58 protein-coding genes, 1 tRNA gene and 1 riboswitch (2 of these 60 only partly in view) are annotated in these 55,601 nt (G+C 65.8%); of the genes, 32 read left to right on the top strand and 27 right to left on the bottom strand.

The window, feature by feature from the left end:
* The 4 genes in view from EAX62_RS03910 to EAX62_RS03895 are tightly spaced (each overlapping or abutting the next) and all read left to right on the top strand, a layout consistent with a single transcriptional unit that may run on beyond the window.
* Window positions 1-742 carry the 3' portion of an ABC transporter ATP-binding protein gene (locus tag EAX62_RS03910; protein ID WP_121900322.1) on the top strand. It extends 176 nt beyond the left edge of the window, so only the last 742 of its 918 coding nucleotides appear in the window; the start codon falls outside the window, past its left edge; it ends in the stop codon at window positions 740-742.
* Window positions 739-1,785: an ATP-binding cassette domain-containing protein gene (locus tag EAX62_RS03905; protein WP_121900321.1), complete on the top strand. Its 1,047-nt coding sequence runs from the start codon at window positions 739-741 to the stop codon at window positions 1,783-1,785. Before EAX62_RS03910 ends, EAX62_RS03905 begins: the two co-directional genes overlap by 4 nt.
* Entirely contained in the window at window positions 1,782-3,299 is a 1,518-nt protein-coding gene (locus EAX62_RS03900) for a glycoside hydrolase family 32 protein (RefSeq protein ID WP_121900320.1), read from the top strand. The genes EAX62_RS03905 and EAX62_RS03900 overlap by 4 nt, the downstream gene beginning before the upstream one ends.
* Window positions 3,292-4,866 carry a glycoside hydrolase family 32 protein gene (locus EAX62_RS03895; RefSeq protein WP_199711105.1) on the top strand — a complete coding sequence of 525 codons (1,575 nt, stop codon included), beginning with the start codon at window positions 3,292-3,294 and terminating at the stop codon, window positions 4,864-4,866. The genes EAX62_RS03900 and EAX62_RS03895 overlap by 8 nt, the downstream gene beginning before the upstream one ends.
* 331 nt (window positions 4,867-5,197) lie before the next feature.
* On the opposite strand, the gene EAX62_RS03890 is transcribed toward EAX62_RS03895, so the two are convergent.
* Together EAX62_RS03890 and EAX62_RS03885 are read right to left on the bottom strand one after the other, a co-directional pair.
* Window positions 5,198-6,121 carry a hypothetical protein gene (locus tag EAX62_RS03890; protein ID WP_147454000.1) on the bottom strand — a complete coding sequence of 308 codons (924 nt, stop codon included), beginning with the start codon at window positions 6,119-6,121 and terminating at the stop codon, window positions 5,198-5,200.
* A 396-nt stretch (window positions 6,122-6,517) separates the two neighbouring features.
* On the bottom strand, window positions 6,518-7,123 hold the full coding sequence (locus EAX62_RS03885) for a GNAT family N-acetyltransferase (protein WP_121900318.1): 606 nt from the start codon (window positions 7,121-7,123) through the stop codon (window positions 6,518-6,520).
* Window positions 7,124-7,317: 194 nt separating this feature from the next.
* Here EAX62_RS03885 and EAX62_RS03880 point away from each other — a divergent pair, with 194 nt between their 5' ends.
* Window positions 7,318-7,743: a hypothetical protein gene (locus tag EAX62_RS03880; RefSeq protein ID WP_121900317.1), complete on the top strand. Its 426-nt coding sequence runs from the start codon at window positions 7,318-7,320 to the stop codon at window positions 7,741-7,743.
* A gap of 267 nt (window positions 7,744-8,010) precedes the next feature.
* Here the strand turns inward: EAX62_RS03880 and EAX62_RS03875 are convergent, their stop codons facing one another.
* Entirely contained in the window at window positions 8,011-9,204 is a 1,194-nt protein-coding gene (locus EAX62_RS03875) for a metal-dependent hydrolase family protein (RefSeq protein WP_121900316.1), read from the bottom strand.
* Between the two features lie 289 nt (window positions 9,205-9,493).
* On the opposite strand from EAX62_RS03875, the gene EAX62_RS03870 reads away from it, so the two are divergent.
* Window positions 9,494-10,036, top strand: a complete 543-nt coding sequence (locus tag EAX62_RS03870; protein WP_147453999.1) for a hypothetical protein — start codon at window positions 9,494-9,496, stop codon at window positions 10,034-10,036.
* Window positions 10,037-10,081: 45 nt separating this feature from the next.
* On the opposite strand, the gene EAX62_RS17470 is transcribed toward EAX62_RS03870, so the two are convergent.
* The 3 genes from EAX62_RS17470 to EAX62_RS03855 all read right to left on the bottom strand — a co-directional run bounded on the left by EAX62_RS17470 (window position 10,082) and on the right by EAX62_RS03855 (window position 11,439).
* The gene (locus tag EAX62_RS17470) at window positions 10,082-10,198 is read right to left on the bottom strand and encodes a DUF1990 family protein (protein WP_199711104.1); all 117 of its coding nucleotides are present in this window, start codon (window positions 10,196-10,198) and stop codon (window positions 10,082-10,084) included.
* A 129-nt stretch (window positions 10,199-10,327) separates the two neighbouring features.
* Window positions 10,328-10,924 (bottom strand): NAD(P)H:quinone oxidoreductase, encoded by a 597-nt coding sequence (gene wrbA / locus EAX62_RS03860; RefSeq protein WP_121900313.1) that lies wholly within the window; start codon window positions 10,922-10,924, stop codon window positions 10,328-10,330.
* Window positions 10,921-11,439 (bottom strand): MarR family winged helix-turn-helix transcriptional regulator, encoded by a 519-nt coding sequence (locus EAX62_RS03855; RefSeq protein WP_121900312.1) that lies wholly within the window; start codon window positions 11,437-11,439, stop codon window positions 10,921-10,923. Before EAX62_RS03855 ends, wrbA begins: the two co-directional genes overlap by 4 nt.
* 224 nt (window positions 11,440-11,663) lie before the next feature.
* Here EAX62_RS03855 and EAX62_RS03850 point away from each other — a divergent pair, with 224 nt between their 5' ends.
* The 5 genes from EAX62_RS03850 to EAX62_RS03830 all read left to right on the top strand — a co-directional run bounded on the left by EAX62_RS03850 (window position 11,664) and on the right by EAX62_RS03830 (window position 16,077).
* Window positions 11,664-12,815, top strand: coding sequence for an LLM class flavin-dependent oxidoreductase (locus EAX62_RS03850; protein WP_121900311.1), 1,152 nt, complete (start codon window positions 11,664-11,666; stop codon window positions 12,813-12,815).
* Complete coding sequence (locus EAX62_RS03845) at window positions 12,812-13,432, top strand: FMN reductase (protein ID WP_121900310.1); 621 nt, start codon at window positions 12,812-12,814, stop codon at window positions 13,430-13,432. Before EAX62_RS03850 ends, EAX62_RS03845 begins: the two co-directional genes overlap by 4 nt.
* Before the next feature lie 90 nt (window positions 13,433-13,522).
* Window positions 13,523-14,380 (top strand): NmrA/HSCARG family protein, encoded by an 858-nt coding sequence (locus tag EAX62_RS03840; RefSeq protein WP_121900995.1) that lies wholly within the window; start codon window positions 13,523-13,525, stop codon window positions 14,378-14,380.
* The gene (locus EAX62_RS03835) at window positions 14,377-15,324 is read left to right on the top strand and encodes a DUF5996 family protein (protein ID WP_121900309.1); all 948 of its coding nucleotides are present in this window, start codon (window positions 14,377-14,379) and stop codon (window positions 15,322-15,324) included. Before EAX62_RS03840 ends, EAX62_RS03835 begins: the two co-directional genes overlap by 4 nt.
* 27 nt (window positions 15,325-15,351) lie before the next feature.
* Window positions 15,352-16,077, top strand: coding sequence for a TMEM175 family protein (locus EAX62_RS03830; RefSeq protein ID WP_199711103.1), 726 nt, complete (start codon window positions 15,352-15,354; stop codon window positions 16,075-16,077).
* 174 nt (window positions 16,078-16,251) lie between these two features.
* Here the strand turns inward: EAX62_RS03830 and EAX62_RS03825 are convergent, their stop codons facing one another.
* From EAX62_RS03825 to EAX62_RS03785, 9 genes are all read right to left on the bottom strand, one after another.
* Entirely contained in the window at window positions 16,252-16,539 is a 288-nt protein-coding gene (locus EAX62_RS03825; protein ID WP_121900307.1) for a UBP-type zinc finger domain-containing protein, read from the bottom strand.
* A gap of 219 nt (window positions 16,540-16,758) precedes the next feature.
* Window positions 16,759-17,064, bottom strand: coding sequence for a GNAT family N-acetyltransferase (locus tag EAX62_RS03820; RefSeq protein ID WP_121900306.1), 306 nt, complete (start codon window positions 17,062-17,064; stop codon window positions 16,759-16,761).
* Window positions 17,065-17,101: 37 nt separating this feature from the next.
* Window positions 17,102-18,049 (bottom strand): pirin family protein, encoded by a 948-nt coding sequence (locus tag EAX62_RS03815; protein ID WP_121900305.1) that lies wholly within the window; start codon window positions 18,047-18,049, stop codon window positions 17,102-17,104.
* A gap of 79 nt (window positions 18,050-18,128) precedes the next feature.
* A complete protein-coding gene (locus tag EAX62_RS03810) occupies window positions 18,129-18,740 on the bottom strand; it encodes a nitroreductase family protein (protein ID WP_121900304.1) in 612 nt (203 codons plus the stop codon).
* Between the two features lie 119 nt (window positions 18,741-18,859).
* The gene (locus EAX62_RS03805) at window positions 18,860-19,432 is read right to left on the bottom strand and encodes a YceI family protein (protein WP_199711102.1); all 573 of its coding nucleotides are present in this window, start codon (window positions 19,430-19,432) and stop codon (window positions 18,860-18,862) included.
* A 470-nt stretch (window positions 19,433-19,902) separates the two neighbouring features.
* Window positions 19,903-24,834 carry a glycoside hydrolase domain-containing protein gene (locus tag EAX62_RS03800; protein ID WP_158600505.1) on the bottom strand — a complete coding sequence of 1,644 codons (4,932 nt, stop codon included), beginning with the start codon at window positions 24,832-24,834 and terminating at the stop codon, window positions 19,903-19,905.
* Window positions 24,835-25,234: 400 nt separating this feature from the next.
* A complete protein-coding gene (locus EAX62_RS03795) occupies window positions 25,235-25,429 on the bottom strand; it encodes a PIN domain-containing protein (RefSeq protein WP_199711101.1) in 195 nt (64 codons plus the stop codon).
* On the bottom strand, window positions 25,377-26,228 hold the full coding sequence (locus tag EAX62_RS17465; RefSeq protein ID WP_121900301.1) for a class I SAM-dependent methyltransferase: 852 nt from the start codon (window positions 26,226-26,228) through the stop codon (window positions 25,377-25,379). The genes EAX62_RS03795 and EAX62_RS17465 overlap by 53 nt, the downstream gene beginning before the upstream one ends.
* A gap of 289 nt (window positions 26,229-26,517) precedes the next feature.
* Complete coding sequence (locus EAX62_RS03785) at window positions 26,518-28,410, bottom strand: FAD-dependent oxidoreductase (protein ID WP_158600503.1); 1,893 nt, start codon at window positions 28,408-28,410, stop codon at window positions 26,518-26,520.
* A gap of 48 nt (window positions 28,411-28,458) precedes the next feature.
* Between EAX62_RS03785 and EAX62_RS03780 the strand changes: the two genes are divergently transcribed.
* Window positions 28,459-29,067 carry a helix-turn-helix domain-containing protein gene (locus tag EAX62_RS03780; RefSeq protein WP_121900299.1) on the top strand — a complete coding sequence of 203 codons (609 nt, stop codon included), beginning with the start codon at window positions 28,459-28,461 and terminating at the stop codon, window positions 29,065-29,067.
* 17 nt (window positions 29,068-29,084) lie between these two features.
* Here the strand turns inward: EAX62_RS03780 and EAX62_RS03775 are convergent, their stop codons facing one another.
* Together EAX62_RS03775 and EAX62_RS03770 are read right to left on the bottom strand one after the other, a co-directional pair.
* On the bottom strand, window positions 29,085-29,381 hold the full coding sequence (locus tag EAX62_RS03775; protein WP_147453998.1) for a hypothetical protein: 297 nt from the start codon (window positions 29,379-29,381) through the stop codon (window positions 29,085-29,087).
* 147 nt (window positions 29,382-29,528) lie between these two features.
* Window positions 29,529-29,611 (bottom strand) — tRNA-Leu (locus EAX62_RS03770).
* 144 nt (window positions 29,612-29,755) lie between these two features.
* Here EAX62_RS03770 and EAX62_RS03765 point away from each other — a divergent pair.
* The 7 genes from EAX62_RS03765 (at window position 29,756) to EAX62_RS03730 (ending at window position 35,049) form a co-directional block, all read left to right on the top strand.
* The gene (locus EAX62_RS03765; RefSeq protein WP_121900297.1) at window positions 29,756-30,811 is read left to right on the top strand and encodes a hypothetical protein; all 1,056 of its coding nucleotides are present in this window, start codon (window positions 29,756-29,758) and stop codon (window positions 30,809-30,811) included.
* A 19-nt stretch (window positions 30,812-30,830) separates the two neighbouring features.
* On the top strand, window positions 30,831-31,070 hold the full coding sequence (locus EAX62_RS03760; protein ID WP_121900296.1) for a hypothetical protein: 240 nt from the start codon (window positions 30,831-30,833) through the stop codon (window positions 31,068-31,070).
* Between the two features lie 104 nt (window positions 31,071-31,174).
* Window positions 31,175-31,237, top strand: a riboswitch (guanidine-III (ykkC-III) riboswitch).
* A 14-nt stretch (window positions 31,238-31,251) separates the two neighbouring features.
* Entirely contained in the window at window positions 31,252-31,566 is a 315-nt protein-coding gene (locus EAX62_RS03755) for a DMT family transporter (RefSeq protein WP_121900993.1), read from the top strand.
* 58 nt (window positions 31,567-31,624) lie between these two features.
* Complete coding sequence (locus EAX62_RS03750) at window positions 31,625-32,005, top strand: VOC family protein (RefSeq protein WP_121900992.1); 381 nt, start codon at window positions 31,625-31,627, stop codon at window positions 32,003-32,005.
* A gap of 47 nt (window positions 32,006-32,052) precedes the next feature.
* On the top strand, window positions 32,053-33,063 hold the full coding sequence (locus EAX62_RS16645) for a hypothetical protein (RefSeq protein ID WP_158600501.1): 1,011 nt from the start codon (window positions 32,053-32,055) through the stop codon (window positions 33,061-33,063).
* Window positions 33,064-33,139: 76 nt separating this feature from the next.
* The gene (locus EAX62_RS03735; protein ID WP_158600499.1) at window positions 33,140-34,336 is read left to right on the top strand and encodes a glycosyltransferase; all 1,197 of its coding nucleotides are present in this window, start codon (window positions 33,140-33,142) and stop codon (window positions 34,334-34,336) included.
* Window positions 34,333-35,049, top strand: a complete 717-nt coding sequence (locus EAX62_RS03730; RefSeq protein WP_121900292.1) for a PIG-L family deacetylase — start codon at window positions 34,333-34,335, stop codon at window positions 35,047-35,049. Before EAX62_RS03735 ends, EAX62_RS03730 begins: the two co-directional genes overlap by 4 nt.
* Here EAX62_RS03730 and EAX62_RS03725 read toward each other — a convergent pair.
* Complete coding sequence (locus EAX62_RS03725) at window positions 35,038-36,204, bottom strand: YihY/virulence factor BrkB family protein (protein WP_121900291.1); 1,167 nt, start codon at window positions 36,202-36,204, stop codon at window positions 35,038-35,040. The two genes, EAX62_RS03730 and EAX62_RS03725, sit on opposite strands and share 12 nt — an antisense overlap.
* A gap of 110 nt (window positions 36,205-36,314) precedes the next feature.
* On the opposite strand from EAX62_RS03725, the gene EAX62_RS03720 reads away from it, so the two are divergent.
* Complete coding sequence (locus EAX62_RS03720; RefSeq protein WP_121900290.1) at window positions 36,315-36,950, top strand: HAD family hydrolase; 636 nt, start codon at window positions 36,315-36,317, stop codon at window positions 36,948-36,950.
* A 3-nt stretch (window positions 36,951-36,953) separates the two neighbouring features.
* Here EAX62_RS03720 and EAX62_RS03715 read toward each other — a convergent pair whose 3' ends face one another.
* Window positions 36,954-38,255 (bottom strand): carboxylesterase family protein, encoded by a 1,302-nt coding sequence (locus EAX62_RS03715; RefSeq protein WP_121900289.1) that lies wholly within the window; start codon window positions 38,253-38,255, stop codon window positions 36,954-36,956.
* 181 nt (window positions 38,256-38,436) lie between these two features.
* Between EAX62_RS03715 and EAX62_RS03710 the strand changes: the two genes are divergently transcribed.
* Window positions 38,437-39,096, top strand: coding sequence for an SIMPL domain-containing protein (locus EAX62_RS03710; RefSeq protein ID WP_121900288.1), 660 nt, complete (start codon window positions 38,437-38,439; stop codon window positions 39,094-39,096).
* An 89-nt stretch (window positions 39,097-39,185) separates the two neighbouring features.
* Here the strand turns inward: EAX62_RS03710 and murQ are convergent, their stop codons facing one another.
* The 6 genes from murQ to EAX62_RS03680 form a co-directional block, all read right to left on the bottom strand.
* Window positions 39,186-40,022 (bottom strand): N-acetylmuramic acid 6-phosphate etherase, encoded by an 837-nt coding sequence (gene murQ, locus EAX62_RS03705; protein ID WP_121900287.1) that lies wholly within the window; start codon window positions 40,020-40,022, stop codon window positions 39,186-39,188.
* A 43-nt stretch (window positions 40,023-40,065) separates the two neighbouring features.
* Window positions 40,066-41,079 (bottom strand): LacI family DNA-binding transcriptional regulator, encoded by a 1,014-nt coding sequence (locus tag EAX62_RS03700; RefSeq protein ID WP_121900286.1) that lies wholly within the window; start codon window positions 41,077-41,079, stop codon window positions 40,066-40,068.
* A 44-nt stretch (window positions 41,080-41,123) separates the two neighbouring features.
* A complete protein-coding gene (locus tag EAX62_RS03695; protein WP_199711100.1) occupies window positions 41,124-42,524 on the bottom strand; it encodes a glycoside hydrolase family 1 protein in 1,401 nt (466 codons plus the stop codon).
* Entirely contained in the window at window positions 42,524-43,411 is an 888-nt protein-coding gene (locus EAX62_RS03690; protein WP_121900284.1) for a carbohydrate ABC transporter permease, read from the bottom strand. Before EAX62_RS03690 ends, EAX62_RS03695 begins: the two co-directional genes overlap by 1 nt.
* Complete coding sequence (locus EAX62_RS03685; RefSeq protein WP_121900283.1) at window positions 43,408-44,397, bottom strand: carbohydrate ABC transporter permease; 990 nt, start codon at window positions 44,395-44,397, stop codon at window positions 43,408-43,410. The genes EAX62_RS03690 and EAX62_RS03685 overlap by 4 nt, the downstream gene beginning before the upstream one ends.
* An 84-nt stretch (window positions 44,398-44,481) precedes the next feature.
* Complete coding sequence (locus EAX62_RS03680; protein WP_121900991.1) at window positions 44,482-45,831, bottom strand: ABC transporter substrate-binding protein; 1,350 nt, start codon at window positions 45,829-45,831, stop codon at window positions 44,482-44,484.
* A 175-nt stretch (window positions 45,832-46,006) separates the two neighbouring features.
* On the opposite strand from EAX62_RS03680, the gene EAX62_RS03675 reads away from it, so the two are divergent.
* The 10 genes from EAX62_RS03675 (at window position 46,007) to EAX62_RS03630 (ending at window position 53,931) form a co-directional block, all read left to right on the top strand.
* Window positions 46,007-46,615: a histidine phosphatase family protein gene (locus tag EAX62_RS03675; protein ID WP_121900282.1), complete on the top strand. Its 609-nt coding sequence runs from the start codon at window positions 46,007-46,009 to the stop codon at window positions 46,613-46,615.
* A gap of 19 nt (window positions 46,616-46,634) precedes the next feature.
* Window positions 46,635-46,976, top strand: coding sequence for an MGMT family protein (locus tag EAX62_RS03670; RefSeq protein WP_158600497.1), 342 nt, complete (start codon window positions 46,635-46,637; stop codon window positions 46,974-46,976).
* 52 nt (window positions 46,977-47,028) lie between these two features.
* Window positions 47,029-47,463, top strand: a complete 435-nt coding sequence (locus tag EAX62_RS03665) for a hypothetical protein (protein WP_147453997.1) — start codon at window positions 47,029-47,031, stop codon at window positions 47,461-47,463.
* 92 nt (window positions 47,464-47,555) lie between these two features.
* On the top strand, window positions 47,556-49,430 hold the full coding sequence (gene mutA / locus EAX62_RS03660; protein ID WP_121900280.1) for a methylmalonyl-CoA mutase small subunit: 1,875 nt from the start codon (window positions 47,556-47,558) through the stop codon (window positions 49,428-49,430).
* 5 nt (window positions 49,431-49,435) lie between these two features.
* Window positions 49,436-51,637, top strand: a complete 2,202-nt coding sequence (gene scpA, locus EAX62_RS03655; protein WP_121900279.1) for a methylmalonyl-CoA mutase — start codon at window positions 49,436-49,438, stop codon at window positions 51,635-51,637.
* Between the two features lie 111 nt (window positions 51,638-51,748).
* A complete protein-coding gene (locus EAX62_RS03650) occupies window positions 51,749-52,075 on the top strand; it encodes a hypothetical protein (RefSeq protein ID WP_121900278.1) in 327 nt (108 codons plus the stop codon).
* A gap of 2 nt (window positions 52,076-52,077) precedes the next feature.
* Entirely contained in the window at window positions 52,078-52,527 is a 450-nt protein-coding gene (locus tag EAX62_RS03645; protein WP_121900277.1) for a hypothetical protein, read from the top strand.
* A 230-nt stretch (window positions 52,528-52,757) separates the two neighbouring features.
* Window positions 52,758-53,072 (top strand): NTP pyrophosphohydrolase, encoded by a 315-nt coding sequence (locus EAX62_RS03640; RefSeq protein WP_121900276.1) that lies wholly within the window; start codon window positions 52,758-52,760, stop codon window positions 53,070-53,072.
* Window positions 53,073-53,160: 88 nt separating this feature from the next.
* Complete coding sequence (locus tag EAX62_RS03635; RefSeq protein WP_147453996.1) at window positions 53,161-53,481, top strand: hypothetical protein; 321 nt, start codon at window positions 53,161-53,163, stop codon at window positions 53,479-53,481.
* Window positions 53,482-53,565: 84 nt separating this feature from the next.
* Window positions 53,566-53,931, top strand: coding sequence for a hypothetical protein (locus EAX62_RS03630; RefSeq protein ID WP_147453995.1), 366 nt, complete (start codon window positions 53,566-53,568; stop codon window positions 53,929-53,931).
* A gap of 110 nt (window positions 53,932-54,041) precedes the next feature.
* On the opposite strand, the gene EAX62_RS03625 is transcribed toward EAX62_RS03630, so the two are convergent.
* Together EAX62_RS03625 and EAX62_RS03620 are read right to left on the bottom strand one after the other, a co-directional pair.
* Window positions 54,042-54,266, bottom strand: a complete 225-nt coding sequence (locus EAX62_RS03625) for a DUF5302 domain-containing protein (RefSeq protein ID WP_121900273.1) — start codon at window positions 54,264-54,266, stop codon at window positions 54,042-54,044.
* 9 nt (window positions 54,267-54,275) lie between these two features.
* Window positions 54,276-54,953 carry a ThuA domain-containing protein gene (locus tag EAX62_RS03620; RefSeq protein WP_121900272.1) on the bottom strand — a complete coding sequence of 226 codons (678 nt, stop codon included), beginning with the start codon at window positions 54,951-54,953 and terminating at the stop codon, window positions 54,276-54,278.
* A 137-nt stretch (window positions 54,954-55,090) separates the two neighbouring features.
* Between EAX62_RS03620 and meaB the strand changes: the two genes are divergently transcribed.
* On the top strand, window positions 55,091-55,601 hold the beginning of the coding sequence (meaB, locus tag EAX62_RS03615; protein WP_121900989.1) for a methylmalonyl Co-A mutase-associated GTPase MeaB. The gene runs 518 nt beyond the window's last position; 511 of the gene's 1,029 nt are visible here — the first part of the coding sequence; its start codon is at window positions 55,091-55,093; its stop codon lies beyond the right edge, outside the window.

The following is a 55,601-nucleotide window of genomic DNA, read 5'->3' as shown; positions in this document are numbered from 1 at the left end:
GAAGGATCCCGCGGTCATCACCGGTGGATCCATCCGGTTCCGGGATGTGGACGTGCTCACACTGAGCGCCGCAGAGTTGCGGGAGTTCCGGTGGCGACAGATAGCCATGGTGTTCCAGAGCGCGATGAACTCGCTGAACCCGGTCATGACCATCGGGGACCAGATCGCTGACATCTACACCACCCACGAAGGCATGCGGAAGAGGGCGGCGCTCCGCAAGGCTGGCGATCTGATCGAACTCGTCGGCATCCCCGGCGACCGGCTCCGTTCGTATCCGCATCAGCTCTCGGGCGGGATGAGGCAGCGTGTTGTCATCGCGATGGCCACGGCGCTGCAGCCGCCACTGTTGATCATGGATGAGCCCACGACCGCCCTGGACGTCGTTGTGCAACAGGAGATCATGTCCCAGATCAAGGACCTGCAGCGCGAGTTCGGGTTTGCGATCCTGTTCATCACGCACGACATGTCGTTGATGATCGAGCTGTCCGACCGCATGGGCATCATGTACGCCGGACGGTTCGTGGAGATGGGCCCTTCGAAGGACATTTTCGAGCAGCCACGCCACCACTACACCCAGGCGCTCATGAACGCATTCCCACCCCTGACGGGCCCCCGCACCACGCTGCGTGGGTTGGGCGAGGGAACCAGATTCACCCATATCCCCGAACTTGAGCAGGTTGCCCCGAACCACTTCGTGGCACCTACCAAGGACAGCGACATCAAGCAGACGGTGATGAAATGACAACCACGACAAGTACCACCAGCACGGTCCCCGTGTTGAGCGTCCGGGGTCTGGAGAAGACCTTCAACATCGGGGGCCTGCTCTCCAGAAAACGAGTCCGGGCATTGGGCGGGGTTGATCTCGACATCGCGCCCGGGGAGATCGTGGCCCTGGTCGGAGAGTCGGGCAGCGGCAAGTCGACGCTTGCCCGCTGCCTGGCGCGGCTCGAACAGCCATCGGGTGGCACCTTCGAGTTGGAGGGCCGCGACATCTTGCGCGCCGAGCCACGGGGGGCCAGCCGGTCGTACCGTTCGGCCGTGCAGATGATCTTCCAGGATCCCTTCGGCAGCCTCAACCCCGTGCACCGCATCGGGCATTTCCTCGAGCGGCCTCTGAGACTGCATGGCGCCGTCACCCGTGCTGGCCTGGAGGATGCGAAGCGACGGCTCATGTCGAAGGTGGACCTATCTCCTGAACTCTTGGAGCGTTACCCACACGAGCTGTCGGGAGGACAACGCCAGCGCATCGCCATCGCTCGCGCACTCGCTGTCAACCCGCGCCTCATCCTCGCCGATGAGCCCACGTCCATGCTTGACGTCTCGGTACGGATCGGGGTGCTGAATCTGATGCGCAACCTCTGTCAGGAACAGGGCATCTCCATGCTCTACATCACCCACGACCTGGCGTCGGCCAGGTACCTGGCCGACCGCATCGTCGTCATGTTTGCAGGCGAGTTCGTCGAGATGGGCGAGTCGCTCCAACTCATCGCGCACCCCGCCCATCCCTACACGAGGCTTCTCATCTCCGCCGTGCCGGATCCGACCCGGATTGGCAGCTTCGACCCCCTGGAACGGGCAAGGATGCGGCACTCAGTCGTCAGCCCGACCACCTGCGAATGGGCGGGCCAGACCAGCACAGCCTGCTCTGCCACTACGCCGGTCTTCCACACGCTGAGCGAACTCCCGGAGCACAGGGTCCGCTGCGGGTTGTACGCGCCGCCGTCGGATGCCCCCGGCACTGCCATCCATCTCACCAATTCCGAACAGGAGACTGTTGCCGTATGAGTGTCGTCCAACAGAAGCGCGCTGAACTGGAAGCCCTGGCTGCAACGGACCCGCATCGTCCAGAATTCCATTTCGTCACCGCTGGATGGCTGAATGACCCGAACGGGCTCACCTTTCACGAAGGCCTGTTCCACCTCTTCTACCAGTACAACCCCTACGCGCCCGTGCACCACAAGATCCATTGGGGGCACGCGGTCAGCAGTGACCTCCTCGAGTGGGAAGAACTGCCGATCGCACTGACCCCCGGCACGGGTCCGGACGAGGATGGCTGCTGGTCCGGTGTCCTGGTCCACCATGATGGCGTGCCCACGATCATGTATTCGGGCCGCAAGGGTGGCAGCGAGCTGCCTTGCCTGGCCTTCGGCACCCCGGATCTCACCCAGTGGCGCAAACATCCCGACAACCCGGTGATCTCAGCCCCGCCCGCCGACCTCGACATCATCGCCTTCCGCGACCATTGCCTATGGCAGGAAGGGGACACATGGCGTCAGGTCATCGGCTCCGGTGTTCGTGGAGTGGGTGGGGCGGCTCTGCTCTACGAGTCGCGTGACCTGCGTTCCTGGACCTACCTCGGCCCTCTGCTGACAGGCAACGCCGAAACGAACAAGGGGACACCCCTGTGGACGGGCACGATGTGGGAGTGCATCGACGTGTTCCCCCTGGGGGACGCGGGCAGCGGCCAGCACCACATCATGGTCTTCTCAGCATGGGACCACGGCGTCACGATGCACACGCTCTACTGGGTGGGCCAGATGGAGGGTGACCGGTTCATTCCGGAGGGGCTCCACCGACTCGATCTGGGCGGCCGGTTCTTCTACGCCCCACAGTCGATGCGCGACGAAGCGGGACGCCGTCTGATGTTCGGGTGGCTGCAGGAGGGCCGGTCGGATGCTGCGCAGATCGCAGCAGGCTGGTCGGGTGTCATGTCGCTCCCACGCCTCGTCACCGCACGCCCCGATGGCACGCTCCATCAGCACCCCGCTCCCGAGGTGGACCGACTGCGCTCCCGCCTGCTGTTCGACGGGGATGGCTCACATCTGCCGACCGCTGAACTCACGGGCGACCAGCTGGACGTCGAATTGGATGTCACGTTGCCACCCGGAGCGACTCTGGAGGTCAAGGTCCGGGCGACCCCCGACAACGCGGAACAGACCGTCTACCTGCTTGAACACACCACCAACGGGGTACGCCTCAGCCTTGACCGCAGCACGTCAAGCCTGGACCCAACAGTGGACACAACACCCCTCAGCGGCAGCATCCCCAGCAGCGACGGGAAGGTTTCCCTGCGCATCCTGGTGGACCACTCCGCACTGGAGTCATTCGCAAATGGTGTTCCGCTGACCGCCCGCGCCTACCCAACCCGGCACGACGCATTGGGTATCGGCTTGCGCCAGTCCGCCGGTCAGACCACGGCACGCGTCTGGTCCATGAACTCCACCAGCCGGAACACAACCGCTCACACGCACCGCGTCTCGGCAGATCTCCCACGACGAAAGGACAGCAACCATGCATGACGAATCCACGCTCTCGCGAAGGGGACTCATGGCAGGGGCAGGCATGCTCGCCGTGACCGGCACCATCGCAGCCACATCGGGCACCCAGACTGCTTCCGCAGATGGGAAAGCATCGTCGAAAGGACGCGTGCACATGCGACCGGAGTACCACTTCAGCGTTCCTGACAACTGGAAGAACGACCCCCAGCGCCCCATCTACATCGACGGCAAGTACCACTACTACTACCTCTACAACGCCGACTACCTCACAGGCGGGGGCGGCACCGCATGGCGTCGCGCGACAACGCGGGACCATGTCGTCTTCCGCGACGAGGGCGTCGCCATTCCCAAGTTCAGCAACGCCAACGGCGACTGCTGGTCCGGCAGCGTCGTGGTCGACGAACACGGCACAGCCGGCTACGGCAAAGGTGCTGTCATCGCCCTGGTCACACAGGCACCCGAGGGACGACAGGCCCAGTACCTCTGGTACTCCAAGGACAGGGGCAGAACGTTTCGGCCATCAGGCACAGACCCCGTTCTCCCCAACCCGGGGGTCCACGACTTCCGGGACCCCAAAGTCTTCTGGGACGAGGCACGCTCCCGGTGGTTCATGGCCAACGCGGAAGGCAACCTGCTGGGGTTCTACGTGTCACCGAACCTGCGAACCTGGGAACGGGTGGGTGAATTCAGGCGCTCTGACCTTGGACTGCTGGAATGCCCCGACCTGTTCCAGATGACCGCCGACGACGGCACCTCCCACTGGATACTGGGTACCAGTGCCAACGGCAAGGGTCGAGGGTTGCCAGCTACCTACGCCTACTGGAGCGGAGCCTTCGATGGCACCTCATTTCAACCTGACGAGGGCGAACCTCAGTGGCTGGACTGGGGCTTCGACTTCTACGGTGCTGTCACTTATCCGCACCACAAGAAGGACGGAACCGAGGATCCCAGCCTTCGCCGCAGCATCGGATGGGCCAACTTCTGGGACTACCCCCACAACACCCCAACCCTGGTAACCGACGGCTACAACGGGGACGACATGATCGTGCGCGATGTCCGGCTCAAGCGTGGCGATGGTGGCGAGTACTACTTGGCATCCTCGCCCACGGCGGCACTGTCAAACCATGTCAAGCGCACCCACAACCTGGGTGACGTAACCGTTGACGGCACGAAGGACCTGAATGTTATGTCCCTCGCATACGACCTGACCTGTGACATCACATGGGATCCCGCGTCCCCTCCGGCCAATGTGGGATTGGAGATCTGTCGCGCACCACAAGGCGGACGGCACGTCGCCGCCGGGGCCTATCTGAAGGGCCCGTTCGCCTACGTCAATCGCAAGCCCACAGTCAACCCGACTGGCGGTGAATCACAGACACCGATCGATCCCTCCTCAGGCCGACTCAAGCTGCGGATCCTGGTCGACCGGACCAGCGTCGAGATGTTCATCGATGATGGCCGCATCGTCCACTCGCACCGGGTCTTCCCCCTCGGAGTAGATGACCGGATCCGGCTGTACTCCCATGAAGGCACAGCGACGTTCAAGGATTTGAAGGTCCGTGAGATCCGGGTCCGCCAGGGTAAATGAGCCGAGTCATGGACCGCACGACGGTTCATGGTGACGGCGAGCCTTCTCCCATCGGTCCGCGCTGAACGCCGCGCCTGTGAAGAGGCGGGCTCTGACCCGTTGAGTTGAGGGAGCCTTCGATGGGCCCAATCGACGACCCGCACCTCAGTACTCTGACTGTTGATGGAAATCCACTGCCCGGCACTCTCTGCCGCCCCAGGCGCACGGATCATCGAGCATGGCGAGACCGGATTCGAACCCCGTCACTGGGTCGAACTCAAAACCGTTGCGCTCTACCGCCACCGCCGCCGGCTGTGATGCGTGGGTCAGCGGTCAGTTCAGGGCTGGGGTGTCAGCCGCGGCAGGTGGCCAAAAGGTCGCCATCCGCGTCATAGATCTGTCCTTCGACGGGTAGCGGTTGGTCCCAGTCGAAGGGGATGGTGGCGTTCGGTACTACTGAGGCGTCGACGATCGCAATGCCGTCCACCACAGGGTGCGAGGTCATCACGCTGTCGCCGACCACGCCGATCCGCAGCGTCGTCGCTTCGGTCAGGATTTTCCCACGGTCCTCACGGACGGCGCCCGCACCCCTGAGTTGATAGTCCATCAGTGTGCCGTCGTCGTCGCGGGCCATGTTGCGTGGCTGCACCGGGCAGGCTGCACCGCCGGGAGTGACAGCTGTGTCCGCCCCGACCGACAACTCCACCCACTGGAAGGTACCGGCGTCGCCCATATGCTCGACCAAGCAACTCACCACAGTGCCAAATTCGTCGATGAACGCCGCGGTCGCGACCTCCCACGTCTCCAACCCGCCTTCTTCCATGCCGGGCAGATCACCCACTCGCTCGCTCGGCTTGGAGCCCAGGAATCGCCACGACGCGTCCATCGGCAGGCCGCTTCTCGAGCAGGCCCGGCGCAGGCCCGCCTCGGTGGACATGTCCGCAACAGAGAACTCCCCCTCGCTCGCGGGCTCGGACCAACCGACCGAACAGTGGTAGTCATCGGAGGCAAAGGAGTACTCGACGTCGCTGCCGGGAAGCACTCCTGTCACGTTGCTCAGGTCGGGTTCTGACGCCCAGCCGATAGGTGGCGGGCAGCGCTGCACCACAACGGAGCGCGGAATCAACGGCTGGGTCCACCATTCACCCGGCTGGTGAACCTCCAGCGCCCAACCCTCGGGCACCGCCTCGCGCGGGATCGGCGCGCCACATGCAGACAAGCCCGTGGCGAGTGCGAGCGTGCACAAGACCCCGACGAACTCGCGCTTGTGATCCACCAGGCCCCCCTCCACAAACGGCCCCATCCACTCCGACGATCAGCCTATAGCAGGGCTCAGCCGCGCAAGAGAACCACTGCCGGGTCCTCACGCTCTGGTGTTCCAGCCCAGAACCGAGACGTCGCGCTCGGGTGAGCGTCCCCGACGATTCTGGAGATTGCCTGGGGTGGGATGGGTAAGGCACGATCGCCGGATGAGCCGCCCTCGAGCGCGAGGACGAACCATGGGATCACCCGCCGCTGTTCACGTACGGGACCGTCTCGCCAGTCATGCGGCAGTGTGGTGCGCGGCACGACATTGAGGCCCACTCCCGGCCCATCCTGAACGCTGTCGGGACCAGGCGAGGCGGAATGACGGGATGTTCGGGGCATCATTGGTGGCCAGTTTCACGCGCCATCACGAAGCGCTAGTTGTGTTACTCGCGATCAGGTGTCGCAGGTGGTGGCGGACTGCGAACCAGTCGCCGTCCGTTATCGAGTACTGCGCGGTGTCTGTCACTTCCCCTGTGCGCAGGATGCGGTCGTTTCGGATGCGGCCCTCAAAGCTCGCCCCGAGCCGCTCGATCGCCCGCCGAGATGGGTGGTTGAACCACGTTGCACGGAAGGACACCCGTCGACAGCCCCATTCCTCAAATGCATGGCTGAGCATCAGCAACTTCGCCTCGGTGTTCGTCCCCGTGCGATGCGCAGAGCCCGCCTGCCATGTGTAGCCGATCTCGACGGCCGGGACGGCTGGAATCGGGTGACAGTAGGTTGTCACGCCGATCAGCCGATCATCGGCCAACCGACGGATGGCGAACGGAAGCATGAGCCCCTGAGCCGCCTGGTCCAATTTCGCTTCTACGTCGTGCGCCATCGCCTCGGGGCGAGGAGCTGAGGTGTACCACAAGTCTGCTATCCGGCCGTCCTGCACGGCTACGCGCAGCCCCTCAACATGTTCGTCGCTGAGCGGCTCCAGGCGGACGAGCTGACCTGTGAGAATCTCGGGGGTGAGGATCTGCATGGTCAATACCTATCACCCACCGCCGGAACCAACTTCATGCCGAGCCGCGCCGTCCGCGACTGATCCGGATGCCGAGCTTCGCATCCGGACGAGGCTCGTCCTCATTCACTCTTTGTCGCCTGCTCGGCGCATCGGCGGTGGCGCGGGCACGACCGTCTGTATACATGCTCGGCGCAACACTGGATACGTGACCCATGAAGGTTCCCTTGGGGAAGGCGTTCGGGTTGATCACTGCCGCGCTCACAGTCCTCGGTGTTCTGAAGAGCCTTCTCTCCATCGGCACAGGCGACGAGTGGTCGCTCCAGAAGCTGGCGTTCTACATCGGCAATGCCGCCATCTTTGTTTACGTCTCCGTCGTGGCGGGAGCACTACTGGCAGGCTTGGTGACGGTAGTGATCGGCGAGGAAAAACTACAAAAGACCGACGCCGCGCTCTGGGTATGGGGTCTGACTGCATTCGCCCTTGCGATCCTCCTGGTTCTCGCGGGCGCCGGTTACGGGTACGACGACCTAGATGCCTTCGGCACGGCATTCATGTCGTTCCTCGGTCTCGCGGCAGTTGGAGGTGGGGTGGCCGCTTGGCGCTTCTTCTCGAAGCCCGACGCGCAACCAGTTGAGTGACGTGACCTCGGGACTCCCCTGTTGATGGCGACCTAGATGCAAGAATGTCTCTCCCGTGGATGGCCACGTGCACGCAAGACGAGGACGGGCCCCTGTCCCTGATCGACAGGTTCCACACCGCGGATCTTTTCAGGTTCCCTCAGTTCGCAAAGAACCCTTGGCACGGGACGCATTTCATGCCGCGCGTGGTGCTCTTGCCGCGAAAAAAGCTTTGGCGACGAGCACCAGCGTGCGGGCCGCCGAGGGGCTGACTGGGACGAGGCGTGGTCACCCCACGACGCGGACCCCGTGCCGGATGACGGCGCGCACATCACGCAGAGCGTTGATCTCGCGGCGCGGATCCGCTCCAAGGATCACCAGATCAGCGTCGTAGCCCGGGCGCAGGCGGCCGATCGAAGAGCCAAGACGCAGCGCCTGGGCCGAGCCGCTGGTGGCTGCCCGTAAAGCGGACTCCAACGACGTGTGCTCCGCAGCCACCTGCACGGCATATGACATGGAGTCATGGGGTCTAGCCGGTCCGATCCCGGCGTCGGTGCCGAGGGCGATCGGTATCCCCGCTGCTACGAGACCTCGCAAGTGGGTGAGCAGCGCGGCCATCCGCGATGCGATGGCCGGTGGCGGGGTACCGAGGCCGGGCACCATCCCGAGGGTCAAGGAGACGTGGGCCCCGGAGTCTGCAATGGCGGCGAGCACGTCGGGGCGATCCGCGATCCCCTCGGCAGTCATAAAGGTGCAGTGCTCCACCGTGTCGACGCCGGCAGCGACGGCGTCGGCGATGCCGTCGACGCCGTGCCCGTGGGCCGCGACGGGGAGCCCGAGGGCGTGTGCCTCATCCACGACCGCCCGGAGCTCTTCCAGCGAGAACTGCGACTCGAAAGGAGCTGAGCCGGGGGTGACGTTACCGCCGGTGGCCATGACCTTGACGACCGAGACCCCATGCGCGGCCCGTTCCCGGACCGCCCGCCGCAGAGCCGGGATCCCGGCCGCCTCCCCGCCCAGGAACCAACAATGGCCACCCACCGAAGTGATCGGCGGGCCTGAGGGCAGCACGGTCGGGCCAGCGCCGGGGAAGAGGGCCGTCTCGTCGCGCAATGCCAGCGTGACATACCCCCGATCGCCCAGATCGCGGACCGTCGTCACTCCCGACGCCAAAGCAGTCCAGGCGTTCCTGCGGGCAGTTCTCAGAAGATCTTCGTCGCTGGCCGTCGTCAGCCAGAAAACCGGATCGGGTGAGCAGTCCCAGGTCAGGTGCTGGTGCGTATCCACGAATCCGGGCAGAACCATGGCGTCCGCACCGAAGTCGACGACCACGTCCCCTTCAACGTCCGAGCCCTCCACTCCCACCCGGGTCGATATCAGCCCCGAGGTCACGCCGGTGATCACCCGGTCTTCAATCATGATTTCGACGTTGCCGACGAACTGCTCACCATCGAACATGCTGCCGCACCGCAGGATGACCATGGCCACCTCCAGAGATTCCCTCTGGCTGATTATCGCCCCCGCTCAACTGCAAGCACAAGCACATTGACAGCTCTCGTCCGCTCTTCATCGGCCCACCCCGCGGACCCTGGCCCGCGCTCGTGGCCACCGGGTCATGGATGCGGGATCGGGTGGAGACGTCGTTCGGCATCCCAGCGACGGGACAGTCCCCAACTCCCTCGACGCGGCATGACCCAGCGTCCAGGGGAAAGACATCACCGTCCAGTGGTTGAATCGCACCCGTAACAGCGGTTCGGTCTAGCATTCGGCCATGAAGACCGGACGAATGCTTGCCGCCCTCGGGTGCCTCACCGCAGTTCTAGGTGCAACAAGCTGCGCCGTCTCTCCAATCCTTAACGTTCCAGGCGGCGACGAGATGTGCGCGAGCGTCCTCACCGACCAAGCCGAGCCGTACTGGTTCGGGGTTCCGGTATCGAATCCGGGTCAACGCGCAATAGCGCTACAAGCCGTCCGACTGGGCGAGCAAGACCACATGGTGCTGAACGACTCCTACGCCGTACCGCCGGTGCAACAAAGTGACGGAACCACGCTCGGGGTAGGCGGCATGCGTGACCCGGCGAAAGAGAACCCCGATCTGTGGGCCGGTCGTCAACCTGTGGACGGGTACATGCTGGCTCCCGGGACCGATGTCTTCCTCACCCTGGCTCTGTCGAGGGACGCGGCCGAAACTGGCCGAGTCCGCAGCCAGGTCATCACGTATCGGGTCGACGGAGAACTCTCCGACCGTCAAGCGACGTCCCGGCTGAGAATCATCCTCACAGAGGACTGTCAAACCCTCAACGAAGACGCGTAGCCTCATCCCCTCCCAATGCGGCAGATGACTGCGTTCCGCCGCGACTCAGATGGCGCCCAAGTACCGGCCGGTGATCCACGACTGGGGGGCCCGAGTGATGGAGCCTCCGGTGCGGGCGAGCAGCGATGAGGGGCGAGAGAACGCAGTGATGCTGAATTTCACGGTGCCCCTGTCCCACGAGGTGCCCAGCTTGGAGTGTGCGGATTTCAGCCAAAAGATACAGTGCTGACCCGATGGTGCGCCCGCTCACTGAGGGCGTTGACCGGGCCATCTTCACCGATTACCTCGGACTCAGGCGAGGCGTCCCGCGATGGTGATGACGCGCTGTGTCATGTGCTCCAGAGCGTCGATGGTGTGCTGCTCCAGCTCATTCTGGTTGCTGGGTCCCGTGATATGGGACACGCCGTACGGGTTGCCATCGGTAAACTTCAACGCCGCCGTGTAGCCGGGCGGCACAACGAGGCCGCCGAAGTGCATGACCATCTGGTAAATGTGCTGCAGCGTCGTCTCCTGGCCACCATGGTTGGTCTGCGAGGACGTGAACGCGGCGTACACCTTGTCCGCCAACTTCCCCTGACTCCAGAGTCCGCCCAGCGTGTCAATGAAGGACTGGAAGGACCCTGCCACGCTGGAGTACCGGGTCGGCGAGCCGAAGATCACCGCATCCGCCCAGACGATGTCGTCGCCCGTGGCTTCCGGAAGATCCTTGGTCGCCTCGTAGTTGCCTCGCCAGGCCGGGTTTCCGGCGAAGACTGACGGATCCACGGTTTCGCGGACGTGGCGAAGACGCACCTCCGCTCCGGCCTCCTTGGCGAATCGCTCAACGTGTTCGGCCATGGTGGTGCCGTGACCGGTTGCGGAATAGTAGATGACTGCCAGTTTGGTCATGCGATTTCCTCCCGTGGTGATGTCTTTGTACCGGACGGTACAAGTGTGCCTGAGACGGGTTGGTTGAGGTGGAACAACACCTTGTCCACTGCCCTGCTGAAGCCGTCGAGTTCTCGTTTGCTGAGCGGATCGAACACCCGTTCCTCCACCGTCTGTGCATGACTGGGGGCCGCGTTCTCGATGGCCGTGAGGCCCGGCTCCGTCAGCACGACCCAGGCCCCGCGCCCATCCTCAAGACATTCCTCGCGAAGAACCAGTCCCCGAGCTTCCATGCGCTTGATGTGGTGGGACAGGCGGCTGCGCTCCCATTGCAGGGCCTGGGCCAGATCAGCAACCCTTGAGCGGTTGTCCGTGGTCTCGGTGAGGTGGACAAGAACCTCGAAGTCCTGCAGGGACAAGCCCGAGTCGCGCTGCAGTTGCCGATGCAGGACCGTCGGCAGTTGGGCATTGACAGAGAGCCAGCTTCGCCAGGCGCGCTGCTCGGCCTCAGAGAGCCAGGGGGTGGTGGAATTCATAGCCCCCATCGTAGCCCACATAGTTGACATGTCACATACAAGTTCCCGTACCGCCCCATTCGCCCTGGAGCGGAACCCGAGGACCGACGGGACAGTGCGCCAACGCACAGAACGGCCGAAACCCTCACCAGATGTAGTTGACATGTCAACCATATCTGGTAATGTAGGTGATACGTCACCAACACAGGGTGGCGGTTGACCATCACACTTCCCGGAGGCCCAGCATGCAGATCGGCATCTTCAGCGTCGGCGACGTCACCACCGACCCCACCACAGGCCGCACCCCGACCGAATTCGAGCGCATCCAGGCCCAGGTCGAGATCGCCAAGAAGGCCGACGACATCGGCCTTGACGTGTTCGCGACCGGGGAACACCACAACCCGCCCTTCATCTCCTCGGCGCCCACCACGACACTGGCCTGGATCGCCGCACAGACCAAGAACTTGATCATGTCCACGGCGACCACCCTGATCACCACCAACGACCCCGTACTGCTCGCCGAGGACTACGCGAAGCTCCAACACCTCTCCGGTGGCCGCGTCGACCTCATGATGGGTCGCGGCAACACCGGGCCCGTCTATCCCTGGTTCGGCAAGGACATCCGCCAGGGCATCAACCTGGCCATCGAGAACTACGCACTGCTGCACCAACTCTGGCGCGAGGACGTCGTCACCTGGAAGGGCCGGTTCCGTACCCCCCTCCAGGGATACACCTCCACACCGCGACCACTCGATGGCGTCCCCCCGTTCGTGTGGCACGGCTCCATCCGCAGCCCCGAGATCGCCGAACAGGCCGCCTTCTACGGCGACGGCTACTTCCACAACCACATCTTCTGGCCCTCGACGCACGCCGAACAGATGATCCGTCTCTACCGGCAACAGTGGGAGAAGCACGGTCACGGTCCGTCCGATACCGCGATCGTCGGTCTGGGTGGCCAGTTCTTCATGCGCAAGAACAGCCAGGACGCCTGGAAGGACTTCCGTCCCTACTTCGACAACGCCCCGGTCTACGGGCACGGCCCGTCGCTGGAGCAGTTCGTGGACGGAACCCCGCTGAGCGTCGGCTCACCCCAGCAGATCCTGGAGAAGACCCTGTCATTCCGTGACTACGCCGGCGACTACCAGCGCCAACTGTTTCTCATCGACCACGCCGGGCTGCCGCTCAAGACGGTACTCGAGCAGCTCGACCTCCTCGGTGACATCCTGCCGGAGATGCGCAAGGGATTCGCCGAAGGCCGACCCGCACACATCCCCGAGGCCCCCACCCATGCATCCATGGTTGCCAAGGCAGGCGGCGGCAAGGATTCCACGGTGTACGCCGAGGCAGACGCCGCGACCGGTCACCGCGCTGAGGACCTCATGGAGGTGTCCGCATGACATCGCTGGTCGTCGTCTCTGCCGGTCTGTCCAACCCCTCCTCCACACGTCTCCTGGCTGATGGGCTCACCTCCGACACCGTCGAGGCTCTGGGCGCGGGAGTGGAGGTCACCACGATCGAACTCCGGGATCTCGCCCACCAGATCACGGACCACCTGCTCACCGGATTCCCCGGAGTCAAGCTCGGTGAAGCAATCGAGGTGGTGCGCAGGGCCGACGGAATCATCGCCGTGACACCCGTCTTCTCCGCCTCATACTCCGGCCTGTTCAAGAATTTCTTCGACGTGCTGGAGGAGGGAGTCCTCGACGGCAAGCCGGTCCTGGTAGCCGCCACAGCGGGGACAGCACGGCACTCACTGGTGATCGAACACGCCCTGCGCCCCCTGTTCTCCTACCTGCATGCCGTCGTGGTGCCGACAGGTGTCTTTGCCGCAACCGATGACTTCGGCGACGACGGTCTCGACCGTCGATCAGCGCGGGCCGCGGGCGAGCTCGCCGCACTGATGGGGAAGGCATCCGCACCGGCCGGGTCCCTGGGTAACCGGCGAACTGTCGAGGACGAATTCGCGGAGCCGACCCCGTTCGACAAGCTGCTGCGGCAGGCCAGCGGGCGCTGAACACCATTCGCTGTCCATGGGCGCACACCAGTCCATGGACCAGCCCACGAGGCAGAATGTTCGATGGTGCAACCAACGGAGGGAATCGTCATGACGAAGACTGAACTGCCACTACTGGTGCTCGGAGCCACAGGCGGACAGGGCGGGGCGGTCGTTGAAGCATTACTGGAACGCCATGTCACAGTTCGCGCACTCGTGCGGGACGAGGCCTCGAACTCGGCTCGCCACCTGAAGTCCCGTGGCGTGGAACTGGTGAAGGGTTCTCTGGGCGACAGCGAATCGCTGACTGCAGCCATGCGTGGGGTCGCGGGTGCGTTCGCCCTGACCACACCATTCGAATCCGGACCTGCTGCGGAAGTCATGCAGGGCCGGGCAATCCAGTCGGCGGCCCACGAAGCCAGGCTCCCACATCTGGTCTTCAGCTCTGTCGCCGGCGCCACCCAGGACAGCCGCGTGCCACACTTCGAAAGCAAGGCGGTGGTCGAGAAGGAACTGGCCGCCGGGGACGTGCCGTTCACGATTCTGGGACCCACCTACTTCTTCGACAACGCCCTCGGTGGTGAGCAGCAGATTCGCGCTGGCGTGCTTGAGCTTCCGCTCCCCGCGGACCGTCGCCTGCAACAGCTGTCCAGAGCCGACCTCGGCCGCTTCGCCGCGACCGTCCTCATGGATCCCGACCGTTTCATCGGGGAGCGCATTGAGCTCGCCAGCGACGACCCCACACCGACGCAGATGGCCGAGGCCTTGACCAAGCCGTTGGGCCGCACCGTGCGCCACCACGAGGTGCAGCTCAGCACAATCGGGAGCGACGACATGCTCGCCATGTGGAATTTTCTCCGGGGAGACGGCTACCAGGTGGATGTGGAGGCCCTACACGCCAGCCATCCGAATGTGGGCTGGACCTCGTTCGCCGACTGGGCCACACGGACGTTGGGAGTCTCGAAATGACCGCCACCAGACGGCAGAGCACGCCCACGTGGCCCAGCCTGCGCGTGGAGGATTGGGCTGACACTCGTGACACGCTCCACATGTGGACCCAGATCGTCGGCAAAATCCGTCTCGTGCACGCGCCTCTCGTGAACCACTGGTGGAACGTGACGCTGTATGTCAGCCCGCGCGGCCTGACGACGTCGTCCATCCCCTACGGCCGATCGCGGATGTTCGACATCGAGTTCGACTTCGTGGACCACCAGTTGCGCATCCGCACCGACGACGGCGGCACCCGGTTAGTCGCTCTGGAACCCAAGCCTGTGGCTCAGTTCTACAGCGAACTCATGCAGGCACTAGACGAGCTGGGCATCGAAACGGAGATCCGGGCCACCCCCAACGAGGTGGATCCGGCCATCCCGTTTGCGGAAGACCACCAACACGCGTCGTATGACGCCCGGGCCGCCCATCTCTTCTGGCGCCAACTGGTGCAGGCCGATCGCGTGATGCAGCAGTTCCGTTCACACTTCATCGGCAAGGTCAGCCCCGTGCACTTCTTCTGGGGCGCCGTGGACCTTGCGTGCACCCGCTTCTCCGGCCGCACCGCACCGACGCACCCGGGAGGGGCCCCGAACTGCGGCGACTGGGTGATGGAGGAGGGCTACTCCCACGAGCTCAGCAGCTGCGGGTTCTGGCCGGGTGGCGGAGACGAAGGCGCGTTCTACTCCTACGCCTACCCGGAGCCAGAGGGCTTCGCCAACTCTCCCGTGGGCCCGGCAGGAGCCTTATACAGTCAGGAGAACGGTCAATTTCTTCTGCCCTACGAAGCGGTGCGCACCGCACCGGATCCGGATGCGGCGCTGATGGAGTTCCTGCAGAGCACCTACGATGCCGCAGCCGAGCGTGGCGGCTGGGACAGGGATGGCCTGGAGCATGATCCGGATCGCTGGGACCACCGTCGCTGAGCTCATCACCCTGAGCCATCAGCCACCATGAGTTCGCGTATCGCGTCCACCGCGCTTCAGCGGGGTCGCTGCAGCCACACCCAAACCGACAAAGGCACAGGGATGAACCAAGAACCACAGGACATGGATCCGGCGCGTTTGGCGGTGACGGGACGGACCGAGGCGTTCAGTGACGGGGTCTTTGCGATCGTGATCACGTTGCTGATTCTCGACGTGCGCGCACCCACGTCGGAACCGTCCGGTTTGCTGGGTGATCTGCTCGCGCAGTGGCCGGCGTACCTGGGATACCTGACCTCGTTCCTCTACGTCGGGGTCATCTGGCTGAACCATCACGCGCTGTTCAACCGCATCCAACGGATCGACAAAGGTCTTAACCTGACCAACCTGGTCCTTCTCCTGACGACGGCATTCCTGCCGTTCCCCACGTCGGTACTCGCCACCGCCATCCAGGACGGCGACCCACGCAACATCAGCGTTGCAGTCGCACTCTATGCACTGGTCGCAGGGCTGATGTGCGCGTCCTGGTTGCTGATCTTTTCCTACTTGGGCCGCCACCCGGATCTGCTGACGGGAGTGGATGCGGCGTTCTTCCGCAGGGAGAGGGTGCGCGCGTGGACGGGAATACTTGGCTATACGGCGGCCGGTGCGCTCGGTTCTGTTACTTCCGTCGCGGCGCCGCTAGTGCTGCTCCTCGCCCTGCCCGTCTTCTATTTCATCACCAGCCATGGACTCGCCAGAAAGACTCACGTCTGACAGGAAAACCCTCAGCGCCGCATCCGGCTCCGGGGGCTGCTTGGCCACGACACGAGGACCCAGGTCAGGGGGGAGAGCTGGATCCGCGACGGACCGATCGCCGCCATCGCTCGCGCTGACGCCCTCAGGCGCATCGCGTTCCCGGTCAACCGTCTCCGGGAGTTCCCGTCTCGCTCAGTAGCTGCGGTCCAACTCTGCGCCCACGTCTCCGAGCATCTCGTCGTCCGTGTAGCAGTAGGCCCATCGCTCTCCGGGCTCGAAGGACTGGATGACGGAGTGACCGGTAGCAATGTTGTGGGCGGTGGCGTGCTTGTTGGGCGAGGAGTCGCAGCACCCGACATGGCCGCAGTCCATGCACAGGCGGAGGTGCACCCATGTGCTGCCGTCCTGGAGACATTCCCCGCACCCGTCAGGTGTTGTCGGTTCTGCGACAGTGAGGTTGTCGAGATGCGTGCAGGTCATTGCATTGTCCTTCCGTCTCCATTAAAAAATGAGGGGTTCATCCAAGAAACTTGTGTATCGCGTCCGCGACGAGCCGTGGAAATTTGGGGCAGGCAGATCCTCTGTCCACGATCGAGCATCCTTACCAGTTCACGTGATCCACGTTGGACGGCAATACCGGAAAGGCTACGCGCGAATCACGGCCCTGTCGCGTACTTTCTATCTTTGGGTCGCGACTTTTCAGTCCGTCACATTGCTGGCTGGGCGTCGGTAGTCCAGGTCCTGATACTCGGGATGTCGAGACATCCACGCCTGCACGAATGGACAGATCGGCAGTACCTTGAGGCCACTGTCCCTCACGTGGTCCAGGGCATGGCGGACGAGTCGACCACCGACGCCCTGCCCCTCGTACGAGGGGTTGATCTCGGTATGGGTGAAGACGATCATCTCATCAGTCTTCTGGTACGCCGCATGGCCGAGCACCTCACCATCGCGAACGATCTCGAACCTCTGTCGCTCAGGTGCGTCAATGACGTGGTCGGTCATGCCCGTCCTTCATTCCTGTAGGTGTCTGCCACGATTTTCACCAGACTCCTTGATCCTGCTGCCAGAAGGGCGCTTTCGCGGGAATGAGCGGAAGACTGGAGCGTACACGTCCGAACCTTTCATCCTGCGCTGACCATGACGCGTACGCAGAGTCAATTTCCGCGCGATTGCGGGCCACGAAATTCCACCACATCGTGATGGGTTCCTCGAACGGCTCCCCACCCAGCAGCATCACACGGGCAGGTGCAGCCACGTCCAGGAGTAGCTCGCTCCGGCCGCGGCCAAGGTAGCCGAGCTTTCCGGGCGGGAGGGGCCGGCCGTCGATGCCGATCCTGCCCTCCAACACCACCAGGGCGTACTCCCATTCGGGGTTCAGAGGCACCAGCGTGGGACCGTGCATGTCGAGATCGACACCCACCAGCGGGGTGTCGTGGCGCGCCGGGCTGACCAACTCACCGAAGTCGCCCACCAGGACCGTGGCCACCGCTGCGTCAATCTCCGCCCGGGGCAGGTCGACGTGGTGCTCGAACGCACCGTCGCCGTGTCGTGTTGCCTCCGGGAGAGCGACCCAGAGCTGGATGCCCTCCAGCGTGCCGCGGTAGTGACCGGTGGCCTCCTCAGCGTGGGAGACGGCCCCACCGGAGGTCATGAGGTTCAGTTGCCCGGGCTTGATCACCTGTTCGGAGCCGAGGCTGTCACGGTGCAGCACTTCCCCATCGATGAGCCACGTGACGGTCTGCAGCCCGATGTGGGGGTGCGGACCCACGTCGAGGCCGCTGTTCTCCGTGACGTCAGCGGGTCCCATGTGGTCGGCGAAGCACCAGGCGCCCACCATACGACGCCCCTTGCGTGGCAGGGCACGGCGGACCCGGATCTTCCCCACACGCTCATCGCGGCTGTCGGACACCTCGACGCACGGGGCACTGGGGTGGCCGCAGTCGGCGATGGTCGGCGAGGCATCTGTTGTTGCGACGGGTCCGCTCATGGGTCCTCCTTGTTCGCCGGGGCAGCGGGCACAGTTCGCTCGCCCGTGGTGTGGGGTGCACAATCATTGTCGCCGAGGTTCAGGCGGCCCGTTGCCGCTGGTAGGGATCGTTCAGCAGGAGTGCGTCCAGTGCCTCCCGTGTGCGCGGCGCACGCTCACGTGTCGCGAGCGGCTCCCCCAGCGGTGCCTGGGGGTCGTGCCGACCGACCGCGACCATGACGACAGGCGTGAGGATGTCCCCGAGATCGAACTGGAGTCGTGCGGCGTCGGCGTCGAAGCCGCCCATCTGGTGGACGAACAACCCGTCAGCGCTCGCCTGCACGGTGAGCGTCGCAATGGCCTGTCCAGTGTCGTAGAGCGCCCACGGCAGCACCCTCCCGGTGTCATTCACCGTGCGGGCCGCGGCGAGGATCAATGCGCTGGCCGCGGGTGCCCAGGTCTGGTTTCCGGGCAGCAGCAGCTTGGCGAGTTGGTCGAACACCTCATCACCGCGTCGCCCCGCCACGAACCGCCACGGCTGGCTGTTGTTGGCCGAGGGTGCCCAGCGGGCCGCCTCGAGCAGGGCGGTGAGTTGCACGTCATCCAGACTGTGCCTCGGGTCGAAGCCGCGAGGACTCCAGCGCTCGGCGAGCAGGGGATGCAGCGCAGCGGCTGTGTCTGCGGTCTTTTCGATAAGGGCATCAACGGACATGGCAGGGGGCTCCCGGTGGGTGGTGATGGGGGTCGAGATGGTGAGGCCGTGGACCTGTCGACGCGGCCGGCGCCAAGAATGCAGGGCCGGCGCGCGTGACGCATTCGTCCGACGTCGAGTCAGGCGTCCTTGATCGCGGAGACTTCGAACTCGAGGGTGATCTTGTCGCTGACCAGCACGCCTCCGGTCTCGAGCGCAGCGTTCCAGGTCACGCCGAAGTCCTTCCGGTTGATCACCACGGAGCCCTCGAAGCCCGCACGGAGGTTGCCGAAAGGGTCGGTGGCGGTGCCCTCGAAGTCAAAGGGGATCGTGATGGGGTTGGTCGTGCCCTTGATCGTCAGGTCGCCGGTGAGCTCAAGGCTGGTGTCGCCGGTGCGGGACACCCCGGTGGAGACAAAGGTGATCTCCGGGTACTCGTCCATGGCGAGGAAGTCGTTGCTGCGCAGGTGACCGTCGCGCTGCTCGTTGCGGGTGTCGATGCTGGTTGCCTGGATGGTCACGGTTGCGACGGACTTGGAGAAGTCCTCCGCGTCGACGATCACAGTGCCCTCGAACTCGTTGAAGGCGCCGCGGACCTTGGTGACCATCGCATGGCGGGCGGTGAAGCCGATCTGGCTGTGCGACGGGTCAATGGTCCAGGTGCCGGCGAGCTCGCCGAGCTGGGCCAGCATGACGGGGGTATTGGTGGTCATGAGTGCTCCTGTGGTTCGAACGGTGGATTAGTGACGTGTCACTTACTTTGCACCAAACTGCGTGACATGTCAACTAGCGCCGGCGTGTCGCGAACTGGCCCAGTTTGTTCCGGCACCTGCCCTATGCATCCCGGAAGCCAGGGTGTGCCGTGAAACCTGCAGTAGCGAAGTCCGCACCGACTGCAGTGGACAGCACCCCCGTCCCCGACAAGCAGGTGTCCCGGTGGAAGGACGATGGCGCAGCCATTTCGTCCTGATTCACCCCGACATCATCCAGGCCGCTCAGCGGGGGGCTGAGGGCTCTCGTGCAGGACCGAATCGGGCGGGAATGCCAGCGTTTCGCCGTCCCGGTGTCGTTGATCAGGGTCACGACGGTCTGTCGCTTCGCAGAAGGCACTCAGGGCAGAGGGAAGGGGAGAGGAGGGGCGTGGTGCCCCAACTCTCCCCGTGGTCCTCTCCCGTGGTCCTGATCAGCCGAACAGCACCAGGTTGTTGAACACCAACGCCGACACCACGCGATAGCTGTAGCCTCCACCCGGCTTGGGGGTGGACTCGACCACGTCGGAGCGGATCCACGTGCGGCAGCCGTTGCGGCCGGTGCGCGGCGTGTCACATTCGGTCACCCACTGACGACCCTTGTCGTCGGTCCACTTCCCGGTGTTGCCCAACGGATTGCCCTTCCACAGGCTGCGGGCCGACGGAAGGTAGGTCAGGTTGTTGAAGTGCCACCCGGTGCCCGTCACGAACCTGCCACCCTGAACCTCCACCTGCGTCGACCAGATGGCCGTGCGGCACCTCGTTGTCTGCGAGTACGGCTCGCACGTCGTGGACCAGTAGCGGCCATTGACGAAGTGCAGCCCCGGCGTGGTGTAGATGTCCACCGTGGCAGGGGATGTGGGCTTCGTCGTGGGCCCGGCGCTCTGCGTCGGGCTCACCGTGGCCGTCGGGCGTGGCGTGGTGGTCACGGTGGCCGTGGCGGTCGCCGTGGCCGTGTCTGTGGCCGTTGCCGTCGTCGTCGGGGTCACCGTCGTCGTCGGGTTCACCGTCGTCGTGGGGGTCACCGTCACTGTCGGGGTCACCGTGACCGTCGGGGTGACCGTCGTCGTGGGGGTGATCGTGACGGTGGGGGTGGGAGTGGGCGCCACCGCGGCGGCGCACTTCACCCAGATTCCGGCCCAATCGGCGTGGTCCTGCCCGTTGGCTCCATTCGGGTCGACGTCGAGGACGAGGGTGTCCACGTCCGTGACGTCCACCACAGCGGACTTCCGACCGACGGCGGCGATGACACCCGAGGTCCACAGCGAGTCCCCGTCGCCGCGAACGGACATGATGAGCGATCCGGGCCTGCCCGCCATGTAGTCGTCAATGCCATAGTCGAACTGCAGTGTGCTGCAGGTGCCACCGAGGTCGAACTGGATGAGCGACTTGGCATGTACACCCAGACCCTTGGTGTAGGTGACACCCCCCAGCGACAGTGGGGGGCCGTCGCCGGCTCCGTCCTCACCATTGGCCCGGTCACGCTCCACCGGACCCCAGCCGTTGGTGGACGAGACCCACTGCGCGTCGGAGAGGTAGTACCCGCCGGAGACCACGTCGAACTTTCTGGTGGCGAGTTCCCGGTCCCCGGCCCTCAGGTGCACCGTGATGGAGTCCTGACCCAGGCGTCCGCCCGGTGTCAGCTTCAACTCGACGACGGCAGAGGCACCAGCCGCCACGGTCACCGTGGTGGGAGTGCCGGCGAACACCGTGTTGCCCTCGGCCGACAGCGTGACGGATTGCGTTTCCCCGGTGGTGTTGCGCACCGGGACGCTCAGGGTGGCCGATCCGGTGGTCGGATCGGTCACCGAGGTGCGGTCGATGGTGATGTCGCCTGTGGCAATCACCGGGGGCGGCCCCGCCACGAGCGCATCAATCACGGCTGAGCGATGCTGGAGCAGGTTGGCGAAGTTGGCGGCGGTCGGCTCGGCTCCCGCTGCGACGCCGTCGAGTGCTGCCCTGACAGCCGCATCCTTGGTGCCGAGTTCCGCCTTGGCGAGGTCCAACAATTCGGCGTCGTCCTGGCCGTCGCGGAACACCTCCCAGCGGATCGATGACACCGGGCCGTTGGCACCGGGGTACACGATGTACTCGTCGCCCTGGTCGTAGCGAAAGGATGGGTCGTTGTAGACGTCCAGCGGCCAGGAGTTGTACGTCCAGCGCAGGAACCCGTCGAGGTCGCGCTGCTCCACCACCCAACCAAGCATCCGGGTGTTGAAGGGCGGCGTCTTGGTGACCGTGTTGGGTTTCGTCGGCTCGTTCCAGGTGTAGAACAGTGTTGGCTTGCCCTCGGCACGGCGCTGGTCGATGAGCGACTGAGGTACGGAGTTCAGGAAGCTGTAGTTGAACGAGATGTACTCGGCGATGTCCGCCTCGGACAGCGAGTTGGCGGCCAGTGCGATCTTCTCAGCCCACTGCGGGCTCACTGCCCGGATGACGGCGAAGGCAGCATTCATGCGGCTCAGCGGCTGCTCATCGAAGGCCAACCGTGTGTCGTCGAACCAACCCTTCGCGGTGAGGTGCTCCTGGAAGGCCGTCAGGAAAGCAGTCCATGCCTCGGTGTAGCGGGCGTCGCCCACGGCCACCGTCTCTGCCTTGCGCTGCCCGGTGCGGGTGTCGGTGTAGTTGATGCGGTCCTGGTTCCGGAACTGCAACATCGTGAAGGCGTGGATGTCAGGTCCGATACCGGCGGCTCGTGCGTCGGTGACGATGCGGTCAAACGCGGTGAAGTCGAAGGAGAACTGTGCACCGTCCCACTGCCACTCGACGGTGGACCTGTAGTTGCTCGCGGTCTGCGGCCGGATGGTTCCGCCCACATCCACGAGCCAGGGGTCCTCCGTGATGGCAACATTGATGACCCGCTGGCCGGCGCTGGCGAGGTCTGCCCAGTACGGCTTCAACGCCTGGAAGTGCTGCTCGCTCCAGACGGGTATGTCGAGGTAGTCGGCCACGGCATCCGGGTGCGACCACAGGTCCAGGACGAACGGCCGGTCAGCCATGTCCCGGTAGGCGACGGCGAGGACGTCGACCGTCAGGGGCCACGTGCCGACGACGCCACCCGTGTGACTGACGGTGACGGTGGCGGTGTAGGTGCCAGGGGCCGTGCCCTTGGGGATTTTGACAGTGAACCAGACAGGCTGGTTCCGGCCGGCGGCCACGTCCACGCTCGCCACGTCCAGCAGCGGATCGGCCACGAGGCCCCCGTTGTCCTTGTCGGGAATGAAGCTGGGGTACCGCACCTCGACCGCGTCGATGGGCAGCGTCACTTCGGCACCCTTCTTCAACGCCGTGACCTCGGCTCGCAGCCCCGAGAGTGCGTCGGCAGTGGTGATGGCGATCTGCGCAGAGGCGCGACCGTTGACGGGAACCCGCAGCGCGAGGTCCGTGCCGTCGGAAACCTCGACACCCGTCGCCCCCGCGATCGGAACCCTGACGAAGGATGATGACGCAAAGACGTCGCTCGGGATCCAGGTCTTCGTCTCGCCGGGCGCCACAGAGGCGTCCGTGAGTGGAACCGGGTGCAACTCAGCGGTGGCGGTGATGGGGCCGGCGGCGCTGTTGGCGGTGGCCGTGTACGTCGTGGCCCAATTGCCCGCGAGAATGTCGGCCGAGGTGACGATGTGGGAGGGCGAGGTGTTCTTGCACGCATACGAGGCGCCCGGCGCCAGCGAGGAGTAGTTGCAGGAGGTGGCGCCGTTGGGGGCGGTGAAGGCAATTTGGGTCAGCGTGACGTTGCCCGTGTTGATGACCTCCACCCACGGCTGGATGCGATCACCGATGACACCGGTGTCCCCTCCGGGGTACATGGCGTCCAGCACCGGCCGGATGGTGAGCTTGGGGTCCGCCACGACGGGCGATGCGCCCTTGGAGGCCGACAGGCGGGCGGTCGTCGACGACGTTCCCGCCGGGTTGGTGTAGGTGAAGACGACGTCGTGGGTGCGGACGTCCGCCGTGGCGGTAGCTGTGACGGGGACGGTGACAACGGTGGACGCTCCAGCAGCAATGGCCGGAACGGCGACCTCGGGGCTGGTGAACCGCTGGTCGGCTGCGACCCTGATGGTGCCCGCGGCAAGCGCAGTACCCGACTGGTTGGTGATTGTCACGGAGGTGGCGGTGCTCACGCCACCCGGGTACGCACTGGCCGGCGCGACGGCGAGTGATCCGCAGACCCCGCCGAGCCAGTCGAGGTCAAAGCTGGTGAAGGAGAGGTGGCGATAGCCATCGCGCTCGTAGAAAAGTCCGTACCTTCCGCCGCGCTCACCATTGCCGTCGGCCAGTGCCGTGAGAGTGGAGTACCCGGTAGCGCCCGACTGGACGACCTTGCTGACGGGCCACGTCTGCCCGTCATCGCAGCTCATCCGGACGGTGAGGTTGCGGCGCACGTTCTGGTTGGCCGTGTTGGAGAACAGCAGGACCTTGGACTTCGGGTCGGATGCGGGAGCATCGGGGAACGCGCGGATGATCGAACCGTTGTTGGCAGGATCGGGCAGTTCGGTGTCCTGGGAGAAGGCCGTGTAGGTGGCTCCGCCGTCGGTGGAGGTGGCCACGCGTCGGTAGGGAGCGGCACGGGAGTTGAGCAACACATCACCGTTGCTGAGCTCCACCGTCTTGTTCTCGTCGGCACCGGGTCCGACGGGCTCGGAGGTCTGCCACGAAACACCACCGTCGTCGGAGAAGACGCTGACCGCGTAGTTCTGACCGCCGATGCGCACCGTGTACTGCTGAATGAGACGGCCGGCGTGCGCTCCGCCACGCAACTGGATGCCCTCGCCGGAGGCCGCGAACATGCCGCCCCACGCCCTCCCCTGCTTGATGTCGGAGGTGATGCGACGGTGGGTCCATGTGGCGCCATTGTCATCCGAGACGGAGTAGTCGGCGTGCAGCACGTTCGGGTCGTTGGCGTCCTGGCCGGTGGTGGAACTGGCGAACCCTGCGTTGATCGAGGCGGCGTAGAAGACGAACACCTTGCCCGTCTGACGGTCCACCAGCACCGAGGGATCACCGAAGCCGTTGGGCGCGGCCTCCTGCCGGATGATCGTCTGCGGACCCCACGTCGTACCACCATCCGTGGACCGCCGCATGAGCAGCGTGATGTTGCTGGGCAGGTCGTTCATGGTGGGGCGGCCGTCGTAGACGGCAATGATGTCACCGTTGTTGAGCTGCGTCTGGGCAGTAATGCGGTACCGGAGCCAGTCGCCATCACCGGGGGTGGCGAGGTCACGCAACGTGAGATCGGGGTCGATCCCGTCACCCGACTGCGCGGGGACGGGCGGTGCCGCGGAGGCGGCCTGGGACTGGAACGTGCCCATCAGGGGAACCACCAGCCCAAGGGACAAGAGGATGGAGAACAGACGGCGCAGGTGCATGGGGGATCCTCGATGATCACGGTGAGAGTTGCGCGAAACACTAGTGGCGACAACCGACATCTGACGTCGGATTAGTGGTGTTGATCATCCGCAGTGATCGGGTCCCTCCACCCGGCGGCCAGAGCCACGCCCGCCCGGCCTCGAAATCTCTCAGAGCACTCCTCGTGACGGCAACAGTCGCTTTTCCCATCGCTCTGTTCGTGCCATCAGCACAGGCCGCCCCCAACCCTGTCCCGCGGACCATCCCGGCCCTGGTCAACGCCGACGGCGGCGATCGTTCCGCCGCCGAGGGCGACGACAGCGAACCTTGTGATCACCGCACCCTCGCAGGGTGTGTTCTACGGCACCCGCACCGCCCTGCAGGGAATCGTCCAGAGTCAAAGTCGCTGAAAGGGGTATCTCAACGCGTCGTCGCGTTGAGATAGAGGTGTACCCGGTCGGTGGTCCAGGTTGGTACGCCGGTGCCGAAGAAGTCTTGGTCCTCGGCCCAGATGGGGCAATCAAGCGTGAGTGCGGCCGCGAGGATGGGCCAGTCTCGAGGGTCAAGGATTTCGATCCGGGCCAGTGCCTCGCCCTTGGCCCGCAGGTAACTCATCCAACGCTCTGATGTCGCTTTCGAGGTGGCCCAACACATCCATCGCCGGCGCGAGATTTACGCTGCGCTTGCTCAACAGTCGGTGGGTGCCGTTGTGATGAGTCTGAGGCGGGGGTCGCCGAGAACTCGTGAGGAAACCTCGCGCTCCGTTCTGACAGAGAACGCTGGCTCCTTGATCCGTCGAGCGACGACGATGTTGTCGGTCACGGATACGGTCTGCCCCCCCCGGCCCAGTCGCGGAGTGATCATGGTTCGCCAGGAGAACTGGGTTCCAGTCAGAACCAAGACCGATCAAGCCGTAAGTCTCGCTCGGCCCGGGAAACCTGTGGCCCGCCGGCCACTCGGACCAGGGCGCCGCGGAGGCATGGTCGATGACAATCAGCGTGCCGCCCACCCCCAAGAGGTCACTGGCTCTGTGTAGAACCGCGTCCCGGTCGATCTGCAGCGGGCCGTGGAAGTAGCACGCATAGACAAGGTCGAACGAGTCCCCGGGCATCCCTTGGGTAATGTCTCGTTGCTGGGCGAACACGCGCTCGGACACTCCTTGCTGAGCGGCGAAGTGGCGAAGCCGCGATATCGCGGTACGTGACGCATCGAGCGCTGTGATCTTCCATCCGCGCCGAGCGAGCCAGAGCGCGTCGCCGCCGATCCCGCTCCCCAGGTCCAGAGCCCGGCCAGGCGTTCTCAAGTAGTCACTGAGGAGATCGACGAAGACCACGTTGGGCGAAGGGGGCGAGTCCGCTGCCGTCGCAGCTGCGTACCGCCGCTCCCAGGACTGTTCACTTGCTGTGCCCTTCATGCCATCCACGTCGCCACCGTCCCTCCGCCAGCCTGTGAGGGCAACAGAGTTGGCGATTCGCGCAAGAAGAGTTCGACCCACGGGCCTGCATGTATGGATTCAGCCATGGAACGCCAACTCTCTGATGGTGTGTAAGAGGCTTTGCTGAAGACGTGGGGTCGGTGTGCTTTCCGTGGGAAGCGGCGGCAAGCGAAGTAGTAGGAGCACGCCGGTCGGCAAGTTCTTGCGTGTCCACGCATCGTTCAGGGCGGCCGCATGCCGGGGACCTGGCAGTGGTGAATGGCATAGGTCAGTGGTCCGCGAGTGCAGCGTCGCGGCGCGTTTGCACGGCCCGGTTCAGGTCGGCGAATCCGAGGTCACCGTGAACCGCAGAGCCCGCCATCACTCCTGAGGCAGCTGATGCCATCACCATGGCCATCTGCTGGGATGCGTTACCGGCCGCCCACACGCCCGGGACGGCAGTCATGCCGCGTGGGTCCGTGGGGATCTGCTGTCCGAACGGTGTCGCCTCCCGCTGACCGCCAAGTGCCTCGAACAGTTCGGTCCTGGCGTTGAATCGCGGGGCGATCACGACGGCGTCGGTGTCGAAGGTACTCCCGCCCTCCACTTCAACGGCCTGTACCTGTGTGCCGTCGACAATCAGCCGCTCCACCCGGGTCCTGATGACGGGGACGTTCAGCGCCGCGAGCTGCTCGGACTGTTCCTCAGTCGGGTCGGCTGCTTCGTGGAGGAACAGGGTGACGTGTTCGCTGAGCTGACGAAACATCATGACGTGATGCACCGCGATCTCAGCACCGGTCAGAATGGCGATGCGCTGGTCACGGACTTCCCAGCCGTGGCAGAACGGGCAATGCAGCACGGTGCGACCCCACGCCTGCTCCACGCCCGGGATGGCTGGAAGATCATCGACGAGGCCGGTGGCGAGGATGATGCGGCGAGCATGGACCCGGTGGGCGCCGTGGTCCGTCTCGATGGTGAAGTCATCCACGCTTCCCAGGACGCGAGCTGCCCGCCCCTGGATGATCTGGACGCCATAGGATTCAGCCTCCGCCCGGCCCCGTGCCAGAAGTTCCAGTGGAGAGACGCCCTCTTGGCCGAGGACATTGTGCGCTCCTTCCGCCGGGGCGTTGCGTGGATGTCCTGCATCGATGACCACGACGCTGCGCCGTGAGCGGGCCAGCGCGATCGCGGCCGCCAGGCCCGCGGACCCACCGCCGACCACCACGACATCCGCCTTGATGGTCCCCTTGCCAAGAGAGGACTGCCGTCCAGAAGCACGATCGGCGGTGACCGGTTGCGCCGCATCTGAGGCAGCTGTTGCCTGCAACACGGGCAACTCAGGGCGTGCGACCACCCACACGCCACGGCCTGACGTGAAGGAGACCTCAGACATATCGGCTTCAATGCTCTCGATGGCGGTGTCGAGACCTCTCAGGTCCTCCATGGGTAATTCTTCGACGAGCTGTGCTCGACGCGAGCGCAGGTGCCGGGCCAGGTAGCGGGCACCCTCGCCGGTGACGGCATCAGCCCTCAGGGCTGACTGGTGGTGGCGGATGGGAGCAAAACCAACCTGGTCAAGCAGAGCCGACCAGTCCAGAGTCGCCCTACTACCGTGCGCGGCAGAGTTCGTAGTCAGACGATCTGCAAGGCCGTCCCGTCCGCTGCCGAGATCACCGGGTTCGAACCTCGGTGTACCGGTCATCTCCGTGAGGACCAGCAGCCCCCCCGGACGCAGCGCCTCGAACGCTCGCCGCAACACCTCGGCGGGGTTTGAAACGTGATGCAACGACAGCGCCGCCCACACCAGGTCCGCCTTTCTCGGTAGGCCGGAATACCAGTCGCCGTCGAGGTCGACGCGGTGCGCATGGACACGATCCGCTACTCCAGCCGCCACCGATGCAGCGCCCAGCCGTTCAAGCAGCTGGGGCGAGATGTCGATGCTATGGATCTGGGCGGTGGGGAATCGTGAAGCCAACGCAACGGTCCCAACACCGGTTCCGGCCCCGAGATCGACGATGAGAGAGGGCTCGGACGTCACCGTGGACGCTGCTTCGTCGAGTGCTATCTGAAGGACAGGCTGGCTCAGCGTGGCCTCAAGGTCCAGGTGGTCAGCGAGTCCTTCAGGGAGTTCAGACCACAAGGTGTGTGGGGGATGTGAATGATGCGTGTGGGGATTTGTCATGCCAGCTAGGCTAACCGGGGATTCCTGATTTGGCATACACTCTTGCGTGTGACGCAAGAAGACACTGAGAAAATCGTTCGCCAACGCATCCGTGGGTTGCGCCTTGCCCGCGGGTGGACTCTTGACAACCTCGCCGCCCGCAGCTCCATCTCCGCCTCGACTCTGAGTCGCATTGAGACCGGCCACCGCCGGATCGCGCTCGAACAACTCGTCGCGATCACCAAGGCGCTGGGAACATCGCTCGATCAACTAGTGGAACCAGAAGGCAACGAGGACGTGGTGATACGCCCCGAACCCGAATCCGTGAGTGGCGCGACGCTATGGCTCCTCTCACGCGAACGGGACCGTCGCGGCGTCACAATCGCGAAGATGCGCATCACCGACGACCGAGAGAGTTCCGATCCTCAAGTCCATCCCGGCTACGAATGGTTCACCGTGCTCAGCGGCACCATCCTGCTGCGGCTCGGGACACGAACAATCATGGTGTATCCAGGACAAGCAGCTGAGTTTTCCACGATGACCCCGCACTCCCTGCAAGCACACCAAGGCCCCGCCGAAATCCTCACCATCTTCGACCAGGACGGCGCACAGGCACACATGCCGGGACATCGACACGCCCCAGGGCGAAGACCAGCAGACCCCCGAAGCGCGGAGTAAATCGAGAGATCCGCTCATCATCCGCTACAGGGAAGGTGGACTGCTGCACGTTCAGATGATGGGTTGCGGTTCTCCCTGGCTTGGATGCACTGCTCCGTCCACTCCGCGACGGTGAGGGCCTTGGCGGTGGCGGGCTTGGCGCTGCGGGAGGCCGGCGGGCTCCACTGGTCGATGTCAATCAGCCGCAACTCATGCGAACGCCAATAGGTGGCGTCCTGCTTCACGCGAAACGTGCGGGAGTAGCGCCTGCCATCTGGACCGACGTAGCGCGTGTTCCAGTGGCCTCCTGCGAGCTTGCGCACACCGTCGTTCATGGTGGCCTCCGTGGGCACGAACTCAGACCTCGTGCCCAATCTCAGGGCTCTTCGTGTCCTGCTGCTGCGCCCCCTGCCGCACCCCAGACATGGCAAAACCCCCAGTCGACTGGCATTTGAGCTAGTCAACCGGGGGTTTCACTCTTGTGCGCGTGAGAGGAGTTGAACCTCCACGTCCCGAAGGACACTGGCACCTGAAGCCAGCGCGTCTGCCATTCCGCCACACGCGCACGGGGCCCTTGCGAGCCCGACGACAAAGGTTAGCACGGCGCGAGGGGATGACTGCAACTTGGCTGGTCGGCTTCAGCCTCAAGCGGACCGGGTCCCCGATACGCTGAATTGAACAGTATTAATGTCACCAAAGGGGGAAGCAGATGGCTGATTGGCCCATTTACATATGGATCCTGCTCGCAGTGGTCGTGATTGTGATCATCGTCATCATCGTGATGGTCGCGCGCAAGCAGAGCGCAGTGCAGAACCGAGAACGCGCCGCCGAGCTCCGGGAACGCGCCGGCAACAACGAGCAGTTGATCGATTCCCGCCAGGATCGCGCCAAGGAACTGGAACGCGAGGCCGACGAAGCCCGCCACAAGGCACTCACTGCGTCCGAGCAGGCCGACGCCCTCCGCGTCCAGGCCGGGGAGTCCGACGAACTCGCGGCCCGCGCCACAGAGCAGGCAGAGATCCTCGACGACGAGGCGACCCACAGCCGTGAGTCGTACGAGGAAGCCGTTGGGGAACGCGACAACGCCCTCCGCGAGGCCGACCGCCGCGATCCTGACGTTCACACCGACCGGCACGGGAACCGGATCGAGGACGACACCGATGACAAGACAGTCGCCGTCGACGACACCGCGGAGGTGACGGAAGGGTCAACGGCCGTGGTCGCTCGCGATGACGAACTGGTCGAGGCGGACAACGCTGCAGCGGTGATCGACGAGCCAACGCCTGCGGTCATCCCGGAGGCCGACGTTCTCGACGCAGACGATGACTACGAGAGCGACGAGTTCGCCGAGCCGGATGCCGACTACATCGACCCGGTGGAACACGACCGTGCGGATCATGAGCACAACAGCGGACTGTTCTCCGCCGACACGGTCCCGGCACGTGCGGACGTCGACGAACACCGGGTTGACGACCTCCCACCCGTGGAGGATGTGGAACCCATCGATTCCCAGTACGCAGCCGAGCCCGAACTCGCCACGGACGCCGATGCACCCGTCGCCGCCCGACGCATGGAGTACAGCCCCGCCGAGGATGACCTCATCGAGGACACCCCCCTGGTGGACCCCTACGGCAATCCTGTCGTGACACCAGAATCTCCCAGCCACCAGGCGTGGGACGACGGCGAAGACGATGTCCCCCGCGATGAACAGGGCCGCCGCCTCGACCCGTACGGCAACCCGGTCCCCGAGGACCGCAACCTCTGAGAAGGGAAGGACGATTCCTATGAGCACCAACGACGAACGCCACGAGGACGGCTACCGCCGCGACGAGTTCGGCAACCGCCTCGATGACGCCGGCAACCGCGTGGACCCCGACGGCCGCCCCATGGACGCCGGGGGCGACGCAGTGAACGAGGAGGGTGCCCGCGTCGACGACGAGGGCCGCCCCATGGACGACGGCGACGACGACGGCACGATCCTCCCCGGAGGAATCCCGCCCTTTCCGCCCATGATGGGTCACTGACCCAGGCATGCTCTCAGCGCCCGGCCCCTCGAGGGGTCGGGCGCTGCTGCGTTCCCCCCCACGCCGCACCGACAGGGGGAACCCGTCCTGCTTGCTAGGATTCCCCCGGGCCCCAACCGGCCCCCGGACGAGCGGGTCGTACCCGGTGAGCGACAAGACGACCCCGAAGAAGGTAGCCACCATGGCATGGGTCGTTCTCGTCATTTCCGGATTGTTTGAAGCAGCATGGGCCACCGCACTGGGGAAGTCCGACGGACTGACCAAGCTGTGGCCCTCCGTCGTGTTCGTCGTGACGGTGATCATCTCCATGCTGGGGCTCGGCTACGCCATGCGCACGCTGCCCACGGGCACCGCCTACGCAATTTGGGTGGGGATCGGCGCCAGCACCACGGTTATGTTCGCCATGGCCACGGGCGCAGAGCCGTTCCACGTCGTCCGACTGCTCCTGGTCCTGGGTATCGTGGCGTGCGTCGTCGGGCTCAAGTTGGTCTCCTGAGACCCTTTCACCGCAATGGGCAGTGCGGTGGACCGCCCAGACAGGCATCATTGATGGCATGGGTACACCACAGATGGAACTGGCCGCAGTGACTATCGACTGCTCGGACGCGGAAGCGCTCGCCAACTTCTACGCCAAGCTCACCGGCGGCGACGTGACCTACAGCGACGCTGAACAGGGCTACGCGCAGACGCAGTTCGGCGGCGCAACCCTCAACTTCCAGCAGGTCCACAGCTACACACAGCCCCAGTGGCCGGGCCAGGAGCACGCTCAGCAGTTCCATCTGGATCTCCGGGTGGATGACCTCGAGGCGGGCGTCAGCCATGCCCTGACCCTTGGCGCTACGCAAGCGATGGAGCAGCCCAGCGCGGAGCACTACCGGGTGATGATCGACCCGGACGGCCACCCGTTCTGCCTCTGCCCACCCGCGGCCGGGTGACACGACAACACCCCTCACGCACCACGAACATCGAACTGGAGAACAGCTTGAGCAACGACTCACCGCAGGGCGGGAGCCCGCAGGACCCCTCGCGCAACGACGGCGCAGCAGATGGCCACGCCGAGGACGGCTACCCCACCGAAGCGATCCCTCAGCAGGAGTACCCGCCGCAGCCCAACCCGCAGCAGGGTCAGCCCGGCTACCCGCAACAGGGCAACGCCCAGCAGCAGCCTCAGTACGGACAGGGCTACCCGCACCAGGGTCAGGGATACCAGCAGCAAGGCCAGGGTTCTCCGCCCCAGGGCCAGGGGTATCCACCCCAGGGCCAGGGCTACCCACCCCAGGGCCAGGGATACCAGCAGCAAGGCCAGGGTTCTCCGCAGCAGGGACAGGGCGGATACCCGCCCCAGGGCTGGGACCAGCAGGGCTACGCGCCGTCCTACGGTGAGCCGCCGAAGAAGTCCATGGCCGGCAAGGTGGTGGCCATCGCCGTCATCGTCGTCGTCCTCATCTTCCTGGCGGGCTTGGTCTGGGGCGTGATGTCCTGGCGCTCCGCGGATGCCGAGCCGCAGCCCAGCGTTGCGACCACCGTGCCATCAGACCCCACGCCGGAGCCGTCCGACGATGTCATAGTGGATCCGACGGAGGACCCCACGGTCATCCCGACATCCCAGGATGACGAAGCCACCAAGCCGGTCGAGCCCCCCGTTTCCGACGACCCGGCGCCCGCGGGTGAGCCACCCGTCATGCCCGCGACGGTGGGGGACTTCACGTCCGTCATCGACACAAGTTCGGACTTCGGCACCTGGTCCAGCGAGGACTACACCACGTTCAGCGCGAGCTGGTCGGCCTACCTCGAGCGGGACATGTTCCGCGACCAGATGGTTGAGCCCCAGGACATTGGCGTGTGGCTGTGCGGAGGCGTGGAGGACCTTGAGGCCTTCTCCTGTGTCACCGAGGTCCACGACGGCACAGTCCTCGTTGTCGGCGCCGGCGAAGTGGCAGACGCGGTCGCGACGGCAGCGTTCGGCGATCATCTCCTGGCAGCCTGGAAGTAACCGTGCGACCCCGCGGGGCGGCCCACCATCACCGGTGGGGCGCCCCGCGTTGTCGTGTGCCGGTACTTTCTTACCCATGACCCTCCGCGTGGCCTTCGTGTCGATGCACACCTCCCCCGCCGAACGGGCCGGCACCGCCGATGCCGGCGGGATGAACGTGCTGATCCGGTCGCTGGCCGAGGCACTGGGCGCACAGGGGGTGGAGGTGCACTTCATCACCCGCCGGTCGCACCCCGACCAACCGGCCGAGCAGCCATTGGCCCCGCAGGTGGTCCTGCACCACATCACCGCGGGCCCCGAGGCGCCGTTACCGAAGAGCCTCATCGACGCGCACATCGACGAGTTCCGGGATGGTCTCCAAACGCTGGGGAAATTCGACATCATCCATTCGCATCACTGGATGTCAGGGGTCGCAGCCCTGCCCGTGGCACGGGAGTGGGGTGTCCCCCACGTCATGACGTTCCACTCCGTGGCCGCCCACCCCAACTCGCCCCTGCGCGACGGGGAACCCCCGGAGAGCCCCGCCCGTCTGGAGGGCGAGGTGACCTGCGCCACCCAGTCTGACCTGGTGATCGCGGTTTCCCACCACGAAGCGGCCGTGGTGATCGGGCGCTGCGGTGCCGATCCGGAGCAGGTGGCCATCGTGCGGCCGGGTGTGGACGTGGTTCTGTTTCATCCCTCGGATGAGCCGTGGAGTCCTGCCGATGACGTCCGTCCCGGCTACCTCCTGTTTGCCGCCCGTCTGCAGCCACTCAAGGGCCCGGACGTGGCCCTCGCCGCACTGGCGGAGGTCCCGGAGGCGGAGCGCCCCGACCTGGTGATGGTGGGCCAGACCTCAGCCGACTTCACCGGGTACGAACATGAACTGCACCGACTCGTCGACGAACTCGGTCTTGACTCCCACGTGACGTTCCTACCGGGCCAGGACCGGGAATCCCTGGCGCAGCTCATGCGCCACGCCTCCCTCGTCCTGGTGCCGTCCCACTCCGAGACGTTCGGGCTCGTGGCGCTGGAGGCGTCGGCCTCCGGCACGCCGGTGCTGGCGGCCGCCGCCGGTGGGCTCACCGAAGCCATCTGCAACACCCACACCGGTGTCCTGGTCCCCGGGCACGACACCGCGCTCTGGGGCCGGGAACTCACCGCGCTGCTGCGCGACCCCGAGCGACGACACCGCATGGGCGAGTGCGGCCGCACACGGGCCCTGGACATGACCTGGCCCAAGGTGGCCACCCGTACGCTTGCCCACTACCACCGACTCCTGGGGGATCGATGAACATCTGCTTCGTGCACGCCCACCCCGATGACGAGACCCTCGCCACCGGCGCCCTCATTGCCCACCTCGGGCAGGAGGGCCATCAGGTATTCGTCCTGACGGCCACGCGCGGGGAGATGGGCGACGTGGTCCCCGGACCGCTGTCCCCGCTGGCCGGGACACCGGAGCTGGAACTCCGCCGCGAGCAGGAGCTGGCCGGGGCGCTGGAGGTGCTGGGTGTGACCGGCTCGGCCTTCCTCGGCTCGGATACTGCCCGCGCCATCCTCCCCTCCCGCCGCTACCTCGACTCCGGGATGCGCTGGGTCACCCCGGAGGTGGCAGGGCCGGCGGAACACGCCGACGAAGCGTCGCTGAGCGCTGCCGATCACACGGAGGTGGCAGCAGACATCGCAGCCTACCTCCGGCACATCGACGCCGAACTTGCCATCAGCTACGACGTCGACGGCGGCTACGGACACCCCGACCACGTGGCCATGCACCACGCCACGCGTCGCGCGGCCTCCCAGGTGGGAATCGGGTTCGCCGTCATCAGCCCGGAGCCGGGCGACGGGGTCCACTGGTACGCGCTGGAGGACCTGCTGCCCGTGGTGGTCGAGGCGCTTGGCCACCACCAAACCCAGCTGAGCGTGCACGGCACCACCCTCACGCACTCCGGCGGTCAGCCCGACGTGGTCAGGACCTCCGTGGGGCTGAAGGGCGACCTACCGGGCTGACGTGGCGCCGCCGCGGGGTCGGTCGTCGTCCCCGTCGTCGCCGTCGCCGTCGACTGATTCCTTCGAGGATGCGTCGTCATTCTGCTCGGTGTAGTCCCCGTCGGCGTGCTGCTCACGCAACTCAGCGCCTTCGGCCACCAGCGCGTCGAACTTCTTGGCCTGCTTGTCCACCTGCCGGTCGTCGCGCAGGGGCAGCTGCACGGACTCCTCCGCCTCGATGCCGCCCTGCAGCTCGCGCCCGCGCTCCACCTCGGCGTCGATCTCGGCGCCCAGCAGCAGCACGTTGTTCACGATCCAGATACCCAGCAGCAGGATGATGACGGAACCGATGATGCCGTAGGTGGCGCCGTAGGAGGAGAACTTGCTGACGTAGAACGCGAACGCGCCCACGGCGATCGCGGAGATCACCAGGGCCACCAGCGAGCCGATGCTCACCCAGCGGAACTTCGGCTGCCGCACGTTGGGCGTGAAGTAGTAGAGGAGCGCGATCAGCAGCACCGCGAGAGCGATCACCACGGGCCACTTGGCGATGGACCACACCAGCACGGCGGTGTCGCCGAGCCCGATCAACCCGCCCACTGCGTCCGCCACCCCGCCGGAGAGTGCAAGGGCAAAGACGATGACGGCCACGATGATGAGCATCGCGAACGTCAGCAGCAGCATGGCCGGCTTCAACTTCCAGACGGGGCGCCCCTCCTCGATCTCGTAGATGCGGTTCATCGACCGGCCGAACGCTCCGACGTAGCCGGACGCCGTCCACAGCGCACCGACGAGCCCCGTCACCAGCGCAAACCCGGCCCCGGACTGGGAGGTCAGGCCGCTGATCGTGGTTTCCAGCAGCGGCTGCAGATCCTTGGGTGCGTAGTCGTTGAGCCATCCGGTGAGGGCCTGCGTGGTCTGCTCCCCCTGCCCGAACACACCCAGCAGGGACACCAGCGCCAGCAGCGCCGGGAAGAGGGACAGCACCGCGAAGTAGGTGAGGCCCGCCGCCAGGTCCGTGCACTTGTCCTTGCCGAACTCGGAGATGGCCCGCTTGCCGATGTACTTCCAGCTCGGCTTCGTCAGGTCCGTGGGGTCGTCGGGCTTCCTGTCGTCGTCCGGTTCGGGGGCGTTATGTGCCTTCTCCTGGGATTTCCGGGTGGCGTACTCGCTCATGACGTGACTCCTGCAGGGTGTGGTGACAACTCTCCAGCACTGTACGGACGGGACAGTTCAAGTCAGGCCACCCGCAGGGGTGGCACACCGCAGCCCCTATCGTGGAGCCCATGCCAGCCCCGAGCCGCGACGCGCGCTACCGACACATCTTCTGGGACATGGGCGGCACCATCGTCAACACCTATCCGGGGCTGGACGCGGCGCTGGCGGGGGTGGTCCGGGCCCATGGCGACACCATCGACGACCACGACGTCGCACTCCTGACCCGGCGCTCCACAGGGGCGGCCATCACCGCACTCTCACGTCGCTTCGGCATTCCCGAGACGATGTTCCGCGAGGCAGAGGCCCGGTTGAAGCAGTCATGGAGGGACACGCCACCGCCGGCCATGCCCGGAATCCACGAGGCCATGGCCGCCATCAGCGGCCTGAACCTGGTGGTGACCCATCGCGACCGACGCAGCGCCACGGCACTGTTGGAAGCACTCGACATCCACGTCGACGACATGGCCTGCGCCCCCGACGGCCACCCACGCAAACCCTCCCCCGCCATGCACGTGGAGCTGCTGGGACGCCACGGGCTTGACCCGCGGGACTGCGTCGGAGTGGGAGACCGCCCGCTCGACGCGACGGCCGCGCGCGCCGCCGGCATGCACGCAGTGATGCTGCGCACGCCCCGGATCAGCCTCGACAACGAGGCCGACCTCCAGGTGGAGTCCCTCGGGGAGCTCCTGCCCTGGCTGGCGTGAGCATCACCTGGCAGTGACGTGCAGGATCCCCGGGAGTTCGTCGACGGGGCTGCGCCCTGTGCGTGCAAAGTCTGCCCAGAGCTGCCGCATGACCGTGCCCTGCCTCCGGATTTCCGACAGGGCCACCCCCTCCAGGAGGTCTCCCACCTCCCAGGAGTGCGTCGGGAACAGCAGCGCCAACTCGATGACATGTGCCCCTTGGAACCGCGGTCCGGCGCCCCAGTCGAGGAAGTACTGGGCGGCGTTGCCACCAGCGCGACGGTGGCGCTCCACGAAGTGGCCGATGGCGTCGTCGTAGATGCGACGGGTGGTTCTCACCACCGCTGCCTCATAGATCCGGGTCCCCACCTCGGAGCGCCGCAGCCGGGCGAGCGCGGGCATCAGTTCCGCGAACAGCGCCGACTCGCGGGAGTTCGAGCCGATGAGCACGTCCACGTCGGGCGCAACGGCAGCCCAGGCCTCGTCCAGCTCATCCTCCGGCGGGAGTGGGTCGTGGCCGTACTGCACACCGAACGGCATCGCGGCCACCCAGCCAAAGCGTCCCAGTCCCCGCACCAGACCTGCCTGCGCCACCACCATCGTCTCGTTCGTGAGTCGCTCCGGAAGCTCACGCAACCGCCCGCTCATCTTCTTCGCCATGGCGGCGCGACCCAGCGTGATGCCGAGCGGGGGGCTCTGCAGGATCGCGTGACGAAACAGCCCGGAAGCGCCGTCGGCGATCATGAGGTGAGCGACGGCGTCCGCGCCGGCCGACTGACCGAAGATGGTGACGGTGTCGGGGTCGCCCCCGAACGCGGCAATGTTGCGTCGCACCCATCGCAGCGCCTCCATCTGGTCCAGCAGACCGAGGTTCGCGGGCCGCCCGTCGCCGCCCAGGAATCCCAGCGGCCCCAGCCTGTAGGTGACAGTGACCACAACGACCCGTTGTTCCTCCACCAGCAGGGCGGGGTCGCTGTAGGTCTCGTCACCACCACCGGTTTCGTAGGAACCGCCGTGAATCCACACCATGACGGGCAGTCCCTCGTCGGCCACCGCGTCGCGGGGCGTCGTGATGGACAGGTACTGGCAGTGCTCGTCGACGCCCATGTCGCGTCGCTCACTCTCCGGCCGCTGCAGAGGGTTGGCGCGCTGGGGGCAGCGGGGCGAGAAGCGGGTGGCATCGACGTCGCCGTCGACCTCCGGCTCCGCCACGGGCTTCCCGTACCGCTCCGCGCGGGCGTACCGGATCCCGGTCGCCCGCTTCACGGCGCCGTCGTACCAGCCGAGCACCTTCCCGGCCGGGCACTGCACACTCGTCACATCCATCAACACTCCTGAACTTTTTGGCCCCACCCAGAGTGCCACGCATCCGGGACAGCTCACGAGCCCCTTCGATACGGCGCTGCCCCCGTCGCACCCGGCATCACAATTCACGGCGACTGCTCGGGAACGGGATCGTGGATGGTGATCCCGACTAGTCTCGGCTCAACCGTTGACAAGGGGAACCATGCAGATCACCGTGCTGGGCCACGCCCACGCCTCCTTCTCGCCCGAGCGAGCCACCCTGCGGATGCGGCTGGGCGTGGAGGGCAGCGACAAGCAGGCCGCCATGGAACACACCACGTCCCTCGTGCAGGGCTTCACGACCGTGGTGGAGCAGCTCAAGGACATGTCCCCCTCCCCCACCAGCTGGTCCTCTGTCGCCCCCATCGCGACGCGAAGCTGGCGGCCGTGGTCACAGGACGGGAAGGTGCTGCCCACCCGCCACGCTGCGGAGTGCCTTGTGAAGCTCAAGTTCACCGACTTCCACTCTCTCTCCCGTTTCATCGACCGGTGGGGCGGTCGCACCGGCGTCACCGTTGAGGGCGTCGACTGGACGCTGACGGAGGGCCGCCGGAAACAGGAGGAGGACAACGTGCTGGCCCAAGCCGTCGTGCAGGCCCACGCCCGGGCCACGACGATGGCGCGCGCCGCCGGGGAGCAGAGCGTGCGGTTCCTGGAGATCGCCGACGAGGGCCTGCTCGCCGAGCAGCAGTCGGCCGCATCGCCCACGATGTACGGCGCCGCCATGCGCTCGGGCGCTCCCCCTGATTCCGAGGGCATCACGATCGCCCCCGAGGACGTGGAACTCGACGTGACGGTGCACGCCCGCTTCAGTACGGACTGACTGGCCGACCGGCGGGACTCTCGTCCTCCAGCGTGCGCCACGAACGACGTGGCGGGTTGAGGAACGGACGTCGCAGGTCAGGCGTTCCTTCAGCGGATCTGGTCATCGCGCAGGGTGAGGATCGCTTCCTTGACCCGCCAGTCGGAGGCCTCCAGCGCCCCCGTGGCAACGTTCTCGTCCACCTCCGCCAGTTCGGCGACCATCCGCACGGCCCGGATTCTGAGCTTCTCGTTGGTGGCGCGCAGGTCCACCATCCGGTTGCCCATCACCTTGCCTGCCCGGACCATGGTGATGGTGGAGATCATGTTCAACACCAGCTTCTGGGCGGTGCCGGAGCGCAGGCGCGTGGAACCGGCCACCACCTCGGGTCCCACCACCACCTCGATCCCGTGCTCCGCCACCGCGGAGGTCTCCGCGTCGGCGTTGCAGCTGAGCGCCACCGACAGGGCCCCGACGGATCGGGCGTGCCGCAGCGCACCGATGACGTAGGGCGTCCGCCCGCTGGAGGCAATCCCGACGACAGCGTCCCGCTCCCCCACCCCCACGGCTGCCACGTCGGCGGCACCCTGGTCGGCGTCATCCTCGGCACCCTCCATGGCGGAGCGCAGCGCCACGTCCCCGCCTGCGATGAGGCCGAGGACCTGGTCCGGGCTGGTGTTGAAGGTGGGCGGGCACTCGGAGGCATCGAGCACACCCAGACGTCCCGAGGTGCCGGCACCGACGTAGATGATCCGACCGCCCGCGGCAAACCGCTCGGCGATGGCCTCGATGGCGGGGATGATCTGCGGCAGGGCCCGTTCGACCGCCTCGGGCACGCCCCTGTCGGCGTCGTTCATGACTCGGGCCAGCTGCCCCACAGTCATCTCGTCCAGGTGCGAGAAGCGCTCATCGACTCCCTCGGTGGTCAAGGTCCTGGACAGCTCCACTGCAAACTCCTCGGGCGGGGTCTCGTCGACGTCGACGGCGGAACTAGGCGGAGCCCCGCTCCACCAACGTACCGTCCATCACCGTCGCCGTCTCGGTGGGGCGACCCTCAATGAGGTTGACGAGCACGCGCGCCATCTCGGCGCCCATCTCCACCAGCGGCTGGTGCACCGTGGTCAGCGGCGGGTCGGTGCTGGCGCTGAAGTAGGAGTCGTCAAACCCCACCACGGCAACGTCGTCGGGTATGCGACGACCTGCCTCGCGCAGGACGGGGTAGGCCCCCAGTGCCATCTGGTCGTTGGCGACGAAGACCGCATCGATGGGCTCGCCACCCTCCAGCAACGTGCGCATGGCTGCAGCGCCGGAGTCCGCCGTGAAGTCCCCGTACGCGACGGGGCCGGGTTGCAAACCTGCCTCAGCCAGCACCTGGGCCCACCCCGTCAACCGGTCGAGCCCCGGCGGCATGTCCTGCGGCCCCGCGATGGTGGCCACGTGGGTGCGACCGCGGTCGATGAGGTACTGCACGGCGATCCTTGCGCCCCGAAGATTGTCGACGTCCACGAAGTGGTGTTCGGAATCGGACCGCACGAGCGGCCGCCCCCCGAACACGACCGGCAGCATGTCGCTGAGCTCCGCCCACGAGTGGTCACCAGTGTGGTGCGACACCACCAGGGCGCCGTCGACGTTGCCACCCAGCAGGTAGCGCCTCGTCTTGGGTGCCTGCGCCTCGGACTCGATGATCATGTTGAGCGTGTAATCGGTGGGTGCCAGCTCCAGCGCGATCCCCTGCACCACGGAGGCGAAGAACGGGTCCGCGAACACCTTGGCGGCAGACTCCGGCACCACCAGGGCTATGGACTGGGTGCGGCGCCGCGCAAGGGAACGAGCCGCCCGGTTGGGGACGTAGTTCAGCGCGTCAATGGAGCGCTGGACCACCTCCACCATCTGCTTGTCCACCGTCGCGGCGCCATTGACCACCCGCGACACCGTCGCGCGCGACACCCCAGCGTGATGGGCAACCATCTCCAGGGTGGGCGCCTTGCTCCTCGTCATGCCCATCAGAAACCACCTGTTCGTCGTCGCGCCGGTACAGCTGCATCACCCTAGGCCCTGCGACGATTCTCCCCAATGAGCCCCGCGAAGTTGCGGGCGCTGAGCTTCGGGATCCGCTGTTGCGTGTCCCTGTCCACGTACACGATGCCGAAGCGCTTGTCGTAGCCCCAGGCCCACTCGAAGTTGTCGAGCAGCGACCAGACGAAGTAGCCGCGGACATCGGCACCCTGCTCCATGGCTGCGGCGACGGCGTCGATGTGCGCAGCGATGTAGGCCCACCTCTCGTGGTCCTCCACCCGGCCGTCGACGAGCTCGTCGTCGTAGGCAGCCCCATTCTCCGTGATGTAGAGCGGCGGAAGGGTGGGGTAGGTCGCGGTGAGCCTCAGCAGAAGTGTGCGCAGGCCATCGGGGTTGACCTCCCAGTCCATGGCGGTGCGGGGCAGCCCCCGCGTGGGTGAGGTGACGAACTCGGACCCCACGAAGAAGGACCGCCCCGGCCGTTTCGTGGGCCTCGCCGACTCCGGATGGCCCTCCGGGAGCGGGTGCGCGCTGACGTTGTCGTCGTGGTAGTGGTTGACGCCCAGAAAATCCAGCGGTTGCGCGATGGTCTCGAGGTCACCGTCGTGGACCCACTGCTCGAAGTCGTACTCGGCCACGTCCTCCAGCACGTCGGACGGGTAGGCGCCCAGCAGGAGGGGCTCAAGGAACATCCGGTTCCACAGCCCGTCGATGCGGCGGGCGGCGTCGACGTCGGCCGGGTCGCCCGGATCCTCAGGGATCGCGTTCGTGAGGTTCAGGGTGATGCCGAGCTGCAGATCATCGCCGCCCCGCTCCCGCAGATGCTGCACGGCCAGGCCGTGGGCCAGATGCTGGTGGTGCAGGGCTGCGAGGCCGGCGCCCGGGTCCATGAGGCCGGGCGCGTGCTCACCCCCGACGTAGGAGATGAGGGAGGAACACAGCGGCTCGTTGAAGGTGGTCCAGTGCGTCACCCGGTCCCCCAGTGCGTCGTACACCGCCGAGGCGTAGTCAACGAAACGGTGGGCTGTGTCCCTGTTGGTCCAGCCGCCACGCTCCTGCAGGGCCTGGGGAAGGTCCCAGTGATACAGGGTCAGCCACGGCAGGATCCCCGCCTCGAGCAACTCATCCACGAGCCGGCTGTAGAAGTCCAGACCCTTGGCGTTGGTGAACCGGTCCCCGGGCCTGACCCTGGCCCAACTGGTGGAGAAGCGGTAGGAGCCCAGCCCGAGCTCACGCATGAGCGCCACGTCCTGCGGCATGCGGTGGTAGTGGTCGACAGCCACCTCCGGGGTGTCGCCGTGCTGCACGGCCCCCGGTACCCGGGAGAAGACGTCCCAGATGGAGTCCTCCTTGCCATCCAGGTGGGCTGCGCCCTCGATCTGGGCTGCGGCCGTGGCCGAGCCCCAGAGGAAGTCCTTGGGAAATGTGTTCATCAACCCTTCACTGCTCCTGCCATGATTCCGGACACCAGCTGCTTGCCGACGAGGACGAAGACCAGCAGGAGCGGCAACGTCGCCAGCACTGCGCCTGCCAGGACGATCGAGTAGTCCACGTACTTCGCCGACTGCAGCTGGCTCAGCGCCACCTGCAGCGTCGGGTTCTGCGGCACCACCAACAACGGCCACAAGAAGTCCGTCCACGCGGTCATGAAGGTGAACATACCGAGGATCGCCATGGCGGGTCGGGCGGCGGGCAACCCCACGTTGAGGAACGTGCGGATCATGCTGGCCCCGTCCACGCGCGCCGCCTCGACGAGTTCGTCGGGGATGACGTCGATGAGGTACTGCCGCATGAAGAAGACCCCGAATGCGGTGACCAGCGTCGGGACGATCACGGCCCCCAGCGAGCCGGTCCAGCCGAACTGCTTCATGAGCATGAACAACGGGATGATGCCCAGCTGGGTGGGCACCGCCAGGGTGGCGATGACGAAGACCATGAGGCCTTCGCGCCCACGGAAGCGCAGCTTGGCGAACGCGTAGCCCGCCAGCGTCGAGAAGAACACCACGGAAATTGTGACGACGGAGGAGACGATGACGGAGTTGAGCAGCGCCATCCAGAACGGGACGGTGTCGACCACTTCGAGGACGTTGGTCCAGAACTGGCTGCCCGGCAACAGCGGCGGGAACATCTCGACGAGAGCCGACTTGTCCGAGCTGCCCATGACGAACGACCAGTAGAGCGGGTACGTGCTGCCCACCAGCAACGCCCCCAGCAGGGCGTAGATGAACCACGCGGGGCGCGCCTCGACGCCGGCGCCACGCGTGCGCCGCGGACCGGTCACGGTGCGCGTGGGGGTGGAGCTGTCCACGATGGCGGTCATGCCACTGCCTTTCGCTTCGTCTGTCGCGATTTCTTCGTGGCGGACGTGGAGATGGTGCGGGAAATCTGGAAGTTGATGAGGCCAATGGCCACGATCAACAGGAACAGGATCCAGGCGACCGCGGCGGCGCGGCCGAACTGTTGCCGGTTGAACGCCAGGTCCCACAGGTACAGCACGGTGGTCTGGTACTGCCGTTGTGGACCACCGGGGACGGAACTGGAGGCGTTGAACAGCTTCGGCTCGGTGAAGATCTGCAAACCACCGATGGTGGCGGTGATGATCACGAAGATCATCGTGGGGCGGATGCTCGGGATGGTGATGGACCGGAACCGGCGGACCGCGCCCGCACCGTCGATGGCTGCCGACTCGTAGAGGTCTCGCGGCACCGCCTGCATGGCGGCGAGCAGGATCAACGCGTTGTAGCCGGTCCACCGCCAGTTGACCATGCTCGCAATGGCCAGATGGCTGGGCAGTGTCTCGGTCTTCCACATGATGGGGTCGGCTCCGAAGTACTGGAGCGCATTGTTGACAAGGCCATACTTCTCGCCGAACACGTTGCTGAAGATGAGTGCCACCGCGACGGGGGTGACGACGTAGGGGACGATGATCGAGAGGCGCCAGAACGATTTGGCGCGCAGGTTGGTGTCGAGGACGGCGGCGATCGCGACTGCGGCGATCAACTGCGGGATCGAGGACAGCAGGAAGATGCTGAAGGTGTTGAAGATCGAGTTCCAGAACAGCGGGTCGGTAAGTTCACGCTGGAAGTTCGCCAGGCCCACCCACTCACCCGGACCGGTCAGCAGGTTCCAGTCGTTCAGCGAGACGACGAAGGTGTAGAGCAGCGGGAACAGTCCCACGAGTGCGAACAGCACGAAGAACGGGGCAACGTACAGGTAGGGCGAATAACGCACGTCGGCGCGACTCAGGCGCTGGCGGCGGGTCAGCGGCTGCCTCGGGCGACTCCGCTCAACGGTGGACACGTGCATGCCGATCCTTCCTCGGTGGTGGACCGGGAGCGGCGGGCCTCTGTGCTGGAGGCCCGCCGCCACTGGTCGGATATCAGGTGGGGATCAGCTGACGACGGTGTCGAGCAGCTTCATGGCGTTGTCCCATGACGTGGGGCCATCAGCCTTGCCGGAGTCGAGCTCCTGGATGCTGGGGCCGAAGACCTGCTCCTGGATCACGGAGTCATCGACGCCCTTGTACTGGGCCTCCACACCCTGGGCACGCTTGCCGAGGATCTCGCCGAGTGGGGAGTCGTTGAAGAACTTCGACAACTCGTTGGCACCGGTGACGCCCGGATCGGATTGTGCGTCGAGGACGCTCGGGAACGTGCCAGCGGCCTGGAACGCTGCAACCTCCTGCGGGGTGTCGGACAGCCATGCGGCGAGCTTGGCGGCTTCCTCCGGGTGCTTGGAGGTGGTGGGCACCGTCAGGAACGTCCCACCCCAGTTGGCTGCGCCACCCGGGTAGACGTCGGCGAAGTCCCAGCCCGAGGTGGCGTCGCCGCCTCCGGCCTCAACCTGCCCCTTGACGATCCCCAGCATCCAGGCCGGGCAGACGAACGTGGCGAAGGAACCATCAACGAATGCCTTGCCTCCACCCCAGTCCCACTGGGACTGGTTGCTGGAGAGGCCGTCCTTGGCTGCGTCAGCCAGCAGGAGCCAGTTGTCCTTGAGGGCCTGGTTGTCCTTGACGTTGAGCGTGCCGTCGGCCTTGTAGTAGCCCTCGGGGAGCTGGTTCACCATGGAGTTCCACAGGAAGCCGGACTGGTCATACCAGGCCTTCCCTGTCTTCTCCTTGTACTGGCGGCCCACCTCGAAGAATTTCTCCCACGTGGCATTCTCGCCGCCGAGCAGGGCGGCGAAGCCCTCGCGGTCCTCGGCCAGACCGGCCTCCTTCAGGAGGGTGCCGTTGAAGCAGATGCCCTGCGGGCCGATGTCGGTGCCGTAGCCGATGATGCGGCTGTCAGCGTCGGTGGCCTGGTCGACCTTCCACGGGACCCAGCGGTCCTTGATGTCGTTGGCGCCATGGTCTCGCAGGTCGGTGAACGAGTCGCTGACCTGCATCACCTTGCTGAGCCAGCCCTCCTCGACGGCCTGCACGTCGGGCAGGCCTGCGCCGGCGGCCTGCTTGGTCTGCCAGTCGATGAGCGCGTTGCCACCGGTGTCGATGTTGGTGGCGTTGATGGTGATGTTCGGGTTGTCGGTCTCATACTGCTTGTACAGCTCGTCAAGTCCCATGGTGCCAAACGTGGTCACGGTCAGCGTGACGTCTTCCATGGGGGCGGCCCCCGTGGTGGCGGTGTCGCCGGTGGGCGTGTCCGATGGCGTGGCTCCGGACGAGCACGAGCTGAGGACGAGTGCACATGCAGCGGCGGCGGCGATGGTCGCGGCCGTTCTGGTTCGGCGAATTTTCACAATCACTCCCTTGTGGTGGTGTCCATGCGAGAGAGCGCTCTCTCAGGTGTTAGGACCGTAACCCGAAAAGATAGCAGCGTCAAGAGAGCGCTCTCTCATCGTTGCCCATTCGTTACCCAGCGCCTCCCCCACGGCCGTGTTCCATTCCCCTCATCGGGATGGCTAGGCTGGATCCATGCGTCTGATTCTGATCCGCCACGGCGAAACCCAGTCCAACGTCGACCGCCTCCTGGACACGGCCCACCCCGGCGCACCCCTCACGCAGAACGGACTGCGGCAGGCGCACGACTTGGCCGAGGCCATCGCCCACGAGGACATCGACGCCCTGTTCGTCTCCACGCTCACGCGCGCCCAGCAGACGGCACAACCACTGGCGGAGCGACGCGGCCTGGAGGCCACCGTCATCACGGGCGTGCACGAGATTGCCGCTGGTGTGGAGGAAATGAGCCCTGACTGGAGGGCCTACGTCGGGATGCTCGAGTCGTGGTCGCCGGAGAACCTGGACGCAAAACTGCAGGACGGCGAGAGCGCCCGGGAGTTCATGTCCCGCTTCGACGCGGCCATCGCCACCATCGAGGCGCAGGGCCACGAACGCGTCGCCGTCATCAGTCACGGAGCGGCGCTGCGAGTGTGGGCGCTGGCACAGGACCCGTCCGTGGCTGGCCACACCTCCGGGCCACTGCACAACACCGAGTGGATCATCCTGAACGGCTCGACGGCTGGGGGCTGGCGTGTGGAGCGTTGGGGCCAGCAGGACCTCACCGCCCCAACACACACCGCCTGAGCCGGGGCTGGCCGGCAACGTGGCGGACGATGCGCTGGTCGAGCGGATCCTGCGCGCCGTGGAGCAGGTGCCGCAGGGCCGGATCGTGTCGTACGGCGACATCGCCGGTCTCGTCGGTGTGGGTCCACGCCACGTCGGGAACGTTCTGGGGCGCTGGGGATCCGGAGTCGCCTGGTGGCGCGTGACCAACAGCCAGGGAGAACTCCCTGCTCCCCTGCTCCCGGAAGCCCTCCCCCACTGGGAGGCCGAGGGGGTGTCGCTGAAGACCAACGGACGAGGCTGCCGGATCGAGCGCCACCGGGCCGACCTGCTGGAACTGGGTGTGCGGTGGGAACGGGCGATCGCCGACCTTCCCCACTGAGCTGCCACCCTTTCGGGGGGAAGGGACCCGGCGGCCGCCTACCATGGTCCACATGGGCAAGGTAGGAACAATCGTCAAGGCCGCCGGCGGCATAGTTGCCGCCACGGCAACCCTCCTCACGGTGCTGAAGGACAACCCTCAACTCTCCGATGGCCTCAACTCCACCATCGACAAGATCAAATCGGCCACCAATTCGGACAACCCGAAGCTGAGGTTCGACGGTCGTATCAAGGCCATCGAGACGTGCGCGGACGCGGTGGCCGAGAACTTCCCCGAGCTCACCGAGCCCGACGAATGGCGACGCAAGGCCACGGCCTTGCGCGTGCGCGGAGAACTGGCGTGGAACGCCAACGAGGGGAAGACCCGCAAGAAGGCCATGGCCGCGCTCAACGCTGAAACAGCCACGGTGCTGGAGGAAGTCAACAGGCGGTTGACCGAACTGACGGAGCAGACAGGGAAGGCGCCGTCCATCGACCCCCTGACCTGACGCTCACCGGGAATCGACCCCTCCCCTCATCAGCCCAGACCGCTGGGCTAGGGTTTGTGAGCGGGTTGACATCAATTTCTGGACGGAGACCGATGAGCGCAGAAGCGACCAGTGCGGCCGAGATCACTTTGGCTGCAGACTTCACCACCCCCACGCAAGCCGACTGGGAAAAGGAGGTGTTGAAGGTCCTCAACCGCAAGCGGCCAGAGGGCAAAGAACTCACCATCGAGCAGGCGTACAAGCGCCTCACGAGCCACACGGTCGACGGCATCACCATCAAGCCCCTGTACACCGCCGAGGATGGCGTCGATGAGCTCGGGTTCCCCGGCATCGTCCCCTTCACCCGCGGCACCACGGTCCGTACCGGCGAGATGGATGCCTGGCACGTCGCACCCCTGCACGAAACTCCTGACGCCGACGCCACACGGCGGGCGATACTGAGCGACCTCGAGCAAGGAGCCACCTCCGTGTGGCTTCGCGTCGACCCGGACGCCATCGCCCTGGCCGATGTCCCCACGGTCCTCACCGGGGTTCTCCTGGATCTCGCCCCCATCCACGTCTCGAGCCGCACCGATCAATTGGCCGCCGCCACAGCAGTGCTGGAGGTACTCGACAAGGACGACGCCGACAACTCCACCATGGGCGGCAGCCTCGGCATCGACCCCATCGGGTTCGCGGCCCTCCACGGCACCACTCCTGACCTCAGCGTCCTCGCGGAGGCCGTGAAGATCGCCAAGCCGTTCCCCGGCATCCGACCGATCGTCGTGGACGCCGGGCTCTACCACAATGCGGGCGCAGGAGACATCGCCGAGCTTGCGTACGCGATCGCGACGGGCGTCGAGTACGTCCGTGCGCTCGTCGACGCCGGCGTGAGCGTCGATGAGGCGTTCGACTCCATCCTCTTCCGCGTGTCTGCCACCACGGACCAGTTCCTGACCATCGCCCGGCTCCGCGCCCTGCGCCTCCTCTGGTCGCGCATCGGCGAAGTCCTGGAGGTCACACCCGCCAAGCGCGGCGCCGTGCAACATGCCGTCACGTCGCTGCGCGAGATCACACGCGACGACGCCTACGTCAACGTCCTGCGCGCCACCATCGCAGCCTTCGGCGCGTCCGCCGGTGGCGCCGAGACGCAGACCACGCTCCCTCTCGACTCGGCCATCGGGCTGCCCAACGAGCTGAGCCGCCGCATCGCGCGCAACGTGCAGATCCTCCTGGCGGAGGAATCCAACGTGGGGCGGGTCAACGACCCGGCCGGCGGCTCCTGGTACGTCGAATCCATGACCCGGCAGCTCAGCGAGCAGGCATGGAAGCTCTTCGGCACCCTCGACGAAGCCGGTTTCGCCGCCGCCGTCGCAGACGGCACCGTCAAGGCCCAGCTCGACGAACTCAACGAGGCCCGTCGCAGACTCCTCTCCACCCGCAAGCTCCCCATCACCGGCGTGTCCATGTTCCCCAACCCCTCCGAGGAGTTGCCGCAGCGCGAGCCACGCCCCGAGGCACCTGAACTGCACGGCCTCGTGCCCGTGCGCGACTCCTCCATCTTCGAGGCTCTGCGTGACCGGTCCGATGCCGCTCGCGAGGCCGGCAATCCACCCAAGGTGCTGCTCGCCTGTCTCGGCGCCCGGCGCGACTTCGGTGGCCGCGAGGGCTTCACCTCGAACCTGTACCACGTGGGCGGCATCGAGACCGTTCTGGCCGAGGGCACCACGCCCGAGGACTTCGCACGTCAACTGACCGAGAGCGGCACCAGCATCGCGGTGCTGTGTTCCTCGGCCAAGAAGTACGCCTCCCAGGGCTTCGCCGTGGCGAAGGCACTGCGGGACGCCGGCGCACAGGAAGTGCGCCTCGCCGGTCAGCTCAAGGAATTGGGCTCCGAGGACACCGACGGCCTCATCGCCGGCAACGTCTACGACGGCATGGACGTGGTCGACCTGTTGACCACAACCCTCGACAAGCTGGAGGCCTGAGAATCGTGACCACCATTCCCCGTTTCGGATCGGTCCCGCTGGACGGAGCCGGCATCCCGGCCGACGCCCGCGAACAGTTCGAAAGCATCAACCACGAGGTCGGCCACACCGCCGGCTGGCAGACGCCTGAGCACATCCTGGTGCCGCCGCTGTTCGGCGACGAGGACCTGGAAGGGCTGGACTTCACGTCCACCCGCCCCGGCATCGCACCGTTCCTGCGTGGCCCCTACGCCACCATGTACGTGAACCAGCCGTGGACCGTCCGGCAGTACGCCGGCTTCTCCACAGCCGAGGAGTCGAACGCGTTCTACCGCCGCAACCTGGCCGCCGGCCAGAAGGGCCTGTCGATCGCCTTTGACCTGGCCACGCACCGCGGCTACGACTCCGACCACCCCCGCGTGGCCGGGGACGTCGGCATGGCCGGTGTGGCCGTCGACTCCATCCTCGACATGCGTCAGCTGTTCGACGGCATCCCCCTGGACCAGATGTCGGTGTCCATGACGATGAACGGCGCCGTGTTGCCGATCCTCGCGATGTACGTCGTCGCCGCCGAGGAGCAGGGCGTCAGCTACGACCAGTTGGCCGGGACCATCCAGAACGACATTCTCAAAGAGTTCATGGTCCGCAACACCTACATCTACCCGCCGCTGCCATCGATGCGGATCATCGCCGACATCTTCGCGTTCACCAGCGCCCACATGCCGCGGTTCAACTCGATCTCCATCTCCGGCTACCACATGCAGGAGGCCGGTGCGACGGCCGACATCGAGATGGCCTACACCCTGGCCGACGGCCTCGAGTACATCCGGGCCGGTGAGTCGGTGGGCCTGAACGTGGACGCCTTCGCGCCCCGCCTGTCGTTCTTCTGGGCCACCGGCATGAACTTCTACATGGAGGTCGCCAAGATGCGCGCGGCCCGCCTGTTGTGGGCGCGCCTCGTCCGCGAGTTCGGACCCAAGAACCCCAAGTCGATGTCGCTGCGCACGCACTCGCAGACCTCCGGCTGGTCCCTGACCGCCCAGGACGTCTACAACAACATCGGGCGCACCTGCATCGAGGCCATGGCTGCCACGCAGGGCCACACCCAGTCGCTGCACACCAACGCCCTCGACGAGGCCATCGCCCTGCCGACGGACTTCTCCGCCCGGATCGCCCGCAACACCCAGCTGTTCCTGCAGCAGGAGTCGGGCACCACCAAGACGGTCGACCCGTGGGCAGGTTCCGCCTACGTCGAGAAGCTCACCGAGGAACTGGCCCGCAAGGCATGGGAGCGCATTCAGGAGGTCGAGCAGGCCGGGGGCATGGCCAAGGCCATCGAGCAGGGCATCCCGAAGATGCGCATCGAAGAGGCCGCGGCCCGCACGCAGGCGCGCATCGACTCCGGCCGTCAGCCCGTGCTCGGTGTCAACAAGTACCTCCTGGACATCCCCGACGAGCTGGACGTCCTCAAGATCAACAACAAGTCGGTGCGTGAGGGCCAGATCGCCAAGCTGAAGCAGCTGCGCGCCGAGCGCAACGAGGAGTCGACGCAGGCCGCCCTCGAGAAGCTCACGTGGGCCGCCGGCAACCCGGATGCCACCGACCCGGAGCGCAACCTGCTCAAGCTGGCCATCGACGCGGCCCGCGAGAAGGCGTCACTGGGCGAGATCTCCGACGCACTCGAGAAGGAATTCGGACGCTACACCGCCCAGATCCGTACGATCTCAGGTGTGTACAACAAGGAGACCGGATCGAGCGAGTCCGTCAGCAAGGCCCGCGCGCTCGTTGAGGCGTTCGAGGCCAAGGAGGGGCGACGTCCTCGCATCCTCGTGGCGAAGATGGGCCAGGACGGTCACGACCGTGGCCAGAAGGTCATCTCCACCGCCTACGCCGACCTCGGCATGGACGTTGACGTGGGCCCGCTGTTCCAGACACCCGAGGAGGTGGCCCGTCAGGCCGTCGAGTCCGACGTGCACGTCGTGGGTGTCTCCTCGCTCGCGGCCGGACACCTCACGCTGGTGCCAGCGCTCCGTGAAGAGCTGGACAAGCTCGGCCGCGAGGACCTCATGATCGTCGTCGGCGGTGTCATCCCCAGCCAGGACTTCGCCGAACTGAGGGCCAATGGTGCCGACGCCATCTACCCGCCCGGCACGATCATCCCGGAGGCCGCCATCGACCTCCTCGAGATCCTCGACAAGCGCCTCCACGGTAGCGAGCAGCCCGCCTGACCCCACATCGCTGAAGGCCCGTCCCCTCGGGGGCGGGCCTTCACCGTCCGCACGCCGGGAACTGCACAGCGGCTACAGCCGCGCCCTCGGCGAGATTCGGGGGATGTGAACGTGACGGTCGAATTCAATCCCTCCTCCTGGCAGCGGACCGGTCACGGCTACGAGGATGTCGCCCCCGATGTTGATTCCACTCTGGGATCACTCATCTCCGGCACCACCAACCCGGCTGCCTGTGGCGCCGCGAACGGTATGGCCACTGTCGACGGGGCGATCACCATTCTTCTCGGCACACTGGCCGACGTGATGGCCGGAGTCCAGTCGGACGTGGCGGCTGGCCTGTTGGCCGAGGCACTCGCCATGATCAACACCGGCCAGGACTACGCGGCGCTCGAGGACGACAGCGTGGCAGCAGCGAACAGCATCACAACGGGGTGGTGAGAATGGGATTCGACATTCCCTTCATCGACCTTCCCGACATTGACTTCGGGAGCTTCGCCAAGGGCAAGGCGATTGAACTCCTCAACCACTTGGGCTACGAGTGGCCAACGACGCAGACGTCGACCCTCGACGCCTGGCCGAGCAACAACCAAGGACCCACCGCCCTGGCGTTCCAGGCGCACATGGACAGCGACGACAGTTTCCTCCAGTCCGTGGCGAGCCTGGCGGCTGCAGCTCCCCTGATCGCCACCGGGTACTCAGCCGCCGCCAAGGTGGTGGTCGCCCTGAAACTGGCCGTCATTGGCGCAATTCGCCTTGACGCCATTGCTCTGGGAATTGCGATCGTCTCCGGGGGAATGGCGGCCGGTGTGTCCTTCCTCGCAAAACAGGGCGCCGGCGCGCTGATCAGCATTCTCATTGACCAGGCCGTCATGGAACTGGTCGGGGGCTGAGATGGCGAGAAGGCCGTTCGCAGGGAAAAGCGACATCATCTCGAAGAAAGTCGCCGATCTCATCAAGGTGGGGGACTCCTCGAAACTCAAAAAGGTCAAGGAGGCCCCGTGAGCCCCACTGGATCCACCATCAACACTCAGATGGACGGCCCTGCCGAATCGGAGGCGGAGTTGGGCTTCGCCCACGTGCTCGGAAGGATGGACGGTTCGGGGTTGTTCGCCTATTCACTGTGGCGGTACCCGGAGGGGTCCCGTTCGACGACGTCGACGTCGACGCCGCCTCGGAGGAGTACCTCCAGTGCGCAGGCTCTGCGGGGGCGCTCACCGTCGAACTGCGCGCAAAAGCCTCTGGTGACCACGAGCACTGGGTTCTGGCCACAGCCCCGATCACCGGTGAACCCAATCACACCATCTCGTGGGATGAGGACTTCTCCACCGAGGTCCACGCCGAAGAGGTGTTCACTGCCCACGAGGCGGCACCCCTCTTCGAGGAGTACTACCGCACAGGCACCGTCCCGGATTCCGTCCCACGCCGAAAGGTGTGACGAGCCTCGATAGCCCCTCCCGGGACTGGTCCTCGTTGTCCGGTCCACGACGCCGCGTGCGAGCTCTCCACGTGCCATCCTCGTTGACATGACGGCACCCCTTCAGCACCCCATCCCAGCCCAGACCTCTTTGTGCTGGGGGCCCACGTGGGCCAAGGTTCTAGCGTGGATCGCACTGGTGCCGGCAGCATGGGCGCTCTTCTTCGGCGTCGCCTATTTCATCCAGGGATTCGGGGACGATGCCCTCGCGGCGCTCGGACTGATCGTGGGGCCGATCCTCGGGATCCTCGCGTGCGCCGTCGCCCTGCCGGCAGTGCTGTTCCTCGTTCGTCAGAAGAAATCGTTGTTCGTCGTCACGATGTGCGTCGCGCCCCTGCTGCTGTTGGCCGTGGGCTTCTTCACCCTGTGATGGCCGCCATCCAGCCATGCCGCAGGAGGGGGCGGGAACCGGAAGCCCGCTGGTTTGGCACTCACCCGTTGAAGGAGTTCACCGATGAATGATCCACTGACTGCGGCAAGGCCTTCCCGCTTGCAGACTGCGGCGACCATCATGGCCGCCAGCGTGTTCCTACTGCCCGTCGCCCTGGGCAAGGTTGCCGAACTGATCCTCAAAAGCACCAACCCCGACGACATCGACGTGACAGTCCCACTTGCCTACCTGCGGACATTGCTGGTGGTGAGTTTCTCGCTCACCGGCATCTGGCTCGTCGTCGCCGTCGCCACCCTCGTGGTCCTCCAGCGACGCGAGGGCACAGCCGCAGCCCGGAACGCGTGGCTCGTGCTGGGGGTGCAGGTAGTGCTGGGAGTGCTCTTCCTCGTGCTGCAGGGCGTACTGAACGGCGTCAACGACGGCGGATGAATCCGCCCCCAGCGAATGAAAACCGGCGCCGTCACTGGCCGCGCTGTGGTGTCCTCATCGCTCATCCCAGAATCAGAGGTGGCCCCCCTCAGGTGGCAGAGCAGAGAGGATCAGCCGCCTGACTTACGGCGGAACTCGCGCTTGCCACCCATCTGGCTGTTGGCGCGACCGCCCTGGTTCCTGTCGGAGTTGATCCCGTGGGCCGCGGACTGGTGTTCGTTGTGCTTCTTGCGCTCCAGCGCGAGCCGCATGGCTTCCTTGGGATCCAGAGGTGCATCGGTGTGCTCGGAGTCGGAGGGGTCCAGCGCTGCGTCGGTCTTCTCGGGCTCGGTCATGCGTCGACTCTAGTGCCCCGCACCCGGCGGAGGGGTCAGCAACCACTGCACCTCGTTCAGCAGCAGGCATCGGCGGCCAGCGGACTCGTACGAGCGGGCGTCGTGGCCGAGGCCGTCATAGACCACACGAACGGATGCCAACCAGCCCATGGTGTGCACCGTGCCGTCGGTCTCGTGCTGGACCAGCGGCTCCGAACCGGCAAGCAGTTCGAGACGGGAGTACCGCTCATCGAAGGCGACCACGGACTCCAGGGAGTCCCACACCGGGTGAGAAGACGACTGCGGGGAGGGCAGGAACGTGGCGGTGTCGATCTCCGGATGGAAGGCCTCCTCACCCCATCGGCCGCCGATGATCGCGGCCCATGCAGGCCAGTCCGGGAACGTGGCGACGGCAGTGTGCAGACCCAGAATCGGACCACCGTCGATGTGGAACGCTGCCAGTGCCCGGTGATCCACCGCCCAGGATGCCGTGACCGCCGGGTCCGGTTCACCGAGGCGGCCGCCGGAGTTGACCACCAGAAGGTCGAACTGTGGCAGGTCCTGCAACGATCCCGGTGCGCTGTCGCGCACCACAACATCGTGACCAACCTCCCGCAGCAGGCCGGCGACGATCCCCGAGGTCTCGGCGAACGGGTGCCACGGGTCGGCGTAGTGTCCGGCACCGCTGAGGATCAGGATGCGGGGCATGGTGCGGCTCCTTTGCCTTGGCGGACGGCGACGCGGAAAGTCTATGCATCCGCGACACCCGGGAGTGGACAACCGGAGGGGTCGGCCACACGCCACCCGACGGCGTGGCTAGGGTGGGATTCGTGCGCAATCTGACGATGGAGCAACTGGCGGAGAAGGTCCTGGAGAACTCGCGGGGCCATGTCGCGCGAGCCATCACCCTGGTGGAGTCCACGAAGCCCTCCCACAGACTGCAGGCCCACGAGCTGTTGCAGCGTTTGGCGCCACACACCGGCAACGCGTTCCGGGTGGGGATCTCCGGGGTCCCGGGCGCAGGCAAGTCCACGTTCATCGACGCCATCGGCGTCAAACTGATCGCCGAACACCACCACAAGGTGGCGGTGCTGGCAGTCGACCCCAGCTCCAGCCGCACCGGCGGCTCCATCCTCGGCGACCGCACCCGCATGGCCGACCTGTCGAACCGCGAAGGCGCCTTCGTACGCCCCTCGCCGTCCTCGGGGCATCTCGGCGGGGTGGCGCGCGCCACCCGCGAGTCCATGCTGGTACTGGAAGCCGCAGGCTACGACGTCATCATCGTGGAGACCGTCGGCGTCGGGCAGTCCGAGGTGGCGGTATCGGGCATGGTGGACACCTTTCTCATGCTGCAGG

The sequence above is a fragment of the Tessaracoccus antarcticus genome, from assembly GCF_003688855.1.
Taxonomy (GTDB): Bacteria; Actinomycetota; Actinomycetes; order Propionibacteriales; family Propionibacteriaceae; genus Arachnia; species Arachnia antarctica.
Note: the sequence above shows the minus strand (reverse complement) of the source record. Positions and strands in the feature narration are given on the sequence as shown.

Excerpts from the sequence above, each read along its gene's own strand:
- EAX62_RS03730 (WP_121900292.1), top strand. The coding sequence starts at position 34,333 with ATGAACATCTGCTTCGTGCACGCCCACCCCGATGACGAGACCCTCGCC.
- EAX62_RS03875 (WP_121900316.1), bottom strand. The coding sequence starts at position 9,204 with ATGGTCATCCTGCGGTGCGGCAGCATGTTCGATGGTGAGCAGTTCGTC.
- EAX62_RS03765 (WP_121900297.1), top strand. The coding sequence starts at position 29,756 with ATGGCTGATTGGCCCATTTACATATGGATCCTGCTCGCAGTGGTCGTG.
- EAX62_RS03885 (WP_121900318.1), bottom strand. The coding sequence starts at position 7,123 with ATGCAGATCCTCACCCCCGAGATTCTCACAGGTCAGCTCGTCCGCCTG.
- EAX62_RS03690 (WP_121900284.1), bottom strand. The coding sequence starts at position 43,411 with ATGACCGCCATCGTGGACAGCTCCACCCCCACGCGCACCGTGACCGGT.
- EAX62_RS03840 (WP_121900995.1), top strand. The coding sequence starts at position 13,523 with ATGACGAAGACTGAACTGCCACTACTGGTGCTCGGAGCCACAGGCGGA.
- EAX62_RS03785 (WP_158600503.1), bottom strand. The coding sequence starts at position 28,410 with ATGACAAATCCCCACACGCATCATTCACATCCCCCACACACCTTGTGG.
- EAX62_RS03675 (WP_121900282.1), top strand. The coding sequence starts at position 46,007 with ATGCGTCTGATTCTGATCCGCCACGGCGAAACCCAGTCCAACGTCGAC.
- EAX62_RS03695 (WP_199711100.1), bottom strand. The coding sequence starts at position 42,524 with ATGAACACATTTCCCAAGGACTTCCTCTGGGGCTCGGCCACGGCCGCA.
- mutA (WP_121900280.1), top strand. The coding sequence starts at position 47,556 with ATGAGCGCAGAAGCGACCAGTGCGGCCGAGATCACTTTGGCTGCAGAC.
- EAX62_RS03755 (WP_121900993.1), top strand. The coding sequence starts at position 31,252 with ATGGCATGGGTCGTTCTCGTCATTTCCGGATTGTTTGAAGCAGCATGG.
- wrbA (WP_121900313.1), bottom strand. The coding sequence starts at position 10,924 with ATGACCAAACTGGCAGTCATCTACTATTCCGCAACCGGTCACGGCACC.
- EAX62_RS03750 (WP_121900992.1), top strand. The coding sequence starts at position 31,625 with ATGGGTACACCACAGATGGAACTGGCCGCAGTGACTATCGACTGCTCG.
- EAX62_RS03630 (WP_147453995.1), top strand. The coding sequence starts at position 53,566 with ATGAATGATCCACTGACTGCGGCAAGGCCTTCCCGCTTGCAGACTGCG.
- EAX62_RS03725 (WP_121900291.1), bottom strand. The coding sequence starts at position 36,204 with ATGAGCGAGTACGCCACCCGGAAATCCCAGGAGAAGGCACATAACGCC.
- EAX62_RS03830 (WP_199711103.1), top strand. The coding sequence starts at position 15,352 with ATGAGTTCGCGTATCGCGTCCACCGCGCTTCAGCGGGGTCGCTGCAGC.
- EAX62_RS03775 (WP_147453998.1), bottom strand. The coding sequence starts at position 29,381 with ATGAACGACGGTGTGCGCAAGCTCGCAGGAGGCCACTGGAACACGCGC.
- EAX62_RS03645 (WP_121900277.1), top strand. The coding sequence starts at position 52,078 with ATGGGATTCGACATTCCCTTCATCGACCTTCCCGACATTGACTTCGGG.
- EAX62_RS03800 (WP_158600505.1), bottom strand. The coding sequence starts at position 24,834 with ATGCACCTGCGCCGTCTGTTCTCCATCCTCTTGTCCCTTGGGCTGGTG.
- EAX62_RS03810 (WP_121900304.1), bottom strand. The coding sequence starts at position 18,740 with ATGTCCGTTGATGCCCTTATCGAAAAGACCGCAGACACAGCCGCTGCG.
- EAX62_RS03620 (WP_121900272.1), bottom strand. The coding sequence starts at position 54,953 with ATGCCCCGCATCCTGATCCTCAGCGGTGCCGGACACTACGCCGACCCG.
- EAX62_RS03835 (WP_121900309.1), top strand. The coding sequence starts at position 14,377 with ATGACCGCCACCAGACGGCAGAGCACGCCCACGTGGCCCAGCCTGCGC.
- EAX62_RS03850 (WP_121900311.1), top strand. The coding sequence starts at position 11,664 with ATGCAGATCGGCATCTTCAGCGTCGGCGACGTCACCACCGACCCCACC.
- EAX62_RS03685 (WP_121900283.1), bottom strand. The coding sequence starts at position 44,397 with ATGCACGTGTCCACCGTTGAGCGGAGTCGCCCGAGGCAGCCGCTGACC.
- EAX62_RS03820 (WP_121900306.1), bottom strand. The coding sequence starts at position 17,064 with ATGACCGACCACGTCATTGACGCACCTGAGCGACAGAGGTTCGAGATC.
- EAX62_RS03700 (WP_121900286.1), bottom strand. The coding sequence starts at position 41,079 with ATGGGCATGACGAGGAGCAAGGCGCCCACCCTGGAGATGGTTGCCCAT.
- EAX62_RS03900 (WP_121900320.1), top strand. The coding sequence starts at position 1,782 with ATGAGTGTCGTCCAACAGAAGCGCGCTGAACTGGAAGCCCTGGCTGCA.
- EAX62_RS03625 (WP_121900273.1), bottom strand. The coding sequence starts at position 54,266 with ATGACCGAGCCCGAGAAGACCGACGCAGCGCTGGACCCCTCCGACTCC.
- EAX62_RS03825 (WP_121900307.1), bottom strand. The coding sequence starts at position 16,539 with ATGACCTGCACGCATCTCGACAACCTCACTGTCGCAGAACCGACAACA.
- EAX62_RS03855 (WP_121900312.1), bottom strand. The coding sequence starts at position 11,439 with ATGAATTCCACCACCCCCTGGCTCTCTGAGGCCGAGCAGCGCGCCTGG.
- EAX62_RS03795 (WP_199711101.1), bottom strand. The coding sequence starts at position 25,429 with ATGAGTTACCTGCGGGCCAAGGGCGAGGCACTGGCCCGGATCGAAATC.
- EAX62_RS03720 (WP_121900290.1), top strand. The coding sequence starts at position 36,315 with ATGCCAGCCCCGAGCCGCGACGCGCGCTACCGACACATCTTCTGGGAC.
- EAX62_RS03815 (WP_121900305.1), bottom strand. The coding sequence starts at position 18,049 with ATGAGCGGACCCGTCGCAACAACAGATGCCTCGCCGACCATCGCCGAC.
- EAX62_RS03870 (WP_147453999.1), top strand. The coding sequence starts at position 9,494 with ATGAAGACCGGACGAATGCTTGCCGCCCTCGGGTGCCTCACCGCAGTT.
- EAX62_RS03715 (WP_121900289.1), bottom strand. The coding sequence starts at position 38,255 with ATGGATGTGACGAGTGTGCAGTGCCCGGCCGGGAAGGTGCTCGGCTGG.
- EAX62_RS03905 (WP_121900321.1), top strand. The coding sequence starts at position 739 with ATGACAACCACGACAAGTACCACCAGCACGGTCCCCGTGTTGAGCGTC.
- EAX62_RS03710 (WP_121900288.1), top strand. The coding sequence starts at position 38,437 with ATGCAGATCACCGTGCTGGGCCACGCCCACGCCTCCTTCTCGCCCGAG.
- EAX62_RS03880 (WP_121900317.1), top strand. The coding sequence starts at position 7,318 with ATGAAGGTTCCCTTGGGGAAGGCGTTCGGGTTGATCACTGCCGCGCTC.
- EAX62_RS17465 (WP_121900301.1), bottom strand. The coding sequence starts at position 26,228 with ATGAAGGGCACAGCAAGTGAACAGTCCTGGGAGCGGCGGTACGCAGCT.
- EAX62_RS03635 (WP_147453996.1), top strand. The coding sequence starts at position 53,161 with ATGACGGCACCCCTTCAGCACCCCATCCCAGCCCAGACCTCTTTGTGC.
- EAX62_RS03895 (WP_199711105.1), top strand. The coding sequence starts at position 3,292 with ATGCATGACGAATCCACGCTCTCGCGAAGGGGACTCATGGCAGGGGCA.
- EAX62_RS03735 (WP_158600499.1), top strand. The coding sequence starts at position 33,140 with ATGACCCTCCGCGTGGCCTTCGTGTCGATGCACACCTCCCCCGCCGAA.
- EAX62_RS03805 (WP_199711102.1), bottom strand. The coding sequence starts at position 19,432 with ATGACCACCAATACCCCCGTCATGCTGGCCCAGCTCGGCGAGCTCGCC.
- EAX62_RS03760 (WP_121900296.1), top strand. The coding sequence starts at position 30,831 with ATGAGCACCAACGACGAACGCCACGAGGACGGCTACCGCCGCGACGAG.
- EAX62_RS03845 (WP_121900310.1), top strand. The coding sequence starts at position 12,812 with ATGACATCGCTGGTCGTCGTCTCTGCCGGTCTGTCCAACCCCTCCTCC.
- EAX62_RS03665 (WP_147453997.1), top strand. The coding sequence starts at position 47,029 with ATGGGCAAGGTAGGAACAATCGTCAAGGCCGCCGGCGGCATAGTTGCC.